Annotated in this window: 60 protein-coding genes and 1 other RNA gene (1 of these 61 cut by a window edge); 47 read left to right on the top strand and 14 right to left on the bottom strand. The window is 37.1% G+C overall.

Going from position 1 to position 57,671, the window contains the following annotated elements; all coding sequences use genetic code 11:
- The first annotated feature begins 4 nt into the window (after positions 1 to 4).
- The 6 genes from JOC76_RS21035 (at position 5) to JOC76_RS21010 (ending at position 4,550) form a co-directional block, all read left to right on the top strand.
- Entirely contained in the window at positions 5 to 844 is an 840-nt protein-coding gene (locus JOC76_RS21035) for a ComEC/Rec2 family competence protein (protein ID WP_205180739.1), read from the top strand.
- A 114-nt stretch (positions 845 to 958) separates the two neighbouring features.
- Positions 959 to 1,432 (top strand): cell wall elongation regulator TseB-like domain-containing protein, encoded by a 474-nt coding sequence (locus JOC76_RS21030; RefSeq protein ID WP_205180738.1) that lies wholly within the window; start codon positions 959 to 961, stop codon positions 1,430 to 1,432.
- 31 nt (positions 1,433 to 1,463) lie between these two features.
- Positions 1,464 to 2,651: a pyridoxal phosphate-dependent aminotransferase gene (locus tag JOC76_RS21025; RefSeq protein ID WP_205180756.1), complete on the top strand. Its 1,188-nt coding sequence runs from the start codon at positions 1,464 to 1,466 to the stop codon at positions 2,649 to 2,651.
- A 126-nt stretch (positions 2,652 to 2,777) separates the two neighbouring features.
- A complete protein-coding gene (locus tag JOC76_RS21020) occupies positions 2,778 to 3,476 on the top strand; it encodes a DnaD domain-containing protein (RefSeq protein ID WP_205180737.1) in 699 nt (232 codons plus the stop codon).
- A gap of 63 nt (positions 3,477 to 3,539) precedes the next feature.
- Entirely contained in the window at positions 3,540 to 4,193 is a 654-nt protein-coding gene (gene nth / locus JOC76_RS21015) for an endonuclease III (protein WP_205180736.1), read from the top strand.
- Positions 4,194 to 4,550 carry a YpoC family protein gene (locus JOC76_RS21010; RefSeq protein WP_205180735.1) on the top strand — a complete coding sequence of 119 codons (357 nt, stop codon included), beginning with the start codon at positions 4,194 to 4,196 and terminating at the stop codon, positions 4,548 to 4,550.
- A 266-nt stretch (positions 4,551 to 4,816) separates the two neighbouring features.
- Here the strand turns inward: JOC76_RS21010 and JOC76_RS21005 are convergent, their stop codons facing one another.
- On the bottom strand, positions 4,817 to 7,456 hold the full coding sequence (locus JOC76_RS21005) for a transglycosylase domain-containing protein (protein WP_205180734.1): 2,640 nt from the start codon (positions 7,454 to 7,456) through the stop codon (positions 4,817 to 4,819).
- Positions 7,457 to 7,500: 44 nt separating this feature from the next.
- Entirely contained in the window at positions 7,501 to 8,103 is a 603-nt protein-coding gene (gene recU / locus JOC76_RS21000) for a Holliday junction resolvase RecU (RefSeq protein WP_205180733.1), read from the bottom strand.
- Between the two features lie 117 nt (positions 8,104 to 8,220).
- Between recU and JOC76_RS20995 the strand changes: the two genes are divergently transcribed.
- From JOC76_RS20995 to JOC76_RS20985, 3 genes are all read left to right on the top strand, one after another.
- Positions 8,221 to 9,198, top strand: coding sequence for a DUF2515 family protein (locus JOC76_RS20995; protein ID WP_205180732.1), 978 nt, complete (start codon positions 8,221 to 8,223; stop codon positions 9,196 to 9,198).
- A gap of 340 nt (positions 9,199 to 9,538) precedes the next feature.
- Positions 9,539 to 9,814 carry a hypothetical protein gene (locus JOC76_RS20990; protein ID WP_205180731.1) on the top strand — a complete coding sequence of 92 codons (276 nt, stop codon included), beginning with the start codon at positions 9,539 to 9,541 and terminating at the stop codon, positions 9,812 to 9,814.
- A 245-nt stretch (positions 9,815 to 10,059) separates the two neighbouring features.
- On the top strand, positions 10,060 to 10,419 hold the full coding sequence (locus JOC76_RS20985; protein ID WP_205180730.1) for a DUF1798 family protein: 360 nt from the start codon (positions 10,060 to 10,062) through the stop codon (positions 10,417 to 10,419).
- Between the two features lie 99 nt (positions 10,420 to 10,518).
- On the opposite strand, the gene yppF is transcribed toward JOC76_RS20985, so the two are convergent.
- Complete coding sequence (yppF, locus tag JOC76_RS20980) at positions 10,519 to 10,728, bottom strand: YppF family protein (protein WP_205180729.1); 210 nt, start codon at positions 10,726 to 10,728, stop codon at positions 10,519 to 10,521.
- A 187-nt stretch (positions 10,729 to 10,915) separates the two neighbouring features.
- On the opposite strand from yppF, the gene JOC76_RS20975 reads away from it, so the two are divergent.
- On the top strand, positions 10,916 to 11,470 hold the full coding sequence (locus tag JOC76_RS20975; RefSeq protein ID WP_239557862.1) for a YppG family protein: 555 nt from the start codon (positions 10,916 to 10,918) through the stop codon (positions 11,468 to 11,470).
- 66 nt (positions 11,471 to 11,536) lie between these two features.
- Here the strand turns inward: JOC76_RS20975 and JOC76_RS20970 are convergent, their stop codons facing one another.
- A complete protein-coding gene (locus tag JOC76_RS20970; protein WP_205180728.1) occupies positions 11,537 to 12,019 on the bottom strand; it encodes an Hsp20/alpha crystallin family protein in 483 nt (160 codons plus the stop codon).
- A 191-nt stretch (positions 12,020 to 12,210) separates the two neighbouring features.
- Between JOC76_RS20970 and hcp the strand changes: the two genes are divergently transcribed.
- Complete coding sequence (hcp, locus tag JOC76_RS20965; RefSeq protein WP_205180727.1) at positions 12,211 to 13,500, top strand: hydroxylamine reductase; 1,290 nt, start codon at positions 12,211 to 12,213, stop codon at positions 13,498 to 13,500.
- Positions 13,501 to 13,544: 44 nt separating this feature from the next.
- Here the strand turns inward: hcp and JOC76_RS20960 are convergent, their stop codons facing one another.
- Complete coding sequence (locus JOC76_RS20960) at positions 13,545 to 14,243, bottom strand: Crp/Fnr family transcriptional regulator (RefSeq protein ID WP_205180726.1); 699 nt, start codon at positions 14,241 to 14,243, stop codon at positions 13,545 to 13,547.
- A 171-nt stretch (positions 14,244 to 14,414) separates the two neighbouring features.
- Between JOC76_RS20960 and JOC76_RS20955 the strand changes: the two genes are divergently transcribed.
- The 8 genes from JOC76_RS20955 to JOC76_RS20920 all read left to right on the top strand — a co-directional run bounded on the left by JOC76_RS20955 (position 14,415) and on the right by JOC76_RS20920 (position 23,596).
- Positions 14,415 to 16,718: a DEAD/DEAH box helicase gene (locus JOC76_RS20955; RefSeq protein ID WP_205180725.1), complete on the top strand. Its 2,304-nt coding sequence runs from the start codon at positions 14,415 to 14,417 to the stop codon at positions 16,716 to 16,718.
- On the top strand, positions 16,709 to 17,965 hold the full coding sequence (locus JOC76_RS20950; protein ID WP_205180724.1) for a ribonuclease H-like domain-containing protein: 1,257 nt from the start codon (positions 16,709 to 16,711) through the stop codon (positions 17,963 to 17,965). Before JOC76_RS20955 ends, JOC76_RS20950 begins: the two co-directional genes overlap by 10 nt.
- 356 nt (positions 17,966 to 18,321) lie before the next feature.
- Positions 18,322 to 18,768 (top strand): CotD family spore coat protein, encoded by a 447-nt coding sequence (locus JOC76_RS20945; protein WP_205180723.1) that lies wholly within the window; start codon positions 18,322 to 18,324, stop codon positions 18,766 to 18,768.
- A gap of 124 nt (positions 18,769 to 18,892) precedes the next feature.
- Positions 18,893 to 19,450: an SLOG family protein gene (locus tag JOC76_RS20940; protein ID WP_205180754.1), complete on the top strand. Its 558-nt coding sequence runs from the start codon at positions 18,893 to 18,895 to the stop codon at positions 19,448 to 19,450.
- Between the two features lie 112 nt (positions 19,451 to 19,562).
- Complete coding sequence (gene gpsB / locus JOC76_RS20935; RefSeq protein ID WP_205180722.1) at positions 19,563 to 19,865, top strand: cell division regulator GpsB; 303 nt, start codon at positions 19,563 to 19,565, stop codon at positions 19,863 to 19,865.
- 79 nt (positions 19,866 to 19,944) lie between these two features.
- Positions 19,945 to 20,348, top strand: an RNA gene (gene rnpB, locus JOC76_RS20930) — RNase P RNA component class B.
- 152 nt (positions 20,349 to 20,500) lie between these two features.
- The gene (locus JOC76_RS20925; RefSeq protein WP_205180753.1) at positions 20,501 to 21,646 is read left to right on the top strand and encodes a THUMP domain-containing class I SAM-dependent RNA methyltransferase; all 1,146 of its coding nucleotides are present in this window, start codon (positions 20,501 to 20,503) and stop codon (positions 21,644 to 21,646) included.
- A gap of 27 nt (positions 21,647 to 21,673) precedes the next feature.
- The gene (locus JOC76_RS20920; protein WP_205180721.1) at positions 21,674 to 23,596 is read left to right on the top strand and encodes an ATP-dependent DNA helicase; all 1,923 of its coding nucleotides are present in this window, start codon (positions 21,674 to 21,676) and stop codon (positions 23,594 to 23,596) included.
- A 36-nt stretch (positions 23,597 to 23,632) separates the two neighbouring features.
- Here JOC76_RS20920 and JOC76_RS20915 read toward each other — a convergent pair whose 3' ends face one another.
- The 4 genes from JOC76_RS20915 to JOC76_RS20900 form a co-directional block, all read right to left on the bottom strand.
- Complete coding sequence (locus JOC76_RS20915; RefSeq protein ID WP_205180720.1) at positions 23,633 to 23,782, bottom strand: hypothetical protein; 150 nt, start codon at positions 23,780 to 23,782, stop codon at positions 23,633 to 23,635.
- 100 nt (positions 23,783 to 23,882) lie between these two features.
- Positions 23,883 to 25,547 carry a b(o/a)3-type cytochrome-c oxidase subunit 1 gene (locus JOC76_RS20910; RefSeq protein WP_205180719.1) on the bottom strand — a complete coding sequence of 555 codons (1,665 nt, stop codon included), beginning with the start codon at positions 25,545 to 25,547 and terminating at the stop codon, positions 23,883 to 23,885.
- Positions 25,547 to 26,023, bottom strand: a complete 477-nt coding sequence (locus JOC76_RS20905; RefSeq protein WP_205180718.1) for a cytochrome c oxidase subunit II — start codon at positions 26,021 to 26,023, stop codon at positions 25,547 to 25,549. Before JOC76_RS20905 ends, JOC76_RS20910 begins: the two co-directional genes overlap by 1 nt.
- Before the next feature lie 21 nt (positions 26,024 to 26,044).
- On the bottom strand, positions 26,045 to 26,194 hold the full coding sequence (locus tag JOC76_RS20900; RefSeq protein WP_101648585.1) for a cytochrome c oxidase subunit 2A: 150 nt from the start codon (positions 26,192 to 26,194) through the stop codon (positions 26,045 to 26,047).
- A gap of 673 nt (positions 26,195 to 26,867) precedes the next feature.
- Here JOC76_RS20900 and JOC76_RS20895 point away from each other — a divergent pair.
- The 5 genes from JOC76_RS20895 to JOC76_RS20875 all read left to right on the top strand — a co-directional run bounded on the left by JOC76_RS20895 (position 26,868) and on the right by JOC76_RS20875 (position 34,314).
- The gene (locus JOC76_RS20895) at positions 26,868 to 27,959 is read left to right on the top strand and encodes a type III polyketide synthase (RefSeq protein ID WP_205180717.1); all 1,092 of its coding nucleotides are present in this window, start codon (positions 26,868 to 26,870) and stop codon (positions 27,957 to 27,959) included.
- Positions 27,956 to 28,525, top strand: a complete 570-nt coding sequence (locus tag JOC76_RS20890) for an isoprenylcysteine carboxyl methyltransferase family protein (protein ID WP_205180716.1) — start codon at positions 27,956 to 27,958, stop codon at positions 28,523 to 28,525. The genes JOC76_RS20895 and JOC76_RS20890 overlap by 4 nt, the downstream gene beginning before the upstream one ends.
- 332 nt (positions 28,526 to 28,857) lie before the next feature.
- Positions 28,858 to 32,511 (top strand): dynamin family protein, encoded by a 3,654-nt coding sequence (locus tag JOC76_RS20885; protein ID WP_205180715.1) that lies wholly within the window; start codon positions 28,858 to 28,860, stop codon positions 32,509 to 32,511.
- 16 nt (positions 32,512 to 32,527) lie between these two features.
- Positions 32,528 to 33,358: a sulfurtransferase gene (locus tag JOC76_RS20880; protein WP_205180714.1), complete on the top strand. Its 831-nt coding sequence runs from the start codon at positions 32,528 to 32,530 to the stop codon at positions 33,356 to 33,358.
- Positions 33,359 to 33,420: 62 nt separating this feature from the next.
- A complete protein-coding gene (locus JOC76_RS20875) occupies positions 33,421 to 34,314 on the top strand; it encodes a 5'-3' exonuclease (RefSeq protein ID WP_275591389.1) in 894 nt (297 codons plus the stop codon).
- Positions 34,315 to 34,367: 53 nt separating this feature from the next.
- Here the strand turns inward: JOC76_RS20875 and sspL are convergent, their stop codons facing one another.
- A complete protein-coding gene (sspL, locus tag JOC76_RS20870) occupies positions 34,368 to 34,508 on the bottom strand; it encodes a small, acid-soluble spore protein L (RefSeq protein WP_205180713.1) in 141 nt (46 codons plus the stop codon).
- Between the two features lie 87 nt (positions 34,509 to 34,595).
- Between sspL and JOC76_RS20865 the strand changes: the two genes are divergently transcribed.
- Both JOC76_RS20865 and JOC76_RS20860 read left to right on the top strand, forming a co-directional pair.
- Positions 34,596 to 35,087 (top strand): divergent PAP2 family protein, encoded by a 492-nt coding sequence (locus JOC76_RS20865; RefSeq protein WP_205180712.1) that lies wholly within the window; start codon positions 34,596 to 34,598, stop codon positions 35,085 to 35,087.
- A gap of 35 nt (positions 35,088 to 35,122) precedes the next feature.
- Complete coding sequence (locus JOC76_RS20860; RefSeq protein ID WP_205180711.1) at positions 35,123 to 35,392, top strand: DUF6123 family protein; 270 nt, start codon at positions 35,123 to 35,125, stop codon at positions 35,390 to 35,392.
- A gap of 57 nt (positions 35,393 to 35,449) precedes the next feature.
- Here the strand turns inward: JOC76_RS20860 and JOC76_RS20855 are convergent, their stop codons facing one another.
- A complete protein-coding gene (locus tag JOC76_RS20855) occupies positions 35,450 to 35,848 on the bottom strand; it encodes a reverse transcriptase-like protein (protein WP_205180710.1) in 399 nt (132 codons plus the stop codon).
- Between the two features lie 184 nt (positions 35,849 to 36,032).
- Between JOC76_RS20855 and JOC76_RS20850 the strand changes: the two genes are divergently transcribed.
- Together JOC76_RS20850 and JOC76_RS20845 are read left to right on the top strand one after the other, a co-directional pair.
- Complete coding sequence (locus JOC76_RS20850) at positions 36,033 to 36,689, top strand: reverse transcriptase-like protein (RefSeq protein WP_205180709.1); 657 nt, start codon at positions 36,033 to 36,035, stop codon at positions 36,687 to 36,689.
- A gap of 14 nt (positions 36,690 to 36,703) precedes the next feature.
- Positions 36,704 to 36,901, top strand: coding sequence for a zinc-finger domain-containing protein (locus tag JOC76_RS20845; RefSeq protein ID WP_372441986.1), 198 nt, complete (start codon positions 36,704 to 36,706; stop codon positions 36,899 to 36,901).
- A 48-nt stretch (positions 36,902 to 36,949) separates the two neighbouring features.
- Here the strand turns inward: JOC76_RS20845 and cspD are convergent, their stop codons facing one another.
- Entirely contained in the window at positions 36,950 to 37,150 is a 201-nt protein-coding gene (gene cspD, locus JOC76_RS20840; protein WP_071459908.1) for a cold-shock protein CspD, read from the bottom strand.
- Positions 37,151 to 37,417: 267 nt separating this feature from the next.
- Here cspD and JOC76_RS20835 point away from each other — a divergent pair, with 267 nt between their 5' ends.
- The 7 genes from JOC76_RS20835 to mntR all read left to right on the top strand — a co-directional run bounded on the left by JOC76_RS20835 (position 37,418) and on the right by mntR (position 46,753).
- Positions 37,418 to 37,702, top strand: coding sequence for a hypothetical protein (locus JOC76_RS20835; protein ID WP_205180708.1), 285 nt, complete (start codon positions 37,418 to 37,420; stop codon positions 37,700 to 37,702).
- Positions 37,703 to 38,116: 414 nt separating this feature from the next.
- Positions 38,117 to 39,523: a cytochrome ubiquinol oxidase subunit I gene (locus JOC76_RS20830; RefSeq protein ID WP_205180707.1), complete on the top strand. Its 1,407-nt coding sequence runs from the start codon at positions 38,117 to 38,119 to the stop codon at positions 39,521 to 39,523.
- Between the two features lie 3 nt (positions 39,524 to 39,526).
- Positions 39,527 to 40,540: a cytochrome d ubiquinol oxidase subunit II gene (gene cydB, locus JOC76_RS20825; protein WP_205180706.1), complete on the top strand. Its 1,014-nt coding sequence runs from the start codon at positions 39,527 to 39,529 to the stop codon at positions 40,538 to 40,540.
- Positions 40,540 to 42,255, top strand: a complete 1,716-nt coding sequence (cydD, locus tag JOC76_RS20820; protein ID WP_205180705.1) for a thiol reductant ABC exporter subunit CydD — start codon at positions 40,540 to 40,542, stop codon at positions 42,253 to 42,255. Before cydB ends, cydD begins: the two co-directional genes overlap by 1 nt.
- Positions 42,255 to 43,982: a thiol reductant ABC exporter subunit CydC gene (gene cydC / locus JOC76_RS20815; protein ID WP_205180704.1), complete on the top strand. Its 1,728-nt coding sequence runs from the start codon at positions 42,255 to 42,257 to the stop codon at positions 43,980 to 43,982. Before cydD ends, cydC begins: the two co-directional genes overlap by 1 nt.
- 90 nt (positions 43,983 to 44,072) lie before the next feature.
- Positions 44,073 to 46,241 (top strand): DNA topoisomerase III, encoded by a 2,169-nt coding sequence (locus JOC76_RS20810; RefSeq protein ID WP_205180703.1) that lies wholly within the window; start codon positions 44,073 to 44,075, stop codon positions 46,239 to 46,241.
- Between the two features lie 89 nt (positions 46,242 to 46,330).
- Positions 46,331 to 46,753: a transcriptional regulator MntR gene (gene mntR, locus JOC76_RS20805; RefSeq protein WP_205180702.1), complete on the top strand. Its 423-nt coding sequence runs from the start codon at positions 46,331 to 46,333 to the stop codon at positions 46,751 to 46,753.
- 46 nt (positions 46,754 to 46,799) lie between these two features.
- On the opposite strand, the gene JOC76_RS20800 is transcribed toward mntR, so the two are convergent.
- Positions 46,800 to 47,012: a DUF3892 domain-containing protein gene (locus tag JOC76_RS20800; RefSeq protein WP_205180701.1), complete on the bottom strand. Its 213-nt coding sequence runs from the start codon at positions 47,010 to 47,012 to the stop codon at positions 46,800 to 46,802.
- Positions 47,013 to 47,105: 93 nt separating this feature from the next.
- A complete protein-coding gene (gene metA / locus JOC76_RS20795; protein ID WP_205180700.1) occupies positions 47,106 to 48,014 on the bottom strand; it encodes a homoserine O-acetyltransferase MetA in 909 nt (302 codons plus the stop codon).
- Positions 48,015 to 48,250: 236 nt separating this feature from the next.
- Between metA and JOC76_RS20790 the strand changes: the two genes are divergently transcribed.
- The 12 genes from JOC76_RS20790 to JOC76_RS20735 form a co-directional block, all read left to right on the top strand.
- Positions 48,251 to 48,424, top strand: a complete 174-nt coding sequence (locus JOC76_RS20790) for a formate--tetrahydrofolate ligase (RefSeq protein WP_205180699.1) — start codon at positions 48,251 to 48,253, stop codon at positions 48,422 to 48,424.
- The gene (locus JOC76_RS20785) at positions 48,417 to 48,938 is read left to right on the top strand and encodes a hypothetical protein (protein ID WP_205180698.1); all 522 of its coding nucleotides are present in this window, start codon (positions 48,417 to 48,419) and stop codon (positions 48,936 to 48,938) included. The genes JOC76_RS20790 and JOC76_RS20785 overlap by 8 nt, the downstream gene beginning before the upstream one ends.
- Positions 48,939 to 49,063: 125 nt before the next feature.
- A complete protein-coding gene (locus JOC76_RS20780; RefSeq protein WP_205180697.1) occupies positions 49,064 to 49,912 on the top strand; it encodes a DegV family protein in 849 nt (282 codons plus the stop codon).
- Positions 49,913 to 49,977: 65 nt separating this feature from the next.
- Positions 49,978 to 50,133 carry a hypothetical protein gene (locus tag JOC76_RS20775; protein ID WP_176541200.1) on the top strand — a complete coding sequence of 52 codons (156 nt, stop codon included), beginning with the start codon at positions 49,978 to 49,980 and terminating at the stop codon, positions 50,131 to 50,133.
- Between the two features lie 74 nt (positions 50,134 to 50,207).
- Complete coding sequence (locus JOC76_RS20770) at positions 50,208 to 50,858, top strand: HD domain-containing protein (protein ID WP_205180696.1); 651 nt, start codon at positions 50,208 to 50,210, stop codon at positions 50,856 to 50,858.
- Positions 50,855 to 52,744, top strand: coding sequence for an ABC-F family ATP-binding cassette domain-containing protein (locus tag JOC76_RS20765; protein WP_205180695.1), 1,890 nt, complete (start codon positions 50,855 to 50,857; stop codon positions 52,742 to 52,744). Before JOC76_RS20770 ends, JOC76_RS20765 begins: the two co-directional genes overlap by 4 nt.
- A 295-nt stretch (positions 52,745 to 53,039) precedes the next feature.
- A complete protein-coding gene (locus JOC76_RS20760; RefSeq protein WP_205180750.1) occupies positions 53,040 to 54,173 on the top strand; it encodes a conserved virulence factor C family protein in 1,134 nt (377 codons plus the stop codon).
- Positions 54,174 to 54,231: 58 nt separating this feature from the next.
- Positions 54,232 to 54,666, top strand: a complete 435-nt coding sequence (locus JOC76_RS20755; RefSeq protein ID WP_205180694.1) for a BrxA/BrxB family bacilliredoxin — start codon at positions 54,232 to 54,234, stop codon at positions 54,664 to 54,666.
- 210 nt (positions 54,667 to 54,876) lie between these two features.
- The gene (locus JOC76_RS20750; RefSeq protein WP_205180749.1) at positions 54,877 to 55,653 is read left to right on the top strand and encodes a class I SAM-dependent methyltransferase; all 777 of its coding nucleotides are present in this window, start codon (positions 54,877 to 54,879) and stop codon (positions 55,651 to 55,653) included.
- Positions 55,654 to 55,948: 295 nt separating this feature from the next.
- Positions 55,949 to 56,542 (top strand): YpjP family protein, encoded by a 594-nt coding sequence (locus tag JOC76_RS20745; RefSeq protein ID WP_205180693.1) that lies wholly within the window; start codon positions 55,949 to 55,951, stop codon positions 56,540 to 56,542.
- Positions 56,543 to 56,627: 85 nt separating this feature from the next.
- Positions 56,628 to 57,209 (top strand): TerD family protein, encoded by a 582-nt coding sequence (locus JOC76_RS20740; protein ID WP_205180692.1) that lies wholly within the window; start codon positions 56,628 to 56,630, stop codon positions 57,207 to 57,209.
- A gap of 76 nt (positions 57,210 to 57,285) precedes the next feature.
- Positions 57,286 to 57,671, top strand: the beginning of a protein-coding gene (locus tag JOC76_RS20735) for a TerC family protein (RefSeq protein ID WP_205180691.1). 391 nt of this gene lie beyond the right edge of the window; 386 of the gene's 777 nt are visible here — the first part of the coding sequence; the start codon lies at positions 57,286 to 57,288; its stop codon lies beyond the right edge, outside the window.

Genomic DNA, 57,671 nt, shown 5'->3' with positions numbered 1-57,671 from the left:
GTGTATGAGAATATTACTAGTGATCATAGCTTTACTAATTCCAAGCAGTATGACGGTTAAGGCAGTACCCACACTGCCTACAGAAGTTGAAAAAATTGATGTGAATTTAGCAGAACACCAAGCTGCTGTTACTTTTTTGGGCCTTTCTACAGGTGAGGCGACGCTTGTCCAAGGCCCTAATGGAGAAAATATATTAATTAATATTGGAGGAGAAGGGAATATAGCGGAGTTAGAAGGATGGCTTTCCCTCTATAATGTTAAGGAGCTAAGCACCTTAATCCTAACCAATAATGCTCAAGTACTGCCTATCAAGAAATTAGCAGGGTTAATCCAAAAATTTAATATCAAAGAAATTGTTACAACAGCGGATGTATCTTATAAATTACCAAGAGAACCGTTAAATCAAGTACGAGTAACGGTTTGGAAAGAAGGTATAAACAAAGAAATCCTTCCTGACATGTTTGCGGACGTCCAGTTCGTCGGTAATCAAGAGAATGAGGGAATGGACTTGATGCTTCGTTTTTATAAACACAACTTATTTATGATGACTTCTTTTAGTCAACGTGCGGAACAAATATTTTTATCCAAAAAACTTGAAGATGTCAATGTCTTTAAAATTCCAATCAACCTTACGGAAGAGTCATTGTCTGATCAGTTAATCCAAACTCTTAATCCGCAAATATCCATCCTTTCTGGAGCAGACGAAGACAAGCTAGATCAGGATTTATTACATGATTTACAGGGGATATGGTCTGAAGTGTATTCCACAAAGAAACATGGGACTGTCACTATTAAATTTACTGAATCAAATTACGAGCTTATTACCATTCCCCTAAAGAAATAAATGCAAAAGTAAAAATGAAAAAAATATTCTAATTTAGACAAGTTTAATAACACATCGTGATTTATCCTGTTATAATAATTTAGAAAGATTCTACATAAAGAAGTGAAAGAGAAAATGAAAAAGTGGATTTTTATTCCCTTAATTGCAATTTTAGTCATAATTGGTATATTAGTTAAAGTTTATTTTTCAGCCGTTCAACCAGTTAAAGCGGCAGAAAATAAAGCTGTAGCACTTGCTGAAAAAAAAGTGCAATTCAGTGAAATAGATGATTTTCATATATACCATGGAAATGAGACTGTGAATGTGATTGAAGGGAAAAATAAAAAAGGTAATAAAATAATTGTCTGGATCCCAGATAAGAGCAAAAAAGTCATTATAAAAATGGCGAAAGATGGTATATCTAAACAAGAAGCGATTCAGAAGTTATTGCAGGAAACACAACCTAAGAAAATTATTTCAGTACGGCTCGGAATGGAAAAAAATATTCCATTATGGGAAATTTACTACCGTTCTGAAAATAATTTAATAAATTATTACTATGTTCACTTTGAAACCGGTGAATGGCTAAAAAAAATTGAAAACTTATAGCGTGCGGAGATTGGAGGAAAGAGATATGGCAATTAAACTTGCAAATCGAGTAATGGCACTTACGCCATCTACTACGTTAGCTATTACAGCAAAAGCTAAGGAATTGAAAGAAAAAGGGGAAGATGTGATTGGATTAGGAGCAGGAGAACCTGACTTTAATACACCCCAACATATCTTAGATGCTGCTGTAAAATCAATGAATGAGGGGCATACAAAGTATACACCTTCAGCAGGCCTACCTGCTTTAAAAAAGGCTATTATTAATAAATTTGAGACTGATCAAGGATTATCGTATAAACCAAATGAAGTAATTGTAGGGAATGGAGCAAAACATGTCCTTTACACATTATTTCAAGTAATCCTAAATGATGGTGATGAAGTAATTATTCCAACTCCATATTGGGTTAGCTATCCTGAACAAGTTAAATTAGCAGGCGGAGTACCTGTTTATGTTGACGGACTAGAGCAAAATCATTTTAAAATTACTCCGCAGCAATTAAAAGAAGCCATTACAGATAAAACTAAAGCAGTAATTATTAATTCACCTAGCAACCCGACAGGTGTGTTATACACAGAAAAAGAACTCATAGAACTAGGTAAAGTTTGTTTGGAAGAAGATATTTTAATTGTCTCAGATGAAATTTATGAGAAACTTGTGTACGGTAGTGCCCAACATGTTTCTATTGCACAGCTTTCTCCTGATTTGAAGGAGCAAACAATTGTCATCAATGGAGTATCCAAATCTCATAGTATGACAGGCTGGAGAATTGGTTATGCTGCAGGTAATAAACAAGTTATTGAAGCAATGACGAACCTTGCAAGCCATAGTACATCCAATCCTACCACAACAGCCCAATATGCTGCCATTGCCGCTTACAATGGTTCACAGGAGCCAGTGGAAGAAATGAGACAGGCATTTGAGAAGAGATTAGAGATTATTTATGATAAATTGGTTGCAATTCCTGGGTTTACATGTGTAAAGCCACAGGGTGCTTTTTACCTTTATCCAAATGTAAAGAATGCAGCGGAATTGACAGGATTTAATAGTGTTGATGACTTTGTTGAGGCTCTGCTTGTAGAAGCAAAGGTAGCCGTTATCCCAGGTTCAGGGTTTGGAACTCCGGATAATATCCGCCTATCTTATGCTACATCGCTGGAACAACTTGAAAAAGCGGTGGAACGAATCGGTCAATTTGTAACTGCAAAAGTTAATATTTAAACAAGACGATAAACAACAAAAGTCTGCATAATGCAGACTTTTTGTTTTTCCTTCCAAAGATGGATTCCTAATACTCTTACTCGAATGGTTGGTTCGTGTTATACTAATCAGGAGGTGTATTGAACGATGAAATCAAATATAGTTTCATGGATGCAAGAAGGAAATATTACGATTCCTACTTTGCTTTTCTCAGAATATCGAAATTTGAATTTAAACGAGATAGAACTTGTTCTATTATTAAATATCATAACTTTTATTGAGAAAGGAAATGAATTTCCTACTCCTGAAGAGCTTTCGGCCAGAATGACAGTTTCTATTGCTGATTGTAATGCAATGCTAAGACGGTTGATTCAAAGAGGCTTTATTGAAATTATTGATCAATATACTAATGAAGGCATTCGGTTTGAAAAATACTCCGTAAAGCCTTTATGGGAGAAACTTGTTGAACAGTTTTTATTAAATAACCAGATAGAACGGCAACAAGAAAAGAAAACAGAAGAAACAGATGTGTATACTTGTTTCGAGAAAGAATTTGGGCGTCCGCTATCTCCATTTGAGTGTGAATCCCTTGGTATGTGGATGGACGATGATCATCACGATCCAATGATTATTAAAGCTGCACTTAGAGAGGCTGTCATGTCAGGAAAATTAAACTTCCGTTATATAGATAGAATTCTCTTTGAATGGAAGAAAAATGGTATCAAAACGATTGATCAAGCGAAAAATCATGGACGTAAATTCCGCCAAAAACAAACTGATAAAGCACATTCCAAGGATGATGGACACCAGCCAGTTGTCCCTTTTTATAATTGGTTGGAACAATAAGAAACAATCGACGAGGGGAGTTTCTCTCGTTTTCTTTTATTTTATTTGAAATAGGTGATTTTTTTGCTGAATAATACACAAATTCGTTTTTGTTTAGATGAAATAGGTAAAATGTTTCCGGATGCACACTGCGAATTAAATCATAGCAATCCTTTTGAACTTGTGATTGCTGTCTCATTATCGGCACAATGTACCGATGCACTTGTTAATAAAGTAACTAAAAGTTTATTTGAAAAATATAAAACTCCCGAAGATTATTTAAAGGTATCGTTGGAAGAACTACAAAATGATATACGCTCCATTGGGTTATATCGAAATAAGGCTAAAAACATTCAAAGTTTATGCCGGCTTGTTTTAGATGAGTATAATGGTGAGCTTCCGATGGATCGAGATGAGTTAACAAAGCTGCCGGGGGTAGGCAGGAAGACCGCTAATGTAGTCGTATCGGTTGCGTTTAATATACCGGCCATAGCGGTAGATACTCATGTAGAAAGAGTCAGTAAACGCTTGGGAATTTGCCGATGGAAAGACTCTGTCCTTGAAGTGGAGAAAACGTTAATGAAAAAGGTTTCGAAAGAAGAATGGTCTCTGACGCATCACCGGTTAATCTTTTTTGGACGGTATCATTGCAAAGCCCAAAATCCACAATGTCCAAGCTGTCCATTATTAGAGCTGTGCCGTGAAGGGAAAAAGAGAATGAAAGGGATTCAAGTATAAATGAATAATCTTGACATAACAGCTGCTAGTCTTATGGCAGAATGGGAAAGTATACAACGGCAGCTAGAACCATTATTTCGTGCACGTGACTTTAAAAGCACTAACCAATGGATGGAAAAGGGAATCAATCTTTTTCTGCAATTTTTATATCTAACAAATGATGAAACTTTCATACCTCATAATCAAATCACTTTAAATCAATTTCCATTCAAACCGGTTAATTTGGAAGAGAGATTAGGATTTATTAAATCTAGACCAGGTTTATACCATTCATATCGACAACTTAGTGAATTAATGATCGAGCAGGAAAAGCAATTTGTTAAAGGGAATATCGTAAAAAAATCGTCTAGGACTTAACCTAGACGATTTCTTTTTTTACAGAAAAGAATATATAAATTTTGACTTCGAGAATAGTCCAGCTCCAGCGCCTAGCCCCTCGAGGTCATAAGCATATCCAGTTACGGCTCCTTGGGACTCGAAGCCTAAGCCACCCACTGAAGAAGGCAAAAAGCGCCTTCTTACAGGGGGCGTCTTAGTCTAGAGTCCCAGGGCAGTCGCCTCCACATTTAGGCCAATCCGACCAAAAGGTTAAAATGCAACCTTTCGGCCGGATTGGCTTGTTCTTATTCATTCTCACGTGTTCCTGTACTTTGGGTAGTTGCTGGCGGAGTTACAGGCGTTGAAACAGGTGGATTCGTACCCCCAGTTTGACCGCTGTTCGTATTTCCATTACCATTTCCATTTCCATTATTATTTCCATTCCCGGTCCCTGTACCAGTACCATTTCCAGTATCAGTCCCTGTACCAGTATCAGTCCCTGTACCAGTATCAGTCCCTGTACCAGTTCCGGTTCCATTTCCAGTATCAGTTCCGGTATCAGTCCCTGTCCCTTGGTCTGTTTGCCCTCCAGCTTGTGGAATTTCAATAGAAGTATATACTACATTACTATCATTAGTTCCACTATAAGCAAAGAGGGATATTGAATATTTTACTCCAGGATTGGCCTTAAAGGTTAAGCTATTTTCCGATTGAGTGTAATGGCTCGGAGACGCATTATTAACTGTAATATCAAATTTAACATTATTGTTTGTGGTATTATTGTAATTCCAAGATACAACCACATTTCCACTTGTTTCATCATATTTAGCCGCAAGATTTGTCGGTGCACTAAGTTTGTTATACTTAAACGAAACCTTTTTAGGGGCATATCCTTTAACCGCATATTCAGTTGAAATTTGGCTGCTTGGAGTATATGCACCAGCTAATACGGCAGGCATGGTTCCTTTCTCGATCCTGACTTTTTGAACACTATTAGGCATTGTAAAATCAGGAGTATCAATGTCATTTGATACATAGGCCATTAAATTCTTAAACAAGAGCTGAGCAATTCGCTGATTGCTGCCAACTGCTGTAATTGGCGTTTTCCTGCTTGGATAACCTGTCCATATAGATGCTGTATAATTCGTTGTATAGCCGGTAAACCAGGCATCTGGAACAGAGGTGCTTGATATATTCCATTGTTCCATTTCCTGATCCGTATAATTGGTTGTTCCTGTTTTACCTGCAATTGGAAGACCAGGTACTTGGGCTCTTGTCCCTGTGCCAGGATATTTGAGTACGCTCTTTAACATATCCGTAATCATAAATGCAGTCGAGTCCTTCATAGCAACTTTAGCTTCTGGGGCTGTATTGATCATTGTCCCGTCACGCAACTTAATCTTATCAACAGCATGTGGTTTAGTATAGAAACCATTATTACCAAAAGCAGCATATGCACCGGCCATTTGCAGAGGGGATACCCCTGTTTGGAAACCGCCAATCGCATATGATTCGTAAATTTCTTTTAAAGGAATCCCAAGACCAACAGCGAAGTTTTTCGCTTTATCCAAGCCAACCTGTTGCAATGCTTGGACAGCAGGGCTATTACGTGATAATTGCAGTGCTGTTCTGATACTCATTGGGCCCTTATAATTGTGATCCCAGTTACCAAATTTCTTACCTGAAGAGTAAGTAATTGGCTTATCATCGATCATTTCATAGGTACCCCAGTTTAAATATTCGATTGCCGGACCATAATCAAGCACAGGCTTAATAGTAGAGCCAGGCTGCCTTCTCGTATCGATAGCATAGTTGAAGGGGCGTTGTACCTGTTGGTTTCTTCCGCCTCCAATTGCTCGGATTTCTGACGTCTTGGTATCAAGCAAGACGATCCCTGCCTGGAATTGATCATCTGGATAAGGGATTACACTAGAATCCTTCGTATTTAAGATATTATTAACATGAATTTGAGCATCTTTGTCGAGCGTAGTATAAATGGTTAATCCATCGGTATAAGGATCAAAATCAGTTGTGCTGTTAACTTCATCAATAACTGCATCTACAAATGCTTCATATGGTTTATCATCAACTTTTCGCTGATCACCCTTCAATACTGTATCCGCTACAGAAACCTTTTTAGCTGCATCCATTTGTTGTTTCGTTATATAGCCGTGCTGGTACATTAAAGATAAGACAATATTCCGTCTTTTTTCAGCCAAATCTGGATGGTTAAATGGATTGTAGCTATTAGGACTTTGAGGCATCCCGGCAAGTTGCGCAGCCTCAGCTAATGTTAAATCTTTTAATGTTTTTCCATAATACATTTTTGCTGCAGTTGCCAAGCCATAACTGTTTTCTGATACATATACTTTATTCACATACATCTCAAAAATTTGATGTTTCGTATATTGCTGTTCAAGCTGAGTAGCAAGCCAAGCTTCTTGAACTTTACGCTTGAGTGTTTTTTGTTGAGTTAAAAAGGCGTTTTTGACAACTTGTTGTGTAATAGTACTGCCGCCTTCTGCACCATAGCCATGTCGCAAATTAGCCCATAGCGCACCCGCGAGACGGATAGGGTCAATACCATGGTGCTGATAAAAACGATAATCCTCAGTGGCAAGAACCGCGTCTTCCACTACTTTTGGAATGTCTTTATAGTTTACATATTCCCGATTCACCGCACCTACTTCAGAAATTTCATTGCCATTTTTATCTAAAATCTTTGAAGGGATAGGATCTTTTAATAATTTTGGATCAAGCTTGGGAGCATCCTTAACCATGTAGGCGACAGTCCCCACTCCGGCAAGTATTCCAATAATTCCGAGAACAACTAAACTTAGAAAAATTTTTTTGAATAATCCTCGAGGTTTTTTCTGCTTTTTATTCTTGCCTTTGGATTGGAGTTGCTTCCTGCGCTCCTCTCTTGATTCGTATTGTTCAGACATATGATTTCCTTCCTTTCTAATCCCTGTGAAAAAAATGAAGTCTTTTAAAGTTGTTCTATTATTTTAATATAGTCAATTCTTGGTTGAAATCCAAGTGGGATGTAATGACCCTTTTGTTCTATTTCTTCTTTTGTTATGGATTTTCTTCCTCCATTCTTCATTCTCTCCCAATAGGTTAATAAGTGCTGGGCTTCAAGCAGATATACCTGCTCAAATTTAGTAAAACGGAGAATGACAAAACAAATACCTCCTTGGTCAAGTACTTCTTCCATATGTTGTATTTGATGTTGATGAAAATTCTTTAATGGAAATGAGGTGGGATTTTGAGTTTCCTTTGCTTCAAAATCAATGTATTTTCCTTTATATACTCCGTTATAGTCTGTTGTTGATGCTAGTTTAAAGTACGCTTCTTTTATAACAGCAGCACTTCTATTTGGATAATCCACTTGAACAATTTGTACTGGTGTAGGCTTTTTATGTATGACCGCAATTTTTCTTTCCCGGTAATACTGATTGGTTTCATTTAAATCTTCCTCAAGTGTCATTCCCCGATTACTATAAGATCCATTTTTTCTCTTTTTATCAGGAGAGTCTGATAAGTGTTCCTTTGGACTGTACTTTTTTCCATTTGGATAGTTTAGATTCATTGTTAACACCTCTCAAACTATTCCTTATCATACCAAATCTTTGTACAAATTGGGGTGAATAAAATAAATTTGTAAACACAATCTAATAAAAATCTCGATAAAATAAGGAAGATGAGGATGAATCATCTTACAATACAGGAACAAACAATTATCCGTCAAATTGTAAGCGAAACCAATAAAAGAAATGTAGATAATATTTCGAGAACAGATGCCTATTTTAAATATTTTAAAAATCATCCGGATATTATTTGGTCTTTTCTCGCAAGTATGGTTTCCAGAAACGGCGGCTGGAATATGTGTGATCTTGAAGGCGATATTTTTCCAAAATTAATAGAGCCGCAAATAAGAAAAAAGCTTTTTTTGACTTATGAACGTGCCAATTGGCTGATTTTTCATGACGTCTTTCCTCAACTTATGCTCTATCACTATTCTTCGGAATTGAAACGCCCTATGTTTCATTTACTTCGTTATTTCAATATTTCAGCTTTTATTCAAAAAGAATGGTATCGTTATTGGAAAGAGAATGATAAGAAAAGGTTGACCACGGCGTTAATTATTAATGAGCAAAATGTCATTCAAACCCCTGTTATTGAACATCCAGTTTATAGAAGAAAGGTATTCAATTCTTTCCTTTTTTACTTACAAGATTGGCTCCATTTTAGCTGTGTATTATTTCCGACTTGTGGGGGAGAGGTTTATGGTGCAAGTGTAAATGGGTTTAAATCTCTTTCCAAACGAATTAACTTAGGGAAAAGGCTGGCTAGCATTCTTTCTCATCCAAGGCTGTTCCCCTATTTTTTTGAGTTTGCGGAAAGGACCCCACATACTGGCTCGAGATTCGATTATGAACAGTATTTTAAAATAAAGACGGGGCGGAAAACCCCATTACTGAGAACAACTTTTCCAGTGATTGCGCATCATCAACATCAATATCAAGATTGGAGTAAGAAGCGCGTTGTTTTACCTGCTTGGTTGTATTTACCAGCTCATCATCATCATACTATTCACCTTACAGACTGGTATTATGAGAAATCGAATCAACTCCACTTATTACTTTCACTAAAACAGTCGTTAAAGTTCGAAGAGTGGAAATAAAAAAGCAAGGAACTAATCCTTGCTTTTTTATCATTTTTACTCTGCAGGACGATTTGGTCCTTCAAGCTTTTTATCCCCATAGCCTGTTTTTTGCTCTGTCACAGATTTTGATTGTTTGCTTGATGGGTTATTCTTTTTCGCCATTAAAAACACCTCCAATACTAGCATGTGCGGTTTAACGGTATTTCATGCGGTCTTATCAAGGTGTCGAAAAAGAATGTAATATATGCAGTTTTTACACTTTCTTTGGCGAATTGCTTCTAGTTTTGTCTTGGTGGAAGGAAGCTGTAATGAGAAGGAGAATACTACTTATTAGATATTCGTGAGGAGGGATTTTAAAATGAATATACCAATGTCTGAAAAAGAAAAGATGCTTTCAATGTTAACTGAAATATGTAATCAAATAGAAGAATTGGAGTCTGTTCTTGAAGCCTCCTTCACCGATTGCCGCCTTCAATTGAAAAGTAAGGAACAAGAAAAAATTAAGGAAACCATTCAACGCCTTTCAGAGGTCGAAGAAAAATCTAAACTAGAGAATTCATTATCTTCAGAGGAAATTCTGGATTCTAACATTGGAACTGTTCCACAATCTTTTAAACTTGAATTAGGTTTTTAAATAACGTTAAAATAATGGTATGGTTAGTTTTAAGTAGCATTTTTTTATGCTGCTTTTTTATTTGGTAAAAAAGCATTCGATTTTGAGAATTGTCTAGCTCCAGCGCCTAGCCCCTCGATGGTCTACAGCCACTCTCAAAAGGAAGGCAAAAAGCGCCTTCCTTTTGAGAGTGGCTTATGCTTGTCGGGGCTGGTCAAGGCGCTTGCGCTTTTCTTATTTTGTACTTCGTAAGGGGATTAGGGGACATGTCAGAAGAAATTCTTTACTTAACGGAAAGACTTTTACATTATAATGAGATATTTTTAAAGAATTATTTAGAGGGTAGAGAGACTGGAATGACACCTGATTTTCATCATGTAATTAAACCATTTGCAGATGAAGTGAAAGAAGTTAATGTCAATTGGAATGAAGCGATGAAAAAATGGCTACCCTTGGCAAAGAATACGAAGCATCTCCATTTGAACCAAATTGATACGGCTTCTGCCCATATTGACCAGCTCTCGGTTCAGTCTTTTTTTCCAGAGACTAGCAAATCTAGATTTTTAAACATTCATCGTACAGTAGAATATATATTGACTGAGGTCATTAAAGAGCTGAATAAATAGAAAAGAGATGCAGTGTTGCATCTCTATTTGTTCTTGAATGTTCATTTAAGATTAAGATTTTTTACAGCGGAACCATGGTACGAAAGTTGTACTAAGTTCTTAAGAATGTTCGATGAGGGAGTCTTCATGATGAATTTCAGGAATTACCGCGCCCTGTATTTCAAGCTCGCGGATCAGATTGCGATATTCTTTAATACTAATTTCATCGTGAATATACGCTTTCTTTGCAAAATCCAATAAGGCATTAACATCATCTGTGGTGTAATCTCGACTTTGAATAAATTTGCATTTTAAGTCTTGAATGTCCATAAATAACTCCTCCTTCACCCTTTTCTTTATCGTAACACGAAAAAATATGATTCCTAGTTTTTAAAATATTTAAACTTTAGACAAAATTCTTGTGAATATGACATTGACAATCCTAATCTAAGTATCACCAAATATCTCCTTCCTTCATAATGTGTAATAGAGAATGATAAAGAGGAGATGTTTGCCCATGTTTGGTAAACAAAGACCAAATAATTTTGCTCATCATGGATACTCGGGGCAAATAATGTACCAAGTGCCGCTGAATCATCAACCAAGAAATCAACAGTTATCCTATAGCCGAAATCAACAAAAACCATATCAACCTCCATCTCAGAATTATAGTTTGATGCCATATTATCAACCGGGACCTTATTACCAACCACAAATGCAGACTTTTGGTCAAACCTATCAACCAGGATTTGGACAACAAAATTTAAATTATTCGGCTTCGTATCCGCAAAAAGATAACCAGTTTCTTTTTCAAAATCCATTGCAGCCCAAAGAGGAAATGGTACAACAGCCCTATATGCCTATGAATGGGTACCCAGTAATGAATCCATATCCTAAAAACAGTTTCATGCCAAAACAACCTGGTGGCATGCAATCGCTGATGAATTCTTTTAAGTCTCAAGATGGGTCAGTTGACATTAATAAAATGGTGAATACTGCGGGTCAAATGATGAATGCTGTAAGTCAAGTCTCCAATTTGGTGAAAGGTTTTGGAGGGATATTTAAAGTCTAAATAAATGAAATATGAAAAGACGGCGATGATCCTGCCGTCTTTTCTCATTAGTAAAAATCTACATCATTATTCATCGATATCAATGACTTTTCCTTTTTCTTGGGGGATGCGGATTTGCAATAAACCATCACGATAAGAGGCTTTTACTGATTTTTCATTGATTGTATGTGGCAGGGCAATCGTTCTAGAAGATTGTTGTTGAACGAATTTACGTCGATAAACATGTGTAAGATCGTTTTCCTCTGTTTCTATTTCTTTATTTTCGACAGTGATGGTTAAATAGTTTCCAGTGATATTTAATTGGATTTGTTCTTTCTTCACACCTGGAAGCTCTGCAGAAATAATATATTCCTGACCCGTTTCTACCGTTTCTACATGAAAACTTGAACCTAGCGGAAAAGGAGTTTTAAAAAAATCATCAATTGATTGTAAAAATCCCCGCATTGGTTTATCAGTGAAGAAGTCATTCATTGATTTTACTAATTCCCGGAATGGTTCTGGCAGCTGGGGTTTGTGGTTATTTTTATCACCTGGAAGCATGGATGACATGAACAATCCCTCTCTTTCCATAATTTTACTCTTTATCATATGCTGAATTACCTAGGTAGGTGCCGCCATATAATCGTCACAAATATTTGAACATTTTGTTACAAACTAGTTCGATGTGATTTAAATCACATTGGTAAAATCAGATTATTTGTACGCTAGTGAAGTAATATTTATGTGAAAGCGGTGAGATTATGTTCTGTTATCAATGTGAACAAACACCTTCAGGCGGTTGTAAGGTGATTGGAGTTTGTGGTAAAGATGAAACGATTGCAAGCTTACAAGATACGATTATTTTTGGCTTAAAAGGAATTGCGGCATATAGAACACATGCCAATCAATTGGGCTTTACAGATCCTTTTGTCGATGCGACTACACATGAAGCTCTCTACCTGACATTAACCAACTCAAATTTTAATGTGCAAGAACATATTGATATGGCGATGAAGGTTGGTAAGTCAGCTGTCAGAGTTATGGAAATGCTCGATGAGGCATATACAAAACGTTTAGGTATTCCAGAACCAATCCGTGTTAGTCAAAATAAAATTGAGGGCAAATGTATCGTTGTTACAGGTCATAATTTATTTGCCTTAGAAGAATTATTAAAACAAACAGAGGGTAAGGGCATTAATATTTATACACATTCTGAAATGCTTCCTGCACACGGATACCCAGCACTGAAAAAATATGCGCATTTAAAAGGTAATATCGGGAAAGCTTGGTACGATCAACGTCGTCTGTTTGAGAAATTCCCTGGAGCTATCCTTGCAACCACTAACTGTGTGATGCCAATAAAAGGTACATATGCAGACAGAATGTTTTCATACGAAGTTGCTGGCCTAGAGAATGTTGAAAAAATTGTGAATGACGATTTCACTCCATTAATTAATAGGGCATTAGAGCTTCCTGAAGCGGCAATTGAGTCTGATGAAACATTGCTAACAGGATTCCACCATGAAACGGTTTTAGGTTTAGCTCCAGAAGTAATTGATGCTGTAAAAGCAGGTAAAATTAAAAGGTTTTTTGTAATTGCTGGCTGTGACGCACCAGGAAAAGGTGGAGAATACTACCGTGAACTCGCTACTTCTCTTCCTCCAGAGACGGTTATTTTAACCACATCTTGTGGTAAATTCCGATTTAATGATGTGGACTATGGGGTAGTCCCGGGAACAAGCATACCTAGATACATTGATTTAGGTCAATGTAATAATTCCGGTTCGACAGTAAAAATTGCCTTAGCATTAGCAGATGCGTTCGGTTGTGAAGTAAATGAACTTCCAGTAAGTATTGTATTATCCTGGTTTGAACAAAAAGCTGTTGCTATTTTGTTAGGACTATTTAGTTTAGGAATTAAGGATATTAGAATCGGACCAAAACCACCTGAGTTTATTTCAGAAGGTGTCCTACAGGTACTTCGAGATACATTTAATCTAAAATTAATCGGTACCGCCAAAGAAGATATGGAAGAAATGCTTCAATTGTAATATCAAATAAAACACCGCAGTTCACTGACTGCGGTGTTTTTTGTTTAGACTAGATTTATTTCCTGCATAAGAATTTTGACATCCAAGATCATGTTAGCATCTTGGTCCACTTCAATTAATTCTTCTTTTTTCATTTTGGTTAATGTTCGGCTAATCGTTTCTCGTGTAGTGCCAATCATATTGGCAAGATCCTTGTTGGTAAATTCTGATTTTAATAGAATAGTACCGTTTTTTTGTTCGATTCCATGTTTTTGTGCTAGACGAATAAGGAGCTTAATAATTTGTTCGTATGTATTGTTCAGTATTTGCTCCTCGAGTCGATTTTGCAAATCAACTATTTTTTCCCCAAGTACCTTAAAAACTTTTATACAAAGTTCCGGATTATCGATTAATACCTTTTCGAATTTCGAGATAGGAACAACAATTAGGGTGGAGGGTTCAACTGCCTCGGCATAGGCAGGGTAATCCCCCTTTCTAAAGAAGCCGACATGTGGAAACATTTCGCCTTTTTTGGCAATGGCGACAATTTGTTCTTTCCCGTTAATGTCACTTTTGTAAATTTTAATTTTTCCATCAAAAATAAAATAAACATTTTCGAGAGGATCACCCTGGAGGAAAACATGACTTTGTTTTTTCCATTCTCTCGCAAATGAAATAGTCGCTATTTTCGTTAATTCAAAATCATTTAATTCACGAAAAAGGGTGAAATCAGCTAGTACACGTTTAATATCTTCCATTTTCATATAATCACCTTCAAATCCATTTCAATCTTAATCTATTGTAGCAAATAATTCTCAAGTAGTTTACTCCGAATAGATGGAAAAAGGTTACAATCCTGTTAATGTATAAAAATTAGATTTTTTTCTTTAATAACGAACGTCTATTCGCTAAAATAGAATTAATGAGGTGAGAGTATGAAGATTAAAAAAAGCCTGCAAGAGATTCTATCTGATTTAAAATTTAATCATGAATTTAATGATAATATCGTGACATGGCATACGATTGAGAGCAAGCCTGCTCAAACAGTTCCATTGCCTGATGACTTGCATCCAGTGTTGCAACATTCTCTCCAAACAAGAGGGATTGAACGTTTGTACACTCATCAAAAATCTGCCTATGAGTCGATTATGAATAGTAAAAGCATTGTAGCTGTAACACCAACGGCTTCTGGAAAGACACTCTGTTATAATTTGCCAGTGCTGCAAACGATACTCGGAAACTCCAATGCTAGGGCTCTTTATATTTTTCCGACTAAAGCACTTGCACAGGATCAGAAAAGTGAAATAAATGAAATAATCGAAGCATCTGGAGCTGATATTAATAGTTATACGTATGATGGAGACACACCAGCAAATATTCGTCAAAGAGTAAGAAAGGCAGGGCATGTTGTTATTACGAACCCTGATATGCTTCATTCGGCCATTTTACCGCATCATACAAAATGGGTTTCACTTTTTGAGAACCTAAAGTTTGTGGTGATTGATGAACTCCATACATACAGAGGTGTATTTGGCAGCCATGTAGCCAATGTGATAAGAAGGTTAAAGCGAATCTGTCGCTATTATGGAAGTAATCCTGTGTTTATTTGTACGTCCGCCACAATCGCCAACCCGCTTGAATTAGCGGAGACACTTACAGAAGAAAAAATGACTTTAATTGATAATAATGGGGCCCCTAGCGGCACGAAGCATTTCCTCTTCTATAACCCGCCTATTGTCAATAAGCCGCTGAATATCCGAAGAAGTGCTACTTTAGAGGTCCGAAAAATTGCTGGGGAGCTTTTAAAAAATAAAATCCAAACGATTGTTTTTGCAAGAAGCAGGGTAAGAGTGGAGATTATCCTGACTTACTTGCAGGAGTTAGTGAAAAATCAGTTGGGGTCAAAATCCATTATGGGTTATCGTGGAGGCTACTTACCAACGGAGCGGAGAAAAATCGAAAGGGGTTTGCGTTCAGGAGAGATTTATGGGGTTGTCAGTACAAATGCCCTTGAACTCGGAGTGGATATAGGACAGCTCCAAGTCTGTATTATGACAGGCTACCCTGGGACGATATCCAGTGCATGGCAGCAAGCGGGAAGAGCTGGGAGGAGACATGGAGAAGCTCTGGTTATTATGGTTGCCAGCTCAAGCCCTCTTGATCAATATATTATTCAAAACCCTGATTACTTTTTTAATCAAAGCCCCGAAACAGCTAGAATAAATCCTGATAATCTTATTATCTTAATTGATCATATGAAATGTGCTGCCTATGAATTACCATTTAAGGCTGGTGAAAGGTTCGGGAATGTGGAAACAGAAGAATTACTCGAATACCTAGCAGAAGAACGTGTACTTTACCGAAATAGTGATAAATATTTTTGGATGAATGATTCTTTCCCAGCCCATAACATTAGTTTAAGGTCGGCATCTCAGGAGAACGTGATTATCGTTGATCAGTCAGATATTGCTAATGTAAAGGTAATTGGTGAAATGGATCGTTTTTCGGCCATGACGCTCCTTCATGATGAAGCGATCTACTTGCATCAAGGGGTTCAATACCAGGTTGAAAAGCTTGATTGGGAGGAGAAGAAGGCATTTGTTCGTGAAGTGGATGTAGATTACTTTACGGATGCCAACTTGGCCGTTCAATTAAAAGTAATGGAGGAAGACAAACTTGAAACGCTCCCGGAAGCAGAAATAGGCTATGGTGATGTCAGTGTCAGGGCAATGGCCACTATTTTTAAAAAGATAAAATTTGAAACACACGAGAACATAGGGTCAGGTCCAATCCATCTCCCTGAAGAGGAACTTCATACGAATGCCGCATGGATTTCATTAAATAAACCATTGGCTGAAATGGGGCATGAACGCCTTGAGCAAGGACTGATGGGAGCGGCCCATGCCCTAAATCATATTGCCCCATTATTTGTGATGGCCGATCCTCAAGATATCCATGTCATTCCTCAAGTAAAGTCAGATCATAATGAAAAACCGACCATCTTCTTCTATGATCGTTATCCAGGAGGGATTGGATTAAGTGAAAAAATATATACAGGAATGTCAAAAGTCTTTGATGAGTCATTAAAGATGATTAACCATTGCCCTTGTCATACAGGATGTCCATCTTGTATTGGTGCAGACACAATCAGTGAAACAGCCAAAAAAGATACGATTAATATCATTGAGACATTTTTACAGACTCCGCCTGCAACTAAGGAAGTTCAGTCATGTCGTTAAAAAATAAATTGAATCGTTTAAAGCCGCATCTTTCAGTTAGTGATCATTCTGAAAAGGCAGTGAAACCAACTGAGATTTCGACGATTGAAATTCCATTTCTTGATAAATGGCAACAAGCAAATGTCTTGCCTTATTTTTTAGATGATAATTATTGTTTAATAAGGGAAGTAAAATATCCTCTATCACATCAGCATGGTCATTACTGTTTTCATGATATCCGGACTGCGGTTCAAAGCTGGAACCAAAACACGATTAACCATCCTTTGTCTGCAAAGGGACACAAGGTAGAGGATTTATTCTTTTTTGATACGGAAACGACCGGACTTGGAGGCGGGGTAGGAAATACCATATTTATCCTCGGTTATGCTAGTGTTTCTAATGATGAGCTCATCTTAAGACAACATATTTTGCCGAATCCAGGTGCAGAGGTTCCTCTTTATCAAAGCTTTTTGGAAAAGGTTAATTATCGAACGCTTGTAACTTATAATGGAAAATCCTTCGATTGGCCACAAGTAAAAACACGTCATACACTTGTCAGAGAACATGTCCCAAAGCTTCCGTCTTTTGGACATTTCGACCTTTATCATGCTGCGAGAAGACTATGGAAACATAAATTAGACAGGATGAAGTTGTCGATGGTGGAGAAAGAGGTGTTAGGGGTTAATCGTTTGGATGATATACCTGGATATTTGGCACCCATCATTTACTTTGATTTTATTGAAAGCAAACAACCCGATGGTATGCTAGGCATTCTAAAGCATAACGAAATCGACATATTATCTCTTGTTACCTTGTATACCCATCTCACTTTTCAACTCTGTGGAACAGATAAGAATCAATCACGATCTGAAACATATCAAGTGGGTCGGTGGTTTGCGAGTTTAGGGGAAGCTTCGCAAGCGGAAAAGATATTGACAACATTAACGAACGAACAGGATGAAACCACTATTCAGGCTAAACGGATACTTGCCTATCAGCAAAAAAAAGAACGAAATTGGAGCAATGCGATAAATCTATTTTTGGATGTTATCGCAGCCGAGGATTTGAAAATAAGGGCAGAGGCTTGTGTAGAACTAGCTAAATTATACGAGCATAAGCTCAAAGACATTCCTAAAGCTATTCAATATTGTCAAGAAGCCATAATCTTCGTTTCCCAAGACCAAATGAAAATGAAAGATAACACATTTGATGAGCTCCAGGCTAGACTCAATCGTTTAGAACAAAAATATGTGAAATTACAGGGTTAAGCGGATCTTTTGATTAGTTGACACAAATTTTTAACATATTTAGATAAAAAACCAGCATTTCCATATTGTTTATCATAGTTGAAAAAGGTAAAATTTAAAATTGGGTTTAGAAAAAACGACTATAAAAATATATGGAGCTGGTAGTATGTATAAAGCAATTTTATTCTTATTTTTTATTGTCGTCTGTTTGACTGCCGTTGTGTTTACAAGTTTAAAAGACAGCTTTTATACCATGTTATAAAAAAAGTGTAACTAAAAATTTCATAACGAAAAAATAGGTATTTTCATTAGTACAAGAGTAGCTCCTTTTACATAGGCTGTTAATGTAAACAGAATATATGAAGGGAGATTATTATATGTATCTAGGAACTAATTTTTTACCGCCAGTCATTCATCCGACACAACAAATTGTGAACCATACGTTTTCAACAACGGTGGTTCCGCATATTCATCCGGTTCATACAACAACTGTGAACCACCACATGTTTGAACACAAACATTACTGCCCGCATACTGAATCATGTTGCGAAGAGGTGTGCAATCAGCACATTAACTGCTGTAATCCTTGTGCCCCTGCACCAGTGGCACCAATTATGCCAGTGTCTAATGCAGTACCAAATGTGGTACCAAATGCACCAGGCTTTGGTGGAATGGGTGGTCCTGGCTTTGGAGCACCAGGTTTTGGAGCAGCACCAGGTTTTGGAGCAGCACCGGGCTTTGGAGCAGCACCAGGATTTGCCCCAGGACCAATGGGCGGGCCAATGGGCGGACCTATGGGTGGACCAATGGGCCGCAGAAGATAATAATGGTAAAGTTAATTGCAGGGGCATCTATGCCCTTGTTTTTTTCCTTTTAATATATGGTATGTAATGATTAAAAAAATGTTTGTCCCAATTTAAAATAAATAAAAAAAGGAGAACCATTTTGATTAAAGTTTTAGCCATTTCAGGTTACAAGCCTTTTGAGCTAGGGATTTTTAATAAAAACCATCCATCGGTATTATATATTAAGGCTGCAATAAAAAAGGCGTTACTTAATATGATTGAAGAGGGATTAGAATGGGTATTAATTAGCGGGCAGCTCGGAGTTGAATTATGGGCTGCAGAAGTTGTCTTTGAATTACAGTTGGATTATCCGCAGTTAAAACTTGCGGTTATAACTCCATTTTTAGAACAGGAATCCAATTGGAATGAAACGAACAAAGAGTGGTATACAAGTATTCTAATGCAAGCTGATTTTATTGATTCTGTAACAAAAAAAGGGTATGAAAAACCATGGCAGTTTCGTCTTAAAAATCAATTTTTTGTTGAAAAAAGTGATGCCTTACTAATGATGTACGACCAAGAAAAAGAGGGCAGTCCTAAACATTTATATGAATTAGCAGTAGAATATAAAACAAAGCATAACTATCAAATTGAATTAATAACATTTTACGATTTGCAGATGGTCGTTGAAGAGGAGCAATTTAAACAGTCCGATTATTAACAAATATATATTAGTTTTATAACAAAATTTTATAAAGTAAAAGAAAATTGACAAAAGGACTTATTTTTGGAAAAATAATAGTTAATGATTGGCTAAACTTGAGGTGATTTAGATGTTGGCTGATAAGGTAAAATTAACAGCTAAGGATATTTTAGAAAAAGAGTTTAAGACCGGTGTTCGAGGGTATAAACAAGAAGATGTGGATAAATTTTTAGATTTAATTATTAAAGATTATGAAACATTACATCAAGAAATTGAAGATCTTCAGCAAGAAAACCTAAGGCTGCGAAAACAGCTTGAAGAGACATCGAAAAGACAGCCAGTGGCACAGCCTGCTGGAACAACTAATTTTGATATTTTAAAGCGATTATCAAATCTTGAAAAACATGTTTTTGGGAATAAACTTTACGATTAACAGTTTGTACCGCCGTTTCCTAATAATAACCATTGTATTATGAACTCGAAATACATATAATATAAAGGTATCATTAATAACGTTCGGGTAATCGCTGCGAGGAGCTTCTAAAGCGAATCGTTGAGGAAAGTCCATGCTCGCACGAGCTGAGATGCTCGTAGTGTTCGTGCCTAGTGAATCCATAAGCTAGGGCAGCTGAGTCTAGCATTCAGTTGACGGCCGGGAAAATACCTAAGTCCAGCTGGATACGGTATGAATACCTATAAAAGTGCCACAGTGACGTAGCCTTTCCGGAAACGGAAAGGGTGGAACGGGTAAACCCCACGAGCGAGAAACCCAAATTATGGTAGGGGCGCTTTCTCTGAGGAATTGAACAAGGAGAAAGACAGATTCATTCTTGAATCTGTAGATAGATGATTACCACCTAAGTACGAGACTTAATAGTCGTTTGCAGTACTCTGGTACAGAACATGGCTTACAGAACGTTATTAATGTGATTGAATGCTGGATATTAAGGGCTCTCCTAATATGGGGAGCTTTTTTATTGCAAAGAACTGCATTTGATGCAAGCTTTTTGTCAATAATGAATCTACTGTGAACAATACATATTTATGAATATATTTAAGGGTGAAGAAATGGGAAAATATCAAATAATTGCCACCGCTGCAATGGGTTTAGAGGCTTTAGTAGCAAAAGAGGTACGAGCGCTTGGCTATGATTGTGAAGTTGAAAATGGAAGGGTTACTTATTTAGGCGATGAAACAGCGATCGCTCGGAGTAATTTATGGCTGCGAACGGCCGACCGTATTAAAATAAAAGTTGGTGAATTTAAGGCATTTACCTTTGATGAGTTGTTTGAAAAGACAAAGGCTCTTCCCTGGGAACAATATTTGCCAGAGGATGCTGAATTCCCTGTTACTGGGAAATCAGTGAAATCAAAGCTGTTTAGTGTGTCAGACTGTCAAGCGATTGTAAAAAAAGCGGTTGTGGAACGTCTGAAAAAACATTACAAACGGAATTCTTGGTTCGAAGAAAATGGTGCACTATATAGGATTGAGATTGCATTATTAAAGGACGTTGCAACTATCACTATTGACGCAAGTGGCAGTGGTCTGCATAAACGGGGCTATCGGATAGACCAAGGTGAGGCACCTCTTAAAGAAACGATGGCTGCTGCTCTAGTCATGCTAACGAACTGGAAGGCGGACAAGCCATTTATGGATCCTTTTTGCGGATCTGGGACTATTCCTATCGAAGCTGCAATGATCGGGCAAAACATTGCACCCGGATTTAACAGAGAGTTTGTTTCTGAAGCATGGAAGTGGATACCTGAGAAGGTATGGGATGATGCCCGGATGGAGGCAGAAGATTTAGCAAACTATGATCAGCGCTTAGATATTACTGGATCTGACATCGACCATCGAATGGTGAAAATTGCTCAAGGGAACGCGATAGAAGCCGGGTTTGGCGATTTAATCAATTTTAAACAAATGCAGGTTCGAGACATTTCTACTAGTAAGGAGTATGGTGTAATCGTCGGCAACCCTCCATATGGTGAGCGTTTAGGGGAGAAAAAGGCAGTCGAGCACATGTATAAGGAAATGGGACAGGCGTTTAGTAAGCTTGATACTTGGTCTATTTATATCATGACTTCAAATGAGGACTTTGAACAATTTTATGGTAAACCTGCAACAAAGAAACGGAAGCTGTTTAATGGATTTATTCGTACGGATCTTTATCAGTATTGGGGCAAGAGACCCCCGCGTCAACAAAATATTTAAAATTACTTTTTTGGGGGAGGGGTTTTCATGCAGAACCGAATGCCGTTTGAAGTTTCTAAAACGGAGTCATTTTACGATAAGTTAGGCGATTGGATTGGCGACCTTTTTTATGATGTATTACCTGAAGCCGGTTTTGAACTGCGAGACGAACAAATTTATATGGCTTTTCAATTGGAAAAGGCCTTTAAAGAGAAAAAAGTAATGTTTGCAGAGGCTGGGGTAGGTACGGGGAAAACCATTGTCTATTTGCTTTATGCGATAATGTATGCCCGTTACACGAATAGACCAGCAGTGATTGCTTGTGCGGATGAGACATTAATTGAACAACTGGTAAAAAAAGAAGGCGATATTGCCAAACTAGAGAAAATATTAGACTTACAGATCGATGTGCGTTTAGCTAAGTCAAGGGATCAATATCTCTGTTTAAAAAAGCTTGATCTAGTTAGGAATAATGATTTTTCGGATGATATTTCTAATATTTACCAAGAACTTCCTGATTTTGTACATTCTGTCGGATCGATGCAAACATTTGAAAAGTATGGTGACCGAAGGGATTATCCTTCTTTGTCGGATGAATTATGGAGTTCTGTTAATTGGGACGCACTTCAAGATTGTTTTTCATGTGATAAGCGCCACCGCTGTGGTTTAACACTGCACCGTGAGTATTATCGACATGCAAAAGATTTAATTATTTGTTCACATGATTTTTACATGGAACATATTTGGACAAAGGAATCCCGAAAGCGGGAAGGACAGCTTCCATTATTGCCTGAGCATTCTTCTGTTGTTTTTGATGAAGGCCATCTGCTCGAGTACGCGGCCCAAAAAGCATTAAGCTACCGTTTTACAGACTATACATTAGATACTTTGTTAACAAGACTAATGGAAAACGAAGTCCGTGAAAAAACATTATATACAGTTGAAGAAGCTCTTTTGGCGAATGAAGGGTTTTTCGATACGATTTCTCAATTTTCTTCTGAGTCAAAAGGCTCTGAAAAACAAATCATCACCAAACATCCGTTAGTGATGAAAACATGTCGGAAGCTTCTTTCAACGCTTCAAGCACTCGAAGAAGAACTTGTTTTTGAGAGTGAGTTATATGTTATTAATGAGTATGATTTGAAAATTGTGGAGGAGTATTTAGAACAAATCACGTACTCCCTTTCATTATTCCTTCAAGAACTAAATGGGATTACTTGGTTTGAAGAAAAAGGTGGAGAACGTACCCTTGTCATCATGCCTAAAATGGTTGAAGAAGTCATGAGTGAGGAGGTCTTCTCACAAAAGAAACCTTTTATTTTCTCATCAGCCACACTTTCAAATCAAAAATCCTTTGATTATATGGCGAGTAGCCTCGGAGTTAATGAATACTTATCCTTTTCAGTCCAATCTCCGTTTGATTATGAGGAAAAAATGAAAGTATATCTGCCTCGTTTTCCAAAGGAGAATATCGAAAATCAGGTAGAGTATTTAATCAAACAGATCTTCCAATCTGAGGGAAGAGCATTGATCCTCCTTAATAATAATGATGAATTAAATTATTTGAAAAAGAGGTTATCTTCGGCAATTCCATACCCTATCTATTTTGAAGGGGATGAGGAAATTAGCACACTCGTTTCAAAATTTCAAAATGATGAGCATGCTATCCTTTGTTCGGTTCATTTATGGGAGGGCTTAGATATTCCAGGCAGGTCTCTTGAAAATGTCATTATTTTTTCTCTGCCATTTCCTCCGAATGACCCAGTCTTTACAGCGAAAAAAAATGGGCTGGACAATCCATTTTTAGAAGTAGATTTGCCATATATGCTGCTCCGGCTTCGTCAAGGTATTGGGCGATTGATACGGACTGAAAAAGACCAGGGAACTGTCCATATTCTTTTAGATGAGGACATCGATTCGAATCTGCTGCAAGAAATCAAAGCAGTTCTCCCAACTGAGCCAATTGAATAACAAAAAAGCGGAAGCGTAAAATCTTCCGCTTTTTTATCATTGAGGATTTTCTTTTTTTAAATCGGGTTTTTCATAACATGCGAAACAATAAATCTCTTTATTATCTGAGTAAACACCATTCAAAAATCCATCTAAACAAAAAACATCTTTTCGGCATTTATGACAAACACCCACTAGTTCTTTCACCCCAAAATACACACCCTTTCAAATTTATTTATATGAATATGTTTAGGGTATCACGAATAGGACGCTTTTGTTAGCATCATTCAACTAAACCAAAGATCACCTACCATTTACTCCAAGTTTGATATCCCTTTGATCCTGGAGGAGCGTTTTGGATAATATCAATTAAAGGAATCGTGTATGCGAACAAAATAAGTACTGCAGTAATACCAAGCCATAATTTCCAGTTTTCAAATACCATCGGAGCCTGTTCTTCAGTATTTTCAGCTTCTGCAACAGGAAATTCCTGTTCTCCCTTAGGAGCAAAGAAAGCAAGATTAACAAAGATAATTAAACTTAAGATAATCCCTAGGAATAGTATCGAACCGCCAACTGCTTGAGCAATTTGATATGGAATCCACTCAGCAGCCTGTTTTGCTCCTCCATAGGTTGAGAAGGCAGAGCGTCTTGGTGCGCCAAGCAGACCTTCAATGTGCATAGCACCCGACATGAAGACCATTCCGATAAACCAAATCCATCCCTGAATAATGGCTAATTTATTCATAGCCTTAGTTAATTTACGACCTGTTAAATGTGGTACTAGCCAATAGGAGATGCCAAAGAATGTTAATACAACAGATGTGGCTGCCGTTAAATGGAAATGTCCTGTAACCCAGATGGTATTATGAACAACTTCGTCCATTTGGTTTGAAGCATTAATAATACCACCGGCACCAGCAGGAATAAAAGATGCCATTCCTATAAATGGTACGGTGAAGCGTGCATCATTCCAAGGAAGTACTTTGAACCATCCAAACAGTCCAGTTGCCCCTTGAGAGCGGCCATATCTTTCAAATGTTGCAAACAACGAGAAGGCTGTCATTAGTGAAGGAATAATAACCATAAACGTTAAAATAACTTGTAAAAACTTCCAAGCTGGATCAATCCCAGGTTCCGTTAATTGATGGTGGAACCCAACGGGAATAGAGAAAAGTAAAAACAAAATAAATGATAGTCTTGCCAGCGAATCTGAGAAAATCTTTCCACCGATAATTTTGGGGATAATGGCATACCAGCACATATATGCTGGAAGAAGCCAAAAATAAACTAAAGGGTGACCAAAATACCAGAAAAGTGTACGACTGACCAACACATCAACAGTATCAACTAATCCAAGGGACCATGGAAGCAGCTGGAATAACACGGTTGATGCAACTCCTATGGTAGCAACAATCCAAAGGACAGTATTAATGACAGCCATAAAGCTTAATAATGGACTAGGTTTCCCTGGATTATTCTTACGCCATCTTGCATATGTCATAATTTGCGCTGCTCCGTCTACCCAGCTGCCAACAACGACGAACGTTAACCCAAAATAAAAGATCCAGTGTGCCTTTAGTGGTGCATAAAAAGTATATAGAACAGATGCTTGTTTCGCCAAAATCATTGCAGCAGCCATTAGTGTACCGATTAGCATAACCCAGAAACCAACCCAGCCGGTCCGTCTGGCAGCATTGGAATGTCCGCCAGTTGTACGGCCGACAGCAGCATATTGGAAACCCATGATAAAAAAGGTTGTTAATACAAGTCCCATCAAAACGCCATGGACGGTCAATATTTGATAATAATCAATCTTCCATGGTAGCTCCCACTTACCTGAACGGACAAGAGTTTGAAGCAGACCCATTAATCCGCCAAGGGCAAGGGCAGAGAATGCGACAAAAAAGTGTGCCATGGATAGCTTTGCATCACGAGGGTCAACTTTTATATTTGCAATTTCGTTAACCATTATTTAACCACCTCAACCTTTGCACTCATTAGGTGGTGTCCAGCACCACAATACTCATTACAAACAATTAAATATTCGCCTGCTTTGTCAAATGTAGTCGTATATTCACTGACATAACCAGGTTCTAGCATCATATTTATATTGGTACCCGCCATTTCAAAACCATGAATTACATCTTTTGTGGTCGCAATAACCTTTACTTTAGCGCCCAAAGGGACTTCAACTTTAGCTGGAGTATAGGAGAAAGTCGAAGCAACAAAGACAAGTTCGTAATCCCAATCTTTTCCTTCTACCTTATGAAGACCGGGTTGATTAAATGGTTTTGTCTGATCGATCCTTTCAGGATTTATGGTTGTTAAACAGCTAGCCGGCTTGTTGCCTAAGTAGAAGGCGCTTACACCGACAACTAATAAAAAAATAACTAAGCAGCCAACGCCAAAAGTCAGCCAGATTTTTTCGAATTTATGCATGTGCATAACCTTTCCCCCTTTAAAAACCTAAAAACGTTCAACAAACAGGTAATAAACACTTACCCAAGTGACAATAATAAACGCTCCCAAAAAGAAAACGGACGCCAATGTCCCTTTAAGAGAAGAGCTATCTTCCACTTCTGTTTTTTGTTTTGTTTTCAGTTCCGCCTTGGCCATCCCTCTAACACTCCTTTCAGAATAAAAAGTAAATTTAATCATTTCTCTTTCATAATACAAAACAATTGAGAAAGAAAAATAACATTTTGTGGAGTTCACAAAATGTTCTTACCTTCCTTATCCAATATGTTAATGGTAAAAACTTGATATGACAGTGATTTATATCACTAGTGATTTGTGGAGATGTGAATAAAATGTGAACTTGATTCAATATGAAAAAAATGTGAATTGGATTATTATACAAGCTTTTGATAGCTAGTCTGGAAGAAGGTAACACTCTGAAAAATAAAAAATAAGATGATTATATATTTGGAATTTTTAGGAAATGAGGGATCGTGTTGGAAAAATATTATTGTGAGAATTGTCGGCTATTATATAATAAAGAAGTATATTGTAAGGTTTGTGGAGTATTGGCCAGTAACAAGATTAAAATTGAGGTACAAGCACAATCGGAGAAATAAGAATAATAGTAGTAACCAAGAGGATTAAATAAATTGGAAAAGTTTATCTAATGATGGAATGCTAAAACCACGATATAATGAAATTGCACAGCAACAACCTTCAAAACGTTGGCTTCCCTAGTCGGGAAGCTTTTTTTTTATCATTGATTCCCTGAATAAATTTCCCTCCAACGGAAAAAATACCCTTATTCATAAAGTAGGGAGAATAAAAAATGCCTTCCATTTTATCCGTATCAGAAGTAATTCCTCCATTTCAAGTGAACCAAGATCAAGCAACTGCGTTTGCGAGGGAACTGTTTTCTAGATCCTTTAAGGACATTGAAAGATTATTAAAAGCATTTCAGAACGGTCAAATTATGAAAAGACATTTTGTTAAAAGTCTAGAATGGTTTAAGGAGAATCATACCTTTGAGGATAAGAATAATGCTTATATTGAATCTGCCGTTACACTTGGCAGAGAGGCTATCGTAAGATGTTTACAGAATGAACAATTTTTAAAAAAAGCCATCCCTTTTCAAGAAATAGACGCAATATTCTTTATTTCAACAACAGGGCTGTCAACTCCAAGTATTGATGCGAGAATCATCAATGAATTACCATTTAATCCTCATATAAAAAGAGTCCCAATTTGGGGATTAGGCTGTGCCGGTGGGGCGTCTGGATTATCAAGAGCCTTTGAGTACTGTTCAGCCTATCCAAGTGCGAAAGTACTTGTTCTATCCATTGAGCTCTGCAGCTTAACATTTCAGAAAGATGATTATTCAAAAAGTAACTTGATTGGCACATCCTTATTTGCCGATGGTATTGCATGTGCTTTAATAATAGGTGATAAAGCAGGAAAAGAGACAGTTAGTAAAAAGGAAACCATACCGACTATTGTGTCAACACAATCAACGATTATGCCCGATTCCTTAGATGTAATGGGCTGGGATATACGTAATTCAGGTCTTTTTGTGATATTTTCACGAGATATACCCCATATTATTGAGGGATGGCTAAAGCCTAATGTGATAAGTTTTTTGTCTGAACAACAAGTTGAAATTGGACAAATCAAGCACTTTATAGCCCATCCGGGTGGAAAAAAAGTATTGGATGCATATGTAAAATCATTAGAAATTCCTCCTTCGATGAATGATATTTCCCATGAAGTTCTAACGAATTATGGAAACATGTCATCAGCAACGATCCTATACGTGTTAAAACGATTTATGGAGCTGGATATTCCCCAAAACGACTGGGGGCTTGCTACAGCGCTAGGTCCAGGTTTTAGCTCAGAAATACTCTTACTGAGGTGGCAAAAATGAATGATCTATTTCCGTTCATTCTATTAATAATAATCATTGTTTCTCAAAGAATCTTCGAACTTTATATTGCTAAAAGAAACGAAAAATGGATAAAACAACAAGGGGCAGTTGAATTTGGGCAGAAGCATTATAAGTTCATGGTCCTATTACATCTCTCTTTTTTTATTTCCCTAATTACTGAAAATTTCCTTTTTGAACGAGGAATTAGCGTGTTTTGGCCGGTATTACTAAGTATATTTTGTGTTTCACAGGCGATAAGGATTTGGGCGATGACTTCATTAGGAAAACATTGGAACACAAAAATCCTTGTCTTAGCGAATGAAAGAATTGTGAATAAAGGACCTTATCGCTTTTTAAAACACCCTAATTATTTAGTGGTAGCACTAGAGATCTTTACGGTTCCAATGCTGTTTAACTGCTTCTATACTGCTATTCTTTTCAGCCTTTTAAATATCTTAATGCTGATGATTCGAATCCCTATGGAAGAAAAAGCACTAAAAACATTAACAAGATATAACGAGGTTTTCCAAAATCATCATCGCTTTTTGCCGAAATTTATTAAATAATTGTGACAATATCAGAAGAAACATTGAAAATGATTATCACCAATGTTACAATGATTCCAACGATGATAATCATTCTCAGATGATTCTATATAAGGCAGGTGTTACATATGACTTTTGCTTTTGTTGGTGGTACGGTAATTATATACACATTTGTCATGAAACACGTTTTAAAAAATGTAACTCAATCATAAATATTTTAAAGCCAAGGAGAAAAATCCTTGGCTTTTGTTCATTTATTGGAAATTCATCATATTTGAAGGATCAGGATAGGAATTGTTTGAATTATCGTATAAAATAAATATTATTACTACGATGCTAAGGGGAATAGCTATATGGTACAAACAGCCAAGAGAATAGAAACATATCAAACACTTAAAGGCAAAATTGTTGCGATATACGAATATTTATGCCAACAACATGACCTGGTTCATGCTGAAAAGGTAAAGCAGCTAGCAATAAAATTGAACAATAGAGAGTATTCAATTGCTTTTTGCGGACATTTTTCAGCAGGGAAATCAACCATGATTAATCAGGTGATTGGGGAAAATCTGCTTCCATCAAGCCCCATTCCAACAAGTGCTAATTTAGTAAAAGTAAAAACGGGAGAAGAATATGCAAAAGTATTCTTTAAACATGAAAAACCAAGGCTTTATTTAGCACCCTATGATTACAATTTAGTCAAAAATTATTGTAAAGACGGCGATAAAATTGAGGAAGTAGAAATCAGTCACAGTGAATCCAAGTTACCGCCCAATGCAATCATAATGGACACCCCTGGGATTGATTCTGCAGATGATGCCCACCGGATTGCAACCGAATCGGCTATCCATCTAGCTGATTTGGTTTTTTATGTAATGGATTATAACCATGTTCAAGCTGAATTGAATTTTTTATTTACAAAGGAATTATCAGAATCGGGGAAAGAGGTATACCTCGTCATCAATCAAATTGATAAACACTTGGATGAGGAACTTTCATTTCAAGATTTTCAAAAAAGTGTGGAGGAATCCTTTGCATCTTGGGGTGTAAAACCAGCAAACATTTTTTATACCTCATTAAAACAGAAAAACCACCCTTTTAATCAGTTTCAGCAGCTTCAGGAATTTATTGCGGAAACATTGTCAAAGAAGGATCAACTATTAGTTCCATCTATTTTCCACTCATTAAGGAAAATTGCGCTTGATCATATGGATCTTCAAAAAAAACAGGAAGCCGAAGAGCTTACATCATTACTTGAAGTACTGAACGAATTAACAGATCAAGAAAAACAAGAATTGCTAGATAAGTATCAAAAACTCATTTCCGAACTTAACAGTGTTAAAGAAGGGACCGTACAAACTGAAAAGCAATTTGATTTACACATTTCTCAAATCATGAAAAATGCTTATCTTATGCCTTCTCAAACACGAGAATTCGCTGAGACATTTTTGGAGAGTTGTCAGCCTGAATTTAAGGTTGGTTTTTTATTCGCAAAACAAAAAACAGAAGAGGAAAAGAATAAGCGGTTAAACAGTTTTTATCAGGAGCTTCTTGAAAAAACAAAAACACAGCTGGAGTGGCATCTTCGAGAGTTTCTACTACGAACCTTAAAGGAAACTGAACTAGACCAACCAGAGCTCCATGGCATAGCACAATCCTTTTCAATATCAATACCAGTAGAATTATTAAGCAATATCATCAAACCTGGTGCACGTGTAACCGGTGATTATGTGCTTCATTACACAGAAGACCTTGCCAATGAAATTAAAAGAATTGCCCGAAAAGAATTAATAGACTTTAAAATGATATGGTTAGAAGCTCTTAGTAAGCAAAATACCTTATTACAGAAAAGCTATGAACAGGAATTCCGTAAAATCGAAAAGTATATTATTGCATTAAAGGAACTAACAAAACATGAGCAAGTCCATGTAGACCGCGTAAAAGCAATAGAGGAATTGCTTCTTGAGTCACCGAGCTTAACGGAAGAGGCGGAACAACTTTTTATACAGGAGCCAGAAGAGTGTGAAGTGGTTCATTCTAATGGAGAAGTCAATAACGTGCTAACTAAAACGGAAAAACCATTGGAAGAAAAGACTATTGATCAACAAGAGATTAAAAATGAATTGAAATTAAGTGAAAATCATTTGAAGTTGATAAGTGCTAAGCTTAAAAATAGTTCAGCCCTAATTAAGGACCTGCCTGGATTTAAGAAAATTTCAAGTGAATTAATGGAAAAAGCGGAACGCCTTGATCACAAGGATTTTACGGTAGCCTTGTTCGGTGCCTTTAGTGCAGGTAAATCATCTTTTGCCAATGCATTAATGGGTGAAAAGGTTCTGCCTGTTTCTCCGAACCCAACAACTGCAGCAATCAATAAGATCAAACCTGTGACGGACCAACATCCCCACGGAACGGTCCTTGTGAAGTTTAAAGAAGTCAATACCATGCTCGACGATATCAATCGGTCCTTGAAGGTATTTGATTTGCAAGCAGACGGATTTTCAGAGGCACTAGATTTAATTGATCAAATTTTACTAGATCAGCAAAATCAAACTGTCCTTGAAAAAACTCATTTTGCCTTTTTACAAGCATTTAAAAAAGGATATGTTTCATTGGTTCCTTCACTTGGAACGACTAAGGAAGCGGTTTTAGTTGACTTTCATGAGTTCGTTGCTCAGGAGGAAAAATCCTGTTATGTGGAATGGATTGAGCTTTACTATGATTGTCCCTTAACAAGAAAAGGTATCACACTTGTCGATACTCCTGGGGCAGATTCTATAAATGCTAGGCATACCGGGGTAGCTTTTGATTATATAAAAAATTCAGATGCGATTTTGTTTGTTACCTATTATAACCATGCCTTTTCAAAGGCTGACCGCGAATTTTTAATCCAGCTGGGGCGTGTCAAAGAATCATTTCAGATGGATAAGATGTTCTTTATCATTAATGCGATTGACCTAGCTGAGAATGAGGAAGAAAAAGAATCTGTTGTCGATTATGTTAAAGATCATTTAATCAAGTACGGAATTAGGAATCCACATCTTAATACTGTATCTAGTCTCTTAGCACTTAAGGAGAAAACAACTGCTAATTATTATGCAGCATCAGGGATGAAACAGTTTGAGGAATCTTTTTATCAATTTATATCGAATGATCTTACATCTATGGCTGTCTCTTCAGCTGAAAAGGAATTATCCCGAGTTGAAGAATTAATCGATACACTCATTCAAAATTCACAACAAGATGAAGCACAAAAAACAGGAAAAAGAAGAGAAATCGAAAACCAAAAATTGAAGATTAAGGCTTTACTAAATAATGAAACAGTTCATCCATTACAAAGTCGTTTATCACATGAGGCTGAGGAATTAATTTTTTATATTAAGCAAAGAGTCTTTTTACGTTTTGGTGACTTCTTTAAGGAGTCTTTTAATCCGTCTGCGTTAAGGGATGATGGTCGGGATATAAAAAAGGCTTTACAAGCTAGTCTTGATGAATTTCTTGAGAGCTTTGGCTTCGATTTCGCTCAAGAATTACGGGCAACAACAGTAAGATTAGATCGGTTTATTGATAAACTGCTTATGGATTATCAGGAAAGGCTCAAACGGAGTTTTGCTGATATTAACGGTGATCTTTCATTTTCATTTTTTGAAAAGAAAGAAAGTAATCAAATTGATTTTCCAATTGCCTTTTCCGATGTAAATCCGCAGCGATATCGGAAAGCATTGTCTTATTTTAAAAATCCTAAGTCCTTTTTCGAAAAAAATGAAAAGAAATTAATGAGCGATGAACTGCTTCAAATTTTGAATCCAATTGCTGATGATTATTTAAGGCTAGAAGGGGAACGTCTAGACCGGCATTATATATCTGAACTAGAGGGAAATTTCAACCGTTTGTTGTGTGAACTCAGTGATCAAGCTGATGATTTTTACTTTAGTATCCTCTCAGCACTAGATGGAGGAGTTTCGGCCGATCTATTATTTGAAATAAAACAAAAAATGTCTCAATAAAAGAGGGGAAACACGTATGAAATATGTTAAAGACAAAGAATGGTTATTGGAAAATTTACATGATAAAAATGTAAGAGTTGTTGACTGCCGTTTTTCTTTAGTTGATCCCCAAAAAGGTAGAAAAGAGTATTTACAAGGTCATATCCCTGGTGCTATTTATTTTGATTTGGAACAGGATTTGTCCGGAAAAATCGGTGAACATGGCGGACGCCATCCATTGCCAACTGGTGGAGATTTTCGGCATAAGCTGGAAAGTGCCGGTATTAGTAATGACACCACCATAATTGCTTATGATCATGGTGAAGGAGCCTTTGCGGCCCGTTTCTGGTGGCTTTTACAATATTTTGGACACGACAATGTATATGTGTTAGATGGCGGATTTAAGAATTGGCTCGAAACTAGCGGCCCGGTAACTACGGAGATACCAACTAGTAAACAGGCTGTTTTTCAACTAAACGTAAGATCTGAATTATTGGCAACATATGCCGAAGTGAAAAATGTCGTTGAAAGCCAAAACAAGGTGCTGATTGATTCTCGTGAGGAGAAGAGATACCTGGGTCTAGAAGAACCAATCGACAAAAAAGCAGGACATATTCCAGGAGCCATTAATAAGCCATGGATGAACGGATTGCAGAATAGTCATTATTTGCCAGTTCATGAACAATTGCAGCGGTTTGCCGACCTTGATTTTAACCAATCGATTATTGTCTATTGCGGCTCTGGTGTAACTGCTGTCCCAAACTTTTTGGCACTTAAAGAAGCAGGATTTGAGAAAGTAAAGCTGTATGTGGGAAGTTTTAGTGATTGGATTTCCTACGAGGAAAATAAAATTAACACATTAATTTAGTCCTCTTATGGTATAATGGTCGATGTGCTGTTTTTTAGTTTACCAAGAGGAGGACTAAGGAATTGGAAAATCAAAAGCCTTCATTCATGCTCGTTGATGGTATGGCCCTGTTATTCCGTGCTTTTTATGCTACAGCGGTGACAGGTCAATTTATGATAAATTCAAAAGGTATTCCTACAAATGGAATCCACGGTTTTATTAAACATTTATTTACGGCAGTTTCTTCTTTTAAGCCGACACACCTAGCTGTTTGTTGGGATATGGGAAGCAAAACGTTTCGAAGCGAGATGTTTAGTGATTATAAAGGAAATCGCGGTGAGGCACCAATTGAGCTCATTCCGCAATTTGACTTGGTTAAAGAAGTGGTTGAATCCTTTGATATACCCAATATTGGTTTGTCTGGGTATGAGGCTGATGATTGTATCGGTACAATTGCTAAGCAAATGAAGGATTTAGCACATGTGTTCATCTTAACAGGAGACCAGGATATTCTTCAGCTTCTAGAAGAGGATATTTCTGTTATTTTGCTTAAAAAAGGATACGGTAACTATCATATGCATACACCGCAAACTTTCTTTGAGGAAAAAGGGATAAAGCCAAAACAAATGATTGATTTAAAGGCTCTCATGGGTGATCCGAGCGATAATTACCCTGGGGTAAAGGGGATTGGCGAAAAAACGGCCCTTAAACTTTTAAAGGAGTTTGAACATGTTGAAGGAATTATTTCGAATCTCGATCGCTTATCGAAATCACATAAATCAAAAATAGAGCAAGATTTAGAAATGCTTCATTTATCCCGAATGCTTGCAGAAATTAAATGTGATGTTCCCGTCACATGCCAACTTGAACAAGCAGGTTTAAGAATTTCAAAGGAAAAGGCGTTAAATAAGTTAAAGGAAATCGAACTGAAAGGTTTACACCGGATGCTTCCGCTTGGTGAAGCCATTATTTCATAAGCTTAAATTTAAAGGGTGTTCCGAATCAAGGGACACCCTTCTTTTGTGGCATCTTATATTTTTGTGTTACTTTTCTTCGCTCTATTTTCTAATTTACTTTTTGGTTCCTCTGCCATTTCTGCATCCTGTCCATACCCTTGTGGATTAACGCCTGGAGCTTTCACTCCCCGACTGGCATTACCGTTTTTAGTCATAGTACTTCACCTCCCACTTTTTTAGTATTTCCATAAGGAATAATAAAACAACACTTTCAAAACAATAATGAGTAGAGAGGTGATATGATGAACAAAGGTGTTTATTTAGCCCTTTTAAGCATTGGTCTGGCCCAAGGTGTAAAGATTCCCATTCATTACTTCAAAAAGAAAGAATGGCGCCCAGAATTGTTTTTTGGAACCGGTGGAATGCCCAGTTCCCATTCTGCAGGTGTTTCCACTTTGACGACTTATATAGCGCTGCAAAGAGGATTACCAACTTTTGACTTTGCCCTATCCCTTGTTTACGGCTTAATCGTTATGTATGATGCACAAGGGGTTCGCCGTCAGACTGGGGAACTTACCCTTAGAGTGAATTCCATGAATGATTTAATTGAAAAAATACACAAAGAAGAAAGTCTCGAGTATAAACAAGAAGCACCTAAAAAGCTAAAGGAAGTATTAGGACACCAACCGGAAGAAGTAGTTGGTGGTGCCTTGTTTGGGGTGTTAGTGGGGATCATCGGGCATTTTATGACAAAAAAGGATAGAAAGTTGTCGAAATTTAAGTTAAGATTTTAACTGTTCATATGTTTGGGAGAGGGTTGGTCTGAATCTTGTTAACAGTTGAAGAGTATTTGCATTACTTGAAGGGGAAGGGTTTTCAATTTCAAGAGGATGCGATTGGCTTTATTTTCTTCGGAAAACACTATACTAACGCTACTGATGAAATGATTAATACAGCTATCGAGATCACTTTAAAAGCGCAAAAACGTTTTGATGGGAGTTTCTATGTTGCACTGCTCGAGACGTTAACGGCAAATAAAATCGTTTCAAGAAAAGCCGCTTTACAATTTGTGAAAGAGAAAGAATTACTAAATATTTAAAAGAAAAAGGCTCCCTTCACAAAAGGGAGCTTCCTTAAACTTTGATGTCAATTTTTCCTACCTATTGTTTTTTTGAATCGCCAATCTTGCTAATTCATCAGCAACTTTGTTTTCGGCACTGGGGATCCATTTCATGAAGAATAAATCAAAGTTCTTTGCTAGTTCTAATGCTCTTTCAAGCAAAGGAGTATAGGTTTTATTTTTCGTAAATTCTCTTTCCACTGACATGTTTACTAATTCAGAGTCTGTTCGAAAAGAGATAATTGAATGGGTTAACCCTTTTTTATAGCAGATTTCAAGGGCTTCAATAAGGGCATGAAACTCGGCTTCATGGTTGGACATATTGCCAAGTGGTAAAGAATATTTTTCAGCAACACCGTTTCCTTTAATAAAAATCCCAGCTCCACTTGGTCCAGGATTACCTGCACTTGCTCCATCAATATAGACTTCAATCAAAGCTGAATCCTCCTAATACAGGTTTACATTATTATAAAAGAAGTTTAACATAATTTTACATAGTTCTGCAGGAAAATATTTTTTCTATAATACAAGTGGAAAACATAAAAACATCGATATTTTTAATTTAAATGAATAAGCTAGTTGTTAAGATGAAGATAACAATCAAGAGAGGCTGAAAACAATGAAATATAAGCTTGAGTGGATGTATAAAGTAAAAAGTAACGAAAAAATCCCCTGTTTTTCAGACTATCTGTCAGGAGAATTAGCGATTCAATTTGCAGAGGAGTTAGAGGGAACTGGGAAAGTTACAGATTTATATTTTTATGACGAAGCAGGGACATCGTGGATATTAAAGGAAATGAAAAAACTGCTGACGGAAATCGAGGAGGACCCACATGAAATTACGGTCTACTTTGATGGCGGGTTTCAGAAGGAAAATAACCAAGCAGGTTTAGGGGCAGTTATTTTTTTTAAACAAGGAAAAAAGAAATATCGAATTCGTGCAAATCAACGATTTGACGAAATGGAATCCAATAACGAGGCAGAATATGCAGCATTTTATTTTGCTTTGAATATTTTAGAGGACTTAGGTGTACATCATTTATCGTGTGAGTTTAAGGGGGATTCTCAAGGTGTGTTAAAGCAGCTTGAAGGTGAATGGCCTTGTTACGAGGAAACACTTAACCGCTGGCTAGATCGAATTGAAGAGAAAATAAAAACATTAGGTATGACGCCAAAATTTTCAGTAATTCCCCGAAAAGATAATAAGGAAGCAGATAAATTGGCCACTCAAGCCTTACAAGGTAAAGAGATATTCGCTAAAACATTAATTCTTTAGAAGAGGTGCCAAGAATGATGAAGCCTTCTGTTAGAAAGGAATTATTGAGTCAGGTAGAAGAGTTGATAAATCACTATTGTAATGGCTGCTTTTTGCATGAACATTTAAAAAAGTCTGGCGGTCGGAGAGCTGCCCATCGCTTTTGTATTACCCATTGTACGGTTGGTGAACAGCTACAGAATTATGGGGAAAAATTAAAAAAGGAACATTAAAAAGGCTGACGTTTTTCGTCAGCCTTTGAATGGTTATTATATGAAGGATTATAGTTTCACTACGTTAGCAGCTTGTGGTCCACGGTTTCCTTCAACGATTTCGAAAGAAACTTCTTGACCTTCTTCTAATGATTTGAAGCCGTCGCCTTGAATGGCACTGAAATGTACGAATACATCGTCTCCGCCTTCAACTTCGATAAAACCAAAACCTTTTTCGTTGTTAAACCATTTTACTTTACCGTTTTGCATGTACTTCTTCCTCCTAAGCCTTTCGTGGCACCCCTTTGGTACCAGGTTAAATATTATCATGTATAGGAATTTTTATTCGGTTACATGATGCTTTAAATATACAATAATGAAAATGGACAGTCAAGGAATGGCAGGTTGTTTTTTCCTAAAAACGACTTCTTTTGAATAAAATATAAAAAATTGTGGAAATCCTTCTTTTATGAATAGAAAATAGGCTCTTCCTCATATGTTTAATTAATAACTTTTGCATTTGAGGTGGAGGAGCCCATGTATCGTTTTTCAATCGAAGGAGAAGATTGGATATTAAGATTCTCACCACAGGTTATAATTGAAGCTGAAGAAAAGCAGGCAATACTAATGTCATTACTGTATATTGGAAATGAATTGGCAGACTTTTCTCATGGAAAAGCTTTTATCATGTTTGCTAATAAAATTGGAGCAATCGTTTTTGATGTGGAGCGTGTTCCATCCTTCATTTTAACTGTTTCGAATATTATTCCTGAAGAAAATTGGTATGTACAGGAAAAAAACTTCTCAAAGCCAATCAAATGATATTAAATCCTAATAACCCACCCCTAGATCTGGTGGGTTATTTTAAATTATAAGAAAGAAAGTTTCGACTTTGAGAATTGTCTAGCTCCAGCGCCTAGCCCCTCGAGATCATAAGACACTCCCAAAATGAAGGCAAAAAGCGCCTTCTTTTTGGGAGTGTCTTATGCTAGTCGGGGCTAACCAAGGCGCTTGCGCTTTTCTATTTCTCCGACTTTTGTCACAAATTAGTCGAAAAACAAAGGAGATTTCGTGACAAACTCTGATAAGATTAAATTAAAGCAATATTTAATAGCTATTCTTATTAAATAATAATTATAAATGTTCCTTACGTATTTACATAGTTGATGTAGGGAAACAGTATTAAATTATTTAAGTATGTGAAAGAATGCACAAAAAAGAATGGAGGAATTAACAATGGATCAAGTGTTGTTGGCAAGGATACAATTTGCATCGACAACTATTTTCCACTTCTTCTTCGTTCCACTTTCGATTGGCCTCGTTTTTATGGTCGCTTTAATGGAAACGATGTATGTAGTGAAAAAAAAGGAATTGTACAAAAAGATGGCAAAATTTTGGGGACATATCTTCCTCATTAACTTTGCCGTAGGGGTTGTAACAGGAATCATTCAGGAGTTTCAGTTCGGAATGAACTGGTCTGATTATTCAAGATTTGTTGGGGATGTTTTTGGTGCACCGCTAGCAATTGAAGCTTTATTAGCATTTTTTATGGAGTCTACATTCATAGGGCTTTGGATATTTGGCTGGGAAAAGTTACCCAAAAAACTACATCTAGCCAGCATATGGCTTGTTTCACTTGGAACGTTCCTGTCAGGATTCTGGATTTTGTCAGCCAACTCCTTCATGCAGGTGCCAACCGGATTCAAAATGAATAATGGTCGTGCAGAAATGAATGATTTCCTTACACTTATTACTAATGGTCAATTATTTGTTGAATTTCCGCATGTTATAACTGGTGCATTATGTACAGGAGCTTTTTTTGTAGCGGGAATTAGTGCTTTTGGTTTATTAAAGAAAAAACATGTTGAGTTCTATCAAAAATCTCTACAGCTTGCCATTGTAATTGGCTTAATAGGCTCCCTTGGAACAGCTTTTAGTGGTCATACCCAAGCACAATACCTTGTGAAAACTCAGCCAATGAAGATGGCTGCTGCAGAAGGAATATGGAAGGATACTCAAGACCCAGCGCCATGGGCGGCATTTGCCATCATCAATTCAAAAAAACAAGAGAACAGCTTCGAGATTAATATTCCATATGCTTTGAGCTTTTTATCATATTCAAAATTTGAAGGTAGTTTAAAAGGTATGGAAACATTACAAAAAGAATACTCCAAAAAATATGACTCGGTTGTAGGTAAGGGCACAAACTATATTCCTCCTGTTAAAACAACCTATTGGAGCTTTCGTTTAATGATTGGATTTGGCATGGCTATGATTTTGCTTGCACTTGTTGGAGCTTTTTTATGGAAAAAAGGCGCATTATCAAACAGTCGTATTTTCTTGAAATTATTGTTGCCAGCTATATCCTTTCCGTTTTTAGCCAATACATTTGGCTGGGTTATGACAGAAGTCGGCAGGCAGCCTTGGACTGTATTTGGACTAATGACTACATCTGATGCTGTTTCACCGAATGTACAGGCAGGAACAATACTTTTCTCAATCATAATGTATGTGCTGGTTTTTACCATTCTTGCAGTAGTGATGGTTTATTTAATTGTTCGAGAAATTAAAAAAGGACCTGAAATTGACCATAACGCAAATATTGTGGTATCAACGGATCCATTTAATAAGGTAGGTGCGTAAAGCATGGAATTAAGTGAACTATGGTTTGTCTTAATCGCCGTAGTGTTTATTGGATTCTTCTTTTTAGAGGGTTTTGATTTTGGTGTTGGAATGGCAACTCGTTTTTTGGCAAAAGGGCAATCGGATAGGACAATAATGGTTAATACCATAGGACCATTTTGGGATGCCAACGAAGTATGGCTGCTTACCGGTGGAGGTGCGATATTTGCAGCATTTCCAAACTGGTATGCAACAATGTTCAGCGGCTATTACCTACCTTTATTGGCAGTACTTATTTGTTTAATTGGTCGAGGAGTATCTTTTGAATTTCGTCGCAAGGTCGATAATCAAAAATGGACCAATGTATGGGATTGGGTTATTTTCTTTGGCAGTATCCTCCCGCCATTTTTGCTAGGTGTTCTTTTTACCAGTATGTTAAAAGGAATGCCAATCCAAAGTGATATGAATATGACAGCAGGTTTTACCGACTATATAAATGTTTATTCCCTTTGGGGCGGTCTAACGGTTACATTGCTTTGTTTATTACATGGGCTGTACTTCCTAACACTGAAAACAGAAGGTACAATCCGAGAACGGGCGGCCTTCCTTGCTAGAAAAGTAGCCGCAGCAGTATTAGGGTCATTGTTAATCTTTGTTGTATTGTCTTCTAGTATGACAGATATTTTTAAAGTCCGTTTAATACCAGAAGTTTGTCTCGTAGGTGCAATTGTTCTTGCCTATGGATTATCTTGGATTTTTATTAGTAAAAAAAGAGAAGGTCTAGCTTTTACTATGTCCGGAGTAGGCTTGGCCGCAACCATTTCTGCCATTTTTGTTGGATTATTCCCTAGAGTTATGATCAGTTCGATAAATAAGGCCTTTGATTTAACTGTCTATAATGCTTCTAGTGGAGCATATTCATTGAAAATTATGACCATAGTGGCTTGTTCCATATTACCTTTTGTTTTAGGATATACGATTTGGAGTTACTATATTTTCCGAAAACGAGTCACAGATAAGGAGCATTTAACTTACTAATGGATAAAACATTGTTTTCCTATAAAGGTGTGAAACTACTATTAGTAAAATTAACGACCCTCACTCTGTTGCAAAGTATATTTATTATCATACAAGCTTTTATGTTGGCAGAAGCAATCTCCTCCCTTTTTGGGGGAGATTTGTTTCGTCATGTTATAAAAAATCTTTTCATTTTTCTACTAGCCCTTATTTTTAGGCATGGTTCGGCAATGTGGAAGAAAAGTATTGCTTTTGAATTTGCAGCGGAAACGAGTGAATCATTGCGCGAGGTATGCTTAAAAAAGTTACTCACACTTGGTCCGCGCTTTGTAAGAAAAGAGGGTTCGGGACAGACGGTAACCTTAGTGATGGAAGGAGTATTAAAATATCGCCGCTATTTAGAAATAATCTTTGTAAAAGCGATAAATACGGTCGTTATCCCTTCGGTGATTTTGCTCGTTACCTTTTATAAAGATAGCCGATCCGGGATCATTCTCCTTCTTGCTCTGCCCATACTAGTGGTCTTTTTGATCCTAGTGGGCTTGGCTGCGAAGAATAAAGCGGATCAACAATATGAATCTTACCACCTCCTGTCTAATCATTATGTGGACACCTTAAGAGGATTAGAAACACTTAAATATTTAGGATTAAGTCAACAGCATATCAATAAGATAATTTTAGTTAGTGAAAGATATAGACGAGCTACCATATCCGTATTGAAAATGGCCTTTTTGTCCTCTTTTGCAATGGATTTTTTTACGATGTTATCCATTGCTATGATAGCTGTTTTTTTAGGTATGGGCTTAATTAATGGAACGATGGACCTCTATCCTGCTTTAACTATTCTAATCCTAGCTCCCGAATACTTCCTGCCTATAAGAGAGCTTGGTGCAGATTATCATGGAACCCTTGACGGAAAAAATGCAGGCAAAAAAATGGATGAGCTCCTTTCTCAGCCAAATATTTCACAATTGCAGGAAATGGTTTCAAAATTGGATACTTTTAAATCACTATCTCTTCAAAATATCAATGTGTGTTTTCAAGATGAACAACAAGCCGGACTAAAAAATATTAATTTTACGGTAACAGGTGCAATGAAGATTGGAATTATCGGAGCGAGTGGAGCAGGGAAATCAACCTTAGTTGATATATTAAGCGGTTTTCTAGTTCCTTCGTCAGGAGAATTTAAATTGGGCGAGCAGTCGTTAACCACTCTTTCTGTAGAGGAATGGCAGCGCCAAGTAAGCTATATTCCCCAGCAACCGTATCTTTTTCACGATACGGTCCAAAACAATATCCGCTTTTATGAGCCTAAAGCATCAAAAGAAGATGCATGGAAGGCGGCTAAAAATGCTGGTTTATTGGATGTGATTGAAGAATTGCCAGAGAAAATGAATACAATGATAGGTGAGGGTGGCAGAGCTCTCAGTGGTGGGCAAGAACAAAGAATTGCTATTGCTCGTGCATTTATTGGAAACCGGCCTATCATCATACTAGATGAGCCCACTGCCCATTTAGATATTGAAACAGAAGCCGAAATAAAAGAAACTATGTTGCAACTGTTCTCAGATAAGCTCGTGTTCTTTGCCACTCATCGTTTACATTGGATGAAAGAGATGGATAACATCTTGGTCCTCCATAAAGGAGAATTGGTTGAATCAGGTACCCATGAACAATTAATGGCTCTTCAAGGAACGTATTATCAGCTTGTCCGACAACAATTGGAGGGAATATAATGAAGAAGGATAAATGGATTTTGCCTTATTTGCGGCAGCATCGCGGGCTATTTTTACTAACCATCTTACTTGGTTCTCTTACTACACTTTTTGGCGGGGCATTAATGTTCACGTCGGGTTATCTCATTTCAAAGGCGGCAACACGACCAGAATCAATATTAATGGTTTATGTTCCGATTGTAGGTGTCCGAACCTTTGGAATAGGCAGAGCCGTACTTAACTATACTGAAAGATTAATTGGGCACAGTTTAGTATTGAAAATCCTTTCAAGCCTGAGGGTCAAGTTATATCAATTAGTTGAGCCACAAGCCTTATTGCTTCGATCAAGATTCCGGACAGGTGACCTTCTCGGTTTCTTGGCTAACGATATTGAACATCTGCAAGATTTTTATTTAAAAACGATGTTCCCCGCTATCATCTCTATCATTATTTATGCAGTATTGATTGCATGTGCAGGTATTTTTTCACTGTCATTTGCCGCTCTTTTAAGTATTTTTGTTGGTTTAATATTATTTTTAAGTCCGTTCCTTTCCATTTTATATCTTAAAACAAAAAAAGAGCAGTTAAAACAAGGGAGAAATCAGTCCTATTTACAATTTACTGAAGCTATATTAGGAATAAGTGATTGGATTTTTAGTGGTCAATTTATGAAGTTCATCCAACGGTACGGAGCTCATGAACGTCAACTGCTAAAAGTAGAAAAAAAGATTCATTCATTTGTTAATGTGCGCGATTTTATTAATCAGTTAATTCTTGGTCTAGTGGTTATTTTTGCTGTTTATTCTGCTAATGAATTTAGTATTGCCGGCAAGGTCCCTCCAACTTTAATTGCTGCTTTTGGACTCATAATGGTATCATTGCTTGAATCGTTCCTGCCTATTGCAAGTGCTATTAGTGACACGCCAATATATCAAGATTCCATAAAGCGGCTTACATCCATACAAGTAGTAAAGTTAGATAAAGAACCTGAATTACTAGAGCAGGAATGGTCAAACTTATCAGAAGTTACGGTAAGCGCAAAAGAGATAACTTTTGGTTACGAAGGGAAAACGTTGTTAGATAATCTAAGTCTAACAATTAATCAAGGAGAAAAGGTAGCAATCATTGGACGTAGCGGATCTGGGAAGTCTACACTTTTAAAGCTAATTTACGGTGCGCTGACACCGACTTCTGGCAGTATCAGCCTAAATGGTCAAGCATTTGATAAAATAGAACCATCTATTTCAAACATCATCTCTTGTTTACATCAGCAAGCCTATTTATTTAATACCTCAATCTTCAATAATATCCGTCTTGGAAATCCAGAAGCTTCAGATGAAGAAGTTTATCAGGTGGCACGTCTAGTCCAACTAGACGAAATGATTAAAAATTTACCAAAAGGATATGACACCATTATGCAGGAAACAGGTCAGCGTTTCTCCGGTGGTGAACGGCAGCGGATTGCTCTTGCTAGAATCCTTTTGCAAAATACTCCAGTAGTTCTACTGGATGAACCAACCGTGGGACTGGATCCAATTACGGAGTCAAAATTATTAAGGACTATTTTCGAAACACTAAAAGGCAAGACAATTATTTGGGTGACTCATCACTTAATTGGTGTGGAAAGAATGGATCGTGTTTTATTCATGGATGGCGGGAAAATTGCTATCGATGGGACTCACCAGCAATTATTCGAAAGGGAATCACGATATCGAAGACTTTATCATTTGGATCGCCCATTTTCTTAATGACCAAAATCTGTCTTAATTTATAACTTTACTAAATAGATTTGAAGTGGGAAAATGAATCAGGGATGCTTTAAGAAGGAGCAAATTCATATGAAACTAATTATTGCTGAAAAACCCGACCAAGGTTCAACCTTAGCTTCGATATTTAAACATAAAAAACAAAATGGTTATATTGAGATATTTCCAAACGATAGCTTTCCGGACGGTGCCTATGTGTCATGGGCAATCGGCCATTTATGCCAACTTGTCGCACCTGAAAAGTATGAACCGGGCTGGAAAAAATGGTCATTGGACAGTTTGCCAATCATACCCGAACAATTTCAATACGAGGTAACGAAGGATAAAGCCAAACAATTTGCGGTTATAAAAAAATTAGCAGCGGATCCAAAAGTCACAGAAATTATTCATGCAGGCGATGCAGGGCGTGAAGGGGAGTTGATTATCCGCAATATTTTACGCTTAACCAACTGTAGGAAACCAATGAAACGACTTTGGATATCATCCTTAACGCCCAATGCCATTCGTGAAGGGTTTAATAAATTATTAGATGAACAAGACACCAAAAGCTTATATTTTGAAGCATACACTCGTGCATGTGCAGATTGGATTGTCGGAATGAATGGATCCAGACTTTATAGTTTGCTTCTCCAACAGAAAGGTTTTTCAGATGTTTTTTCAGTTGGAAGAGTTCAAACCCCCACTTTAGCACTTATTGTAAAAAGAGAATTAGAGATTGAAAATTTCAAGTCTGAACCTTTTTGGGAAGTTAATGCTACTTTTGTGGTAAATGACAAGAAATACAAAGGAAAATGGCAAAATGATGGGGAAACCCGTGTGAAGACTAAGGAAATGGCAGAAAAAGTAGCTGCCTTTTGCCGAGACAAACCGGCCGAAGTAGCAGAGGTTCTTTCCGAACGAAAGGAATTTTTACCCCCGCTTTTGTATAATCTTTCAGCTTTACAGGCAGAGGCAAATAAACGATATAAACTTTCTCCCAAAAATACTTTAGATATTCTGCAAAAACTTTATCAAAAAGGTTATGTTTCATATCCCCGCTCGGATTCGCGGCATGTTACGAAAGAAGAGGCCAAAACCTTCCCTGATATTCTAAATCGCCTAAGTCATTTGAAAGACTATGAAAGTTATTTTCCACTTCCGATTGCTTCGATTGCAGAAAACAAACGATATGTGAATGAAAAAAAGGTAACCGATCACTATGCTATTATTCCTACTGAGCAAATTCCAAATTTAGAAAGACTGAGTTCGGATGAGCGGAAAATATATGATTTAATTGTGACAAGTTTAATTGCTGCCCATTATAGTAAGTCTATTGTGGAATATACAACTGTTACAACACTTGTAGATGGAAGGGCATCCTTTATTTCAAAAGGTAAGGTGCAATTAGACGAGGGATGGAGAAAAGTCTTAAAACATAAGGAACATGACGAGGAAGCAGAACTGCCTGCCTTAATAAAAGGGGAGCAGGGGAAAACTGTGAAAGTGGATGTGAAAGATAGTCAAACACAGCCGCCAAAGCGGTATACAGAAGGTCATCTGATTACACTAATGAAAACGGCTGGAAAACATATAGATGATAAAGAGCTTGAAAAAATCCTTTCGAAAACGGAAGGATTAGGAACGGAAGCAACTAGAGCGGGGATTATCACCATGCTGAAGGATCGCTTATACATTGAAGTCAAAAAGAATCTAGTCTATGCAACGGCTAAAGCTAGAATATTAATAGAGGCGATAGGTCAAGAAATTCTTGCTTCACCAGAAATGACCGCGAAGTGGGAGCAAAAATTAAAAGAAATATCGGAAGGATCGGCTGTACCAAAGCATTTTATGGAACAAACTAAAAAAATGGTTCTCCATTTAATCTCATCTGGTTTGAACCAATCTGCTAACTGGACCTTTTCCGATGAAATAACTCAAAACTTTACCCCAGGAAAACCAAAAGGAAAAAGAAGGTCGGCAACAAAACTAGGTTCATGTAAAAAATGTGATGGTAATATTATTGATAAAGGTTCCTTTTATGGATGTAGTAACTATACTAAAAATCAGTGTAATTTTACCATTTCGAAAAAAATCCTTGGAAAAAATATTACACAGAAAAATGTTAAACTGCTGCTAGCCGGAGAGAAAACAGAATTGATTGAAGGGTTTACAAATAAGGACAAAACATTTAATGCTCGTCTATTTCTTGATAATCAGGAAGGAAAAATTAAATTTTTATTTGATGAGACTGTTGTAAAATAATCCGTAATCCTAATATATGAGAAAGAGCCTTGTCACTTATTTTTTATTATAGTAAACTTTTAGAAGAGTAATTTTTTGGAGGTTAAGGGATGCCAACACCAAGTATGGAAGATTATATTGAACAAATATATATTTTGATTGAAGAAAAAGGATACGCTCGTGTATCAGATATTGCCGAAGCGTTGTCTGTCCATCCCTCCTCAGTAACAAAAATGGTCCAAAAACTTGATAAAGATAAATATCTTGTATATGAAAAATACAGAGGGCTTAGCTTAACCCCTAAAGGGAATAAGGTTGGTAAACGTTTAGTTTTTAGACATGAACTGCTTGAGCAATTCCTCAAATTAATTGGGGTAAAGGATGAAAACATCTATCATGATGTTGAAGGGATAGAGCATCACTTAAGCTGGGACTCAATTGATCGTATTGGCGATCTTGTTCAGTTTTTTGAGGATGACCAGAACAGAATAGAGGCATTAAAAGAAATTCAAAAACAAAATGAACATCAATAAAAATAAAATGAAAACCAAGCACCTAGCTAAAAATAGCTAGGTGCTTTTAAAATAAATTAGGATAGTGATCAAAGGATTGTTCAAGCTCAGGTTGAATCGACATTGTTCCGTTTGCATCCTGAGAAGTCTGTAAACCTTGAATAAGACCTTGTTCAACATCCATTAATGCCTTACGGTACGATATGATACGTCCTTCTGAAGTTACAAAGTTAATAATCTCTCCAAAGTGATTTCGATGAACAGCTGTAATCGTTTCCATCTGAACACTCCTTTCCCAAGTATTATTGCTTTTTTGTTAAAAAAATAAACTACAAAGATTATATAAAAAAAGCATCGGCGTACCGATGCTTCTTTAAGCCCAAGAATAAGGTGTTTCTTGGTATACATAATAATTTAGCCAATTTGAAAAGAATAAATGACCATGTGAGCGCCAGCGATTAATTGGCGGTTGTGTCGGGTCATTGTTTGGAAAATAATTTTCCGGCATATGGATTTCAAGACCTTTTTGTAAGTCTCTTTCATATTCCTGTGCTAGTGAATCGGAGTCATATTCCAAATGACCTGTTACCATTACATGTTTCCGATCTGTTGATGATATTAGCAAGGCACCGGCTTCTTCTGATGCAGCTAATAATTTTAATTCAGGATTTTCCATAATCGATTCAATGGAAACATCTGTGTAACGGGAATGCGGAGCATAAAATTGGTCGTCAAACCCGCGTAATAAAATGTCATTTTGTTCAAAAATTTGATGAGGATAAATGCCCGAACATTTTCGTTTTAGCTCAAATTTACCAATGCCATAATGATAATAAAGGGCTGCCTGTGCACCCCAACAAATGTGCAAGGTAGAGGTAACATTTTCATGGGCCCAATCCATAATCTCTTTTAATTCAGTCCAATATTTTACTTGTTCAAACTCTAATAATTCTACGGGCGCCCCAGTAATAATCATTCCATCAAACTTTAAATTTTTAATTTCCGGAAAAGTTGTATAAAACTGTTCCAAGTGTTGTTTGCTTGTGTGTGTGGATTCATATGAATCTGTTTTTAAAAACTTCACATTAACCTGTAGAGGTGAGTTCCCTAATAAGCGCAAAAACTGTGTTTCAGCCTTTTCTTTTTCAGGCATTAAATTTAAAATTAAAATATTTAAAGGCCTGATATCCTGGCAGACCGCCCTTTCATCATCCATAATAAATACATTTTCCTGTTCAAGTATTTCTCTTGCAGGTAATTGCTTAGGTATATTAATAGGCAAGTGACCATCCCTTTCTAAAATCCGTATGAAAAACGAGTATCCAACAGTTCGATGTTTCGAATTGAATATAAGAGAATAAAAATAAAAAATCGATAATTCCATTATAAACATTATTATAATTTCAGAAAAGACAATAATTTCGATATAATTAACATCGGTATATAAAAACTACTTTGATATAATGTAAAGAGTAGTCCTACATAAATTAATGTAAAAGGCGGGGGATTAGCGTAAGCATGAAAACATCAGTGAAGTCAGACATTGAAATTGCCCAACAATCTAAGATGAAGCCTATTTTAGAAATTGCTGAAAAAATTGGTTTAACTGAAAATGATCTGGAATTTTACAGAAAATACATGGCGAAGATTTCCAATGATTGTTCTAGAGGGGGGCGATTGAAAAGTGTTTGATCCAACAGCCTTTGATAATATGAAAGTCGTATTTGAAGGAGCTTTATATGACCGGGACAACAAAGGTGAGATTATTATCATGGACCGAAATGATTGGGTCAACTTAGCTAAAATGTCTCGCCAATTTGAAGTAATGTTTCAGTTACCTGAGAGTCGTGTAAGGGCCAAAATCGAAATGAAGTCAAATTTGGTAAATTTGGCCGCCGAGTTATTATCTTCCATTCAAAATGAACAGCAAACAGGTTGTTACTTAAAGTTGAAATTTGTTATAGAGAAGACAGAAGTGTTAAATTTTCAGGAGTTAAAAAAAATCCTTTTAGGTGTATGGGGAGACGGTCGTGAAATCTCGGTAAATACTTATAATCATCCACTTGAAAAAGAGAAAGATCAATTAACCATTCTTACTGTTAGCTTTGGGAGATTGATTACAGAGGACCAAATAGAAGATTTGTTTGAAATGACCGATTTTATGATTACCACCCTTGAGCAATTAAATAGTTTCATATCAAAATAATTGGTAAAACCAGCTAAATTTACGCTGGTTTTATTTGTTGGCAATATATTTACAATTTTTCAAATTATATGTACAGTTATGATAACTGGATGTTATGATCTACTTTATATTAAGGGGGAAGCGATTTGGCTAAAATTGCATGGGTAACCGATAGTACCGCCTACTTAGATGAAGAACTAAAGATACATCCTGATTTATATACAATTCCGTTAACTGTTATACTTGATGGTGAAGAATATGCTGATGGTCTTGACTTAACCTCAAAGCAGCTATTTGGAAGATTAAAAGAATTGAAAAGCCCGCCCTTAACTTCACAGCCTTCTATAGGATCTTTTCATTCTTTATATGAAAAGCTAGCAAAAAACTACGACCGTATTATAACTGTTCTTATATCAGGGAAGTTGAGTGGAACAGTCTCGTCGAGTAATCAGGCAGCAGCGCTTGTTGATATTCCTGTCGTAACTTTTGATTCACAAATTCTTACTTATCCTATGTCCGCCTTAATTAAAAAAGGGATGGAACTTGTTAGTGAGGGTCATAGTATTGAATCGATGTTAGAGCAGCTGGAACAAATACGAAACACAGGTGAAACATATGTGCTTGTGGGAAGTTTAGAGCAGCTGCATCGGGGAGGTCGAATGACTGGACTGCAATTTTTTCTCGGAAGTATGCTTAATGTCAAACCAATCATCTCTATAGAAAATGGAGCACTTAGTGTAAAAGAAAAAATAAGAGGTGAAAAGAAGGCAAAAGAAAAAATCCTTGACTATTTCCGGGCTTCTTATGAACAAAACCAATTTAAAGAGGTCTATATCTTATATGGATTACATGAAGACCAAGCTAAAGAGTGGGAGATGAAAATTCAGAGTCAATTCCCGAAAGTGAAAATTGTTTGCTGTCCATTAGGGGCAGTTATAGGGGTACATGCCGGTGAAAATACCATTGGGATTAGTTGGTTTAATGCTTTGAAATAACTTACCCTCTAACTGTGCATACTATAATTGATTAGTCATCATTAATAGAGAGGGGGATTGTTTTTATGAGCAAGCAAGGCAGACAGAATCCCAATCAAACTAGGGAACAAATTGAAAAGCAAGATATTAGCAATGATGTCGAATTAGGCAGTGAATTCCAAATTGGCAACAATAAATCACAAAGTCAGAAAAAAAGCGGCCGGCAGGCGAATAAAAAATAACTCCGAAACATCGGGGTTATTTTTTATTTGCCATTCATGTTAAAATAGCTAGGGTGAAGGCAGGTGCTTTTCTAATGAAAAATACATTAATTGAACAAGCGGAAATATTTGTCCGTACTGAACTGGGGGAAGATCCCACGGGACATGATTGGTATCATGTTGACCGTGTTCGGCGAAGTGCCTTACATATATGTAAAGAAGAAGGGTTAGGAGATCCATTGGTAATCGAATTAGCTGCACTTCTTCATGACATACCGGATGAAAAACTAAACGATACAGTTGAACAAGGCAGGGCTAAACTTGGATCCTTTTTTCAAGCAAACATTGTGCCAGCAGATATTCAAGAGCATATCCTTCAAATCATCGACACAATTTCATATAAAGGCGGCAGGAAAATAGAGCTTAAGACCATAGAGGCAAAAATCGTACAGGATGCAGACCGGCTTGATGCTATCGGAGCAATTGGGATTGCCCGAGCATTTGCTTATGGTGGTAAAAAAGGTCAGCCTATCTATCATCCGAATATACAAGTAAGAGAAAAAATGAGCGTGGAAGAATATCGATCAGGTAAATCAACCAGTATTCATCATTTTTATGAAAAACTATTAAAATTAAAAGATTTACTAAATACAAATACAGCGAGAAAAATGGCGGAGAAGCGTCAGCAAATGATGCTTACCTTTTTAGAACAATTTTTTCAAGAATGGGATGGACAAGATCTATGAAGATGCTCAAAGTAGAAAATATTTCAAAAACATATGGTGAAAAACAGTTATTTGACCATATTTCTTTTACAATTAGTGAAAAGGAACGGATTGGACTCATCGGTATCAATGGAACCGGAAAGTCGTCTTTATTAAAAATTATTGCGGGGTTAGATGCTCCTGATGACGGTAAGATTATAACAGCGAAAGACTACTCTATTACGTTTTTAGCACAGCAGCCAGAATTAGATCCAGATAAGACGGTGCTTGAACAAGTTTACCATGGAGATGCACCAATCTTAAAATTAATGCGCGATTACGAACAAACTTTATTAAAACTGAATATCTCCCCAAATGATATGAAGGTACAAGAAGAGCTTTTTCAATTACAAAAACAGATGGATGCTTTGAATGCGTGGGACGCCAGTACAAATGCTAAGTCTATTTTAATGAAATTAGGTATTGAGGATTTTACCAAGAAAATGGGTGAAATGTCTGGGGGACAAAAAAAGCGTGTGGCTTTGGCACAAGTGTTAATTGCTGAGCCTGACTTATTAATCTTGGATGAACCGACCAACCATCTCGATTTTGATTCCGTTAAGTGGTTGGAAGACTACTTAAGCCGCTATAATGGCTCCATTTTGCTTGTTACCCATGACCGTTACTTTTTGGATCGAGTGGCAAACCGCATGTTTGAATTAGATGGAGGCAATCTCTATAGTTATAAAGGAAATTATGCCGCCTTTTTGGAAGCAAAGGCAATACGTGAGGAAAACGATGCAGCTAGCTTTGAAAAAAATAAAAACTTATTTCGTAGGGAATTGGAATGGATAAGACGGGGGGCGAAGGCGAGGTCTACAAAACAAAAAGCGAGAATTCAACGGTTTGATGAACTTGATGATAAACTTTCAAATGGTAAGCCTTCATCTGAGAAATTAGATATTTCATTAAATGGGAGCCGACTTGGTAAGCAGGTTTTTGAGTTAAAAGATGCCTCAAAACGTTATGAACGAAAAGTGATCCTTGAGCATTTTAATTTACTGGTAAAGCCAGGGGATAGGATTGGAATCATCGGTAAAAACGGTACAGGTAAATCGACGTTATTAAATATATTAGCGCAAAAGCTCCCGCTTGATGAAGGAGAATTTATCATGGGGCAAACGGTCAAGCTAGCCTATTATACTCAGGAAAGCGAAGACATGGATGAAAATAAGCGGATGATTGAATACATCAAAGAAACAGCTGAAATTGTGGAGACTTCCGATGGTAAGACCATTTCTGCAGCCCAAATGCTTGAACGGTTTCTTTTTCCGCCTTTTACTCATGGAACGCCGATTCGAAAACTATCTGGTGGGGAAAAGCGACGTCTATATCTTCTAAAACTATTAATGACCGCACCTAATGTTCTCTTACTAGACGAGCCTACAAATGATTTGGACACACAAACCTTAACGGTTTTAGAAGACTATCTTGAGGATTTCCCTGGGGTAGTGATTACAGTCTCCCATGATCGTTATTTCTTAGATAAAGTGGCTGAACAACTCCTCGTCCTTCTTGGTGAAGGGAAAATTGATGCATTTTATGGGAATTACAGTGAATTTCTTGAAAAGGAAGGTGCATTAGGAGCACCAAAAGAAACAATAAAACCCATTCCTTCTACCAAAGTTCAAGAAAAGGAAAAAAAGAAGCGGTTAACCTTTAAAGAGAAAAAGGAATGGGAGGAAATTGACGAATTGATTGCCAGCACAGAGGCAAAACTCGAAGAAGTGGCAGTTGAATTAGCTACGACCGGCAGTGATTTTACAAAAGCACAGGAATTAATGAAACAAGAAAAGGAATTAAACGAAAAGCTTGAGTATTTAATTGAGCGGTGGTCTTATTTAGCTGAAATAGCTGAACAAGAATAATGGGGTACGTCTTTGTGACGTACTTCTTTTATCATTTATGAAATGATAAAATTTTCGCTTGTGGAAAACTGTTAATAAAAGGACTGTCGACGTCCAGCTCCAGCGACTAGCCCCTCGATGGTCTTCAGCCACTCAGGGAATGAAGGCAAAGAACGCCTTCTTTCCCTGAGCGTCTTATGCTTTTCTGGGCTGTTCAAGGCGATTCCGCTTTTGTGCTTCAAGCAAATCAAATGAATAGAATATTAACCTTATGTTAAACTTGTAAAAAGAAAACCTTAAGAATTAGGTGATTTTGTTGAAAATTAAGGCGATTGAACCAACGCCAAGTCCAAATACAATGAAAATTATTCTAGACCAAGAACTCCCAATGGGTAAAAGCCATAATTATAAAAAAGAAACAGCGCAGGAGGCACCACCTATTATCCAGGCAATTTTGAAAATTGATGGAATAAAGGGTGTTTACCATGTTGCTGATTTTCTAGCTGTGGAACGGAATGCAAAATATGATTGGAAGGAATTATTACCACAAGTTCGCCAGGCGTTTGGGGAAAAGGCGGATGAAACCGCCAACGTTAACACGGTCGATGCGCATTTTGGCGAAATTAAGGTAGAAGTTCAAATGTTTAAGGACATTCCACTGCAGGTTAAATTAACCGATAGCTCTAATGAACGAAGGGTTGGTATGCCTGAATATTTTTTAAAAGCAAGGGAAGAGGCCGAATTGCCCGAAGATAATTATATTCTTTTGCGTAAATGGCATCAACAAGGAGTCCGGTACGGCGAATTTGAACAAATTGGTCAAGAGGTAGTGGAGGAATTAATTGCCGCTTATCCAACGGAACGTCTTGAAGAACTTGTTAAAAAAGCGCAAAATGTCGATACGCCAATCATTCAAAAAACAAAGCGAGCACATAAAAAAGTAACCATCAAGGATCTAGATAATCCGGACTGGCAGATTCGTTATCAGCTCTTAGAGCAAATGGATGATCCGGAACTAGAGGATTTACCAATGTTAGAAAAAGCTCTATTAGATGAGAAACCCTCTATTCGCAGACTTGCAACTGTTTATCTTGGGATGATTAAAGATAAAAAAGTGCTGCCATTATTATATAAGGCACTTAAGGATAAAACTGTAACCGTACGGAGAACAGCAGGTGATTGTTTATCGGATTTAGGCTTTTCGGAGGCTTCTGAGGAAATGGCAAAGGCGTTGAAGGATCCTAGTAAGCTTGTCCGGTGGAGAGCGGCAATGTTTCTATATGAAGAAGGGGATGAAACATCACTCTTAAGCCTCAAAGAGGCTGAAAACGATCCAGAGTTCGAAGTCAGCTTGCAAATAAAAATGGCAATCGAGAGAATTGAAGGCGGAGAGGAAGCGAAGGGTTCAGTTTGGAAACAAATGACCGAAGCTAGAAAGTCAGATCAGTGATTTTGAAAAATAGGGTTGATTATAGTATTCTTATGAAGAAGAAATGGAGTGAATGTATATGTCAAATGCGTACGAAGAGTATATGAGACAAATGGTAGTACCAATGCGAGAAGAGTTAACAAGAGCAGGCTTCGAGGAGCTTCAAACGGCTGATGAGGTTGAGAACTTCATGGAAAAAACAACAGGTTTAACACTTGTTGTCGTGAATTCTGTATGTGGCTGTGCGGCTGGTTTAGCACGTCCTGCAGCAACCCAGGCGGTGTTAAATAGCGAGAAAAAACCGGATCATTTAGTCACTGTTTTTGCCGGACAAGATAAAGAAGCAACAGCAAAAATGCGTGAATACTTTGAGGGAATTGAACCTTCATCACCATCCATGGCATTACTAAAAGGTAAACAAGTGGTTCATTTTATACCTAGACATGATATTGAAGGCATGCCGATGGAAGTGGTCATGCAAAACCTATTAGGTGCATTTGAAGCAAACTGTTAAGGGGGATGTCGATAGACGTCCCTTTCTTTTTATTAGATAAGAATGTTTAAATTTGAACTTCGAGAATTGTCCAGCTCCAGGCGCCATCGGCTCGATGTCACAAGCCAATCCGTCCAAAAGGTTACAGAACAACCTTTCGGCCGGCTCTTCTTGAGCTTGTCGCCGATAACCGAGCGCCTTGAGCTTTCTTGTCAGAAAAGAGTTGATGATATGTTTGTTACTACTGCAGGGAGGACTACCCAAGAAATGATTATAGAAGCAAAGAAAATTGCTGAGCATTTGCAGGTTCCCTACCTCCCAAGAAAAAAGAGATCAATAAATCTGATTCAACAACAGGCAGACAGCGGCTGTATTGTAGTGGGGAAAGAACAATTAGAGCTTTTTGAAAGGAATAGTGTTGAGCCATTTTTCTTTCACCCTAATTCCGCCATGTTTCGAATCAAGAGGCTGATTAATGGGGAGTACGATCCTTATGCCGATGCAGCAAAACTTACAAAGGGAATGACGGTTCTAGACTGCACCCTTGGTCTTGCCTCAGATGCTATAGTTGCAAGCTTCCTGGTTGGCAGACAAGGAAGGGTAATTGGACTTGAAGGGGAAAAATACTTAGCTTATCTGGTTAAAAGAGGACTGAAAACTTGGGAGTCCGGAATACCCTTCATGGATGATGCCATGAGTCGTATACATGTAATTGATAAAGAAGCGCTGAGTTTTTTAAGAGAACAAGAAGATGAATCTGTAGATTGTGTTTATTTTGATCCAATGTTTGAAGAAAAAATCCTTGAGTCTAATGGGATTAAGGCTTTAGGTCATATTGCCATACATGATAATTTGACCCATGAAATAATCAATGAAGCCATTAGAGTTGCTAAACTTAGAGTAGTATTAAAAGACCATTTCAAAAGTCTCCGTTTTGAAAAATATGGGTTTCAAGTCCTGCGGCGAAAAACCGCAAAATTCCATTTTGGAGTGATTGAAAAGAACTGAAAGCCCGTCGTTTCAGTTCTTTTTTTATGATAAAAAAGTATTAAATTTCGAATTTGAGAATTGTCTAGCTGCAGCGCCTAGCCCCTCGATGGTCTACAGCCACTCCCAAAATGAAGGCAAAAAGCGCTTTCCTTTTGGGAGCGTCTTATGCTTGTCGGGGCTGACCAAGGAGCTTCCGCTTTTCTTTTTTAAAATAGGATAAACTAATTTTTCCAATTAATCCAAAAAGGAAGTATAATAGTCTATAAGGAAAATAAATTAATAGATTATTTGAATATAAAGGTGTGAACCCTGCATGAACAAATGGCTGCGTAAATCGCTTTTTGTGACCATATCCATACTAACATTTGGACTTGTTACTCCGACACAATTAATGAATCAAGCTAATGCTAACAAAATAACTGAACGGGATGGGGTTGAAACTGCCGCTCCTGAAAGAAATTACGTTCATTCCAATAATTATGTAGTAGAATCAGAATTTAACAGAGAAGAGTTTATACAGGGTCTAATCAAACAAGCTGAAATTCAATCCTATCAAAAATTTGGTACAAGAATAAAGCCTGTCATCGAAAATGAATTTCGCGAAATCATTCTACCAAATATTGAAAGGGCTTTAGAAGAAACAGCCACTCAGTTTCCTGAAAGTGAAGTAAAGAACCTAACCATTACCGAACAACCTGGTGCAGGTCTTTCGGAAAAAATTTTTAATATAAAAGATAGTGTTTCGGGGAAAGATATTTTACGTTTCCATGTAAGACGGGATAATCCGCCGCAAGAAGGTTATTGGTTCAACTTTCACTATCATACCTATCATGATCAGTTTCATACTCATTATGAATTAGGCAGCATTTATTGGGCCAAAAATACCCCGCCTAAATGGATGAGCTAGGATTAATAAATAATTTTTATCAAAAATGAAACCTTTTTTAGAAACACTCGTAAATAGTTTATCACCAAAAATGGAGGAATGAAAAATGGCAGTTAGTTTATCAAAGGGTCAAAAAGTTGATTTAACTAAAACAAATCCGGGTTTAACAAGTGTTGTGGTTGGACTAGGATGGGACACGAATAAATATGATGGCGGAAATGATTTTGACTTGGATTCATCCGTGTTTCTATTAGGAGAGAACGGCAAGGTAACGAATGAAGCAGATTTTGTTTTTTACAATAATCCACAAGGTGCAAATGGTGCGGTCGTACATACTGGTGATAACCGGACAGGTGCTGGAGATGGCGATGATGAACAAGTGAAAATTAATCTTTCAGATGTTCCGGCAAATATTCAGCGCATCGCTTTTACAATAACCATTCATGAAGCAGACAAACGAAACCAAAACTTTGGCCAGGTAAGTAATTCGTATGCCCGAATTTTCAATGAGGCAACTGGGGAAGAATTAATCCGATATGATCTTGGTGAAGATTTTTCGATTGAAACGGCTATTGTAGTTGGAGAATTATACCGCCACAATGGTGAATGGAAATTTAGTGCGATTGGCAGCGGCTATCAAGGCGGATTAGCGGCTTTAGCAACAGACTTTGGATTATCTGTTGGGTAATATTGAGAGATAAAAAGACCCAGTGGTGATGGGTCTTTTTACAAAATTATGTATACTATCTGGGAGGATTTTTTTAATGTCAGTTTTTCAACATATTTTAGAAACATATTCACAGTTTTTTAACTGGGAAATGTGGGGAGAGGTGTTATCAGATCCCGTTAGCTGGGGATTGATTGGTACTCTTATTATTTTAGAAGGTTTACTTTCTGCGGATAATGCTTTAGTATTAGCGGTTATGGTAAAGCACCTACCGCCCGAAAAACGAAAAAAAGCCCTATTTTACGGTTTACTAGGAGCTTATGCGTTTCGTTTCATTGCAATTGGCATTGGTGTGTACTTAATCAAACTATGGTGGGTAAAAGTTCTAGGTGCAGGTTACTTGGCATGGCTATCGATTAAATACTTTATCGATAAACGAAAAGGTTCCGAGGAAGAAGAAGAACAAGCGGAAGGAATAAATCA

The organism is Neobacillus cucumis (assembly GCF_016908975.1).
GTDB classification, from domain to species: domain Bacteria; phylum Bacillota; class Bacilli; order Bacillales; family Cytobacillaceae; genus Neobacillus; species Neobacillus cucumis.
This window is presented reverse-complemented; position numbering and strand designations above follow the sequence as displayed.

Coding starts and splice junctions, on each gene's coding strand:
- gpsB (WP_205180722.1), top strand. CDS start 19,563: ATGTTGGCTGATAAGGTAAAATTAACAGCTAAGGATATTTTAGAAAAA.
- JOC76_RS20750 (WP_205180749.1), top strand. CDS start 54,877: ATGTTTGTTACTACTGCAGGGAGGACTACCCAAGAAATGATTATAGAA.
- JOC76_RS20955 (WP_205180725.1), top strand. CDS start 14,415: ATGAAGATTAAAAAAAGCCTGCAAGAGATTCTATCTGATTTAAAATTT.
- JOC76_RS20810 (WP_205180703.1), top strand. CDS start 44,073: ATGAAACTAATTATTGCTGAAAAACCCGACCAAGGTTCAACCTTAGCT.
- recU (WP_205180733.1), bottom strand. CDS start 8,103: ATGAATCTAAACTATCCAAATGGAAAAAAGTACAGTCCAAAGGAACAC.
- JOC76_RS20970 (WP_205180728.1), bottom strand. CDS start 12,019: ATGTCATCCATGCTTCCAGGTGATAAAAATAACCACAAACCCCAGCTG.
- JOC76_RS20850 (WP_205180709.1), top strand. CDS start 36,033: ATGAAATATAAGCTTGAGTGGATGTATAAAGTAAAAAGTAACGAAAAA.
- yppF (WP_205180729.1), bottom strand. CDS start 10,728: ATGGACATTCAAGACTTAAAATGCAAATTTATTCAAAGTCGAGATTAC.
- JOC76_RS20755 (WP_205180694.1), top strand. CDS start 54,232: ATGTCAAATGCGTACGAAGAGTATATGAGACAAATGGTAGTACCAATG.
- JOC76_RS21010 (WP_205180735.1), top strand. CDS start 4,194: ATGAATAATCTTGACATAACAGCTGCTAGTCTTATGGCAGAATGGGAA.
- cydB (WP_205180706.1), top strand. CDS start 39,527: ATGGAATTAAGTGAACTATGGTTTGTCTTAATCGCCGTAGTGTTTATT.
- JOC76_RS20895 (WP_205180717.1), top strand. CDS start 26,868: ATGCCTTCCATTTTATCCGTATCAGAAGTAATTCCTCCATTTCAAGTG.
- JOC76_RS20920 (WP_205180721.1), top strand. CDS start 21,674: ATGCAGAACCGAATGCCGTTTGAAGTTTCTAAAACGGAGTCATTTTAC.
- JOC76_RS20985 (WP_205180730.1), top strand. CDS start 10,060: ATGTCAGAAGAAATTCTTTACTTAACGGAAAGACTTTTACATTATAAT.
- JOC76_RS21020 (WP_205180737.1), top strand. CDS start 2,778: ATGAAATCAAATATAGTTTCATGGATGCAAGAAGGAAATATTACGATT.
- JOC76_RS20770 (WP_205180696.1), top strand. CDS start 50,208: ATGAAAAATACATTAATTGAACAAGCGGAAATATTTGTCCGTACTGAA.
- JOC76_RS20910 (WP_205180719.1), bottom strand. CDS start 25,547: ATGGTTAACGAAATTGCAAATATAAAAGTTGACCCTCGTGATGCAAAG.
- JOC76_RS20775 (WP_176541200.1), top strand. CDS start 49,978: ATGAGCAAGCAAGGCAGACAGAATCCCAATCAAACTAGGGAACAAATT.
- hcp (WP_205180727.1), top strand. CDS start 12,211: ATGTTCTGTTATCAATGTGAACAAACACCTTCAGGCGGTTGTAAGGTG.
- JOC76_RS20905 (WP_205180718.1), bottom strand. CDS start 26,023: ATGCACATGCATAAATTCGAAAAAATCTGGCTGACTTTTGGCGTTGGC.
- JOC76_RS21035 (WP_205180739.1), top strand. CDS start 5: ATGAGAATATTACTAGTGATCATAGCTTTACTAATTCCAAGCAGTATG.
- cydD (WP_205180705.1), top strand. CDS start 40,540: ATGGATAAAACATTGTTTTCCTATAAAGGTGTGAAACTACTATTAGTA.
- JOC76_RS20885 (WP_205180715.1), top strand. CDS start 28,858: ATGGTACAAACAGCCAAGAGAATAGAAACATATCAAACACTTAAAGGC.
- JOC76_RS20890 (WP_205180716.1), top strand. CDS start 27,956: ATGAATGATCTATTTCCGTTCATTCTATTAATAATAATCATTGTTTCT.
- cspD (WP_071459908.1), bottom strand. CDS start 37,150: ATGCAAAACGGTAAAGTAAAATGGTTTAACAACGAAAAAGGTTTTGGT.
- JOC76_RS20835 (WP_205180708.1), top strand. CDS start 37,418: ATGTATCGTTTTTCAATCGAAGGAGAAGATTGGATATTAAGATTCTCA.
- mntR (WP_205180702.1), top strand. CDS start 46,331: ATGCCAACACCAAGTATGGAAGATTATATTGAACAAATATATATTTTG.
- JOC76_RS20945 (WP_205180723.1), top strand. CDS start 18,322: ATGTATCTAGGAACTAATTTTTTACCGCCAGTCATTCATCCGACACAA.
- JOC76_RS20765 (WP_205180695.1), top strand. CDS start 50,855: ATGAAGATGCTCAAAGTAGAAAATATTTCAAAAACATATGGTGAAAAA.
- JOC76_RS20790 (WP_205180699.1), top strand. CDS start 48,251: ATGAAAACATCAGTGAAGTCAGACATTGAAATTGCCCAACAATCTAAG.
- sspL (WP_205180713.1), bottom strand. CDS start 34,508: ATGACTAAAAACGGTAATGCCAGTCGGGGAGTGAAAGCTCCAGGCGTT.
- cydC (WP_205180704.1), top strand. CDS start 42,255: ATGAAGAAGGATAAATGGATTTTGCCTTATTTGCGGCAGCATCGCGGG.
- JOC76_RS20880 (WP_205180714.1), top strand. CDS start 32,528: ATGAAATATGTTAAAGACAAAGAATGGTTATTGGAAAATTTACATGAT.
- JOC76_RS21030 (WP_205180738.1), top strand. CDS start 959: ATGAAAAAGTGGATTTTTATTCCCTTAATTGCAATTTTAGTCATAATT.
- JOC76_RS20745 (WP_205180693.1), top strand. CDS start 55,949: ATGAACAAATGGCTGCGTAAATCGCTTTTTGTGACCATATCCATACTA.
- JOC76_RS20800 (WP_205180701.1), bottom strand. CDS start 47,012: ATGGAAACGATTACAGCTGTTCATCGAAATCACTTTGGAGAGATTATT.
- JOC76_RS20865 (WP_205180712.1), top strand. CDS start 34,596: ATGAACAAAGGTGTTTATTTAGCCCTTTTAAGCATTGGTCTGGCCCAA.
- JOC76_RS20900 (WP_101648585.1), bottom strand. CDS start 26,194: ATGGCCAAGGCGGAACTGAAAACAAAACAAAAAACAGAAGTGGAAGAT.
- JOC76_RS20830 (WP_205180707.1), top strand. CDS start 38,117: ATGGATCAAGTGTTGTTGGCAAGGATACAATTTGCATCGACAACTATT.
- JOC76_RS20925 (WP_205180753.1), top strand. CDS start 20,501: ATGGGAAAATATCAAATAATTGCCACCGCTGCAATGGGTTTAGAGGCT.
- JOC76_RS20995 (WP_205180732.1), top strand. CDS start 8,221: ATGAATCATCTTACAATACAGGAACAAACAATTATCCGTCAAATTGTA.
- JOC76_RS20845 (WP_372441986.1), top strand. CDS start 36,704: ATGATGAAGCCTTCTGTTAGAAAGGAATTATTGAGTCAGGTAGAAGAG.
- JOC76_RS20950 (WP_205180724.1), top strand. CDS start 16,709: ATGTCGTTAAAAAATAAATTGAATCGTTTAAAGCCGCATCTTTCAGTT.
- JOC76_RS21005 (WP_205180734.1), bottom strand. CDS start 7,456: ATGTCTGAACAATACGAATCAAGAGAGGAGCGCAGGAAGCAACTCCAA.
- JOC76_RS20990 (WP_205180731.1), top strand. CDS start 9,539: ATGAATATACCAATGTCTGAAAAAGAAAAGATGCTTTCAATGTTAACT.
- JOC76_RS20960 (WP_205180726.1), bottom strand. CDS start 14,243: ATGAAAATGGAAGATATTAAACGTGTACTAGCTGATTTCACCCTTTTT.
- JOC76_RS20975 (WP_239557862.1), top strand. CDS start 10,916: ATGTTTGGTAAACAAAGACCAAATAATTTTGCTCATCATGGATACTCG.
- JOC76_RS20740 (WP_205180692.1), top strand. CDS start 56,628: ATGGCAGTTAGTTTATCAAAGGGTCAAAAAGTTGATTTAACTAAAACA.